The 44,077-nt window shown below is 33.2% G+C and carries 42 protein-coding genes, 1 riboswitch and 1 other annotated feature (1 of these 44 only partly in view); of the genes, 34 read left to right on the top strand and 8 right to left on the bottom strand.

The window, feature by feature from the left end; all coding sequences use genetic code 11:
- Positions 1 to 27: 27 nt before the first annotated feature.
- Positions 28 to 213, bottom strand: coding sequence for a hypothetical protein (locus ACY2U7_RS05530; protein ID WP_461816021.1), 186 nt, complete (start codon positions 211 to 213; stop codon positions 28 to 30).
- A gap of 254 nt (positions 214 to 467) precedes the next feature.
- Here ACY2U7_RS05530 and ACY2U7_RS05525 point away from each other — a divergent pair, with 254 nt between their 5' ends.
- The 3 genes from ACY2U7_RS05525 to ACY2U7_RS05515 are packed head-to-tail and all read left to right on the top strand — an operon-like array spanning position 468 to position 2,778.
- The gene (locus ACY2U7_RS05525; protein WP_461812125.1) at positions 468 to 839 is read left to right on the top strand and encodes a diacylglycerol kinase family protein; all 372 of its coding nucleotides are present in this window, start codon (positions 468 to 470) and stop codon (positions 837 to 839) included.
- A 39-nt stretch (positions 840 to 878) separates the two neighbouring features.
- Positions 879 to 1,190, top strand: a complete 312-nt coding sequence (locus tag ACY2U7_RS05520; protein ID WP_461812126.1) for a phasin family protein — start codon at positions 879 to 881, stop codon at positions 1,188 to 1,190.
- Positions 1,191 to 1,203: 13 nt separating this feature from the next.
- A complete protein-coding gene (locus ACY2U7_RS05515; protein WP_461812127.1) occupies positions 1,204 to 2,778 on the top strand; it encodes an ABC1 kinase family protein in 1,575 nt (524 codons plus the stop codon).
- 101 nt (positions 2,779 to 2,879) lie between these two features.
- Here ACY2U7_RS05515 and ACY2U7_RS05510 read toward each other — a convergent pair whose 3' ends face one another.
- Entirely contained in the window at positions 2,880 to 3,479 is a 600-nt protein-coding gene (locus ACY2U7_RS05510; protein ID WP_461812128.1) for a helix-turn-helix domain-containing protein, read from the bottom strand.
- 151 nt (positions 3,480 to 3,630) lie between these two features.
- Here ACY2U7_RS05510 and ACY2U7_RS05505 point away from each other — a divergent pair, with 151 nt between their 5' ends.
- The 8 genes from ACY2U7_RS05505 (at position 3,631) to ACY2U7_RS05470 (ending at position 12,730) form a co-directional block, all read left to right on the top strand.
- A complete protein-coding gene (locus ACY2U7_RS05505) occupies positions 3,631 to 4,647 on the top strand; it encodes a BMP family protein (protein ID WP_461812129.1) in 1,017 nt (338 codons plus the stop codon).
- A gap of 76 nt (positions 4,648 to 4,723) precedes the next feature.
- The gene (locus tag ACY2U7_RS05500; protein ID WP_461816019.1) at positions 4,724 to 6,247 is read left to right on the top strand and encodes an ABC transporter ATP-binding protein; all 1,524 of its coding nucleotides are present in this window, start codon (positions 4,724 to 4,726) and stop codon (positions 6,245 to 6,247) included.
- Entirely contained in the window at positions 6,247 to 7,281 is a 1,035-nt protein-coding gene (locus tag ACY2U7_RS05495) for an ABC transporter permease (protein ID WP_461812131.1), read from the top strand. Before ACY2U7_RS05500 ends, ACY2U7_RS05495 begins: the two co-directional genes overlap by 1 nt.
- Positions 7,282 to 7,286: 5 nt before the next feature.
- Positions 7,287 to 8,228, top strand: coding sequence for an ABC transporter permease (locus tag ACY2U7_RS05490; protein WP_461812132.1), 942 nt, complete (start codon positions 7,287 to 7,289; stop codon positions 8,226 to 8,228).
- A gap of 19 nt (positions 8,229 to 8,247) precedes the next feature.
- Positions 8,248 to 9,633 (top strand): amidohydrolase, encoded by a 1,386-nt coding sequence (locus tag ACY2U7_RS05485; protein ID WP_461816018.1) that lies wholly within the window; start codon positions 8,248 to 8,250, stop codon positions 9,631 to 9,633.
- Positions 9,634 to 9,683: 50 nt separating this feature from the next.
- Positions 9,684 to 9,929: a binding site (T-box leader), on the top strand.
- Positions 9,930 to 10,046: 117 nt separating this feature from the next.
- The gene (locus tag ACY2U7_RS05480) at positions 10,047 to 11,060 is read left to right on the top strand and encodes an ABC transporter substrate-binding protein (protein ID WP_461816017.1); all 1,014 of its coding nucleotides are present in this window, start codon (positions 10,047 to 10,049) and stop codon (positions 11,058 to 11,060) included.
- A gap of 31 nt (positions 11,061 to 11,091) precedes the next feature.
- Positions 11,092 to 11,973 carry an ABC transporter permease gene (locus tag ACY2U7_RS05475; protein WP_461812135.1) on the top strand — a complete coding sequence of 294 codons (882 nt, stop codon included), beginning with the start codon at positions 11,092 to 11,094 and terminating at the stop codon, positions 11,971 to 11,973.
- Positions 11,966 to 12,730 carry an ABC transporter ATP-binding protein gene (locus ACY2U7_RS05470; RefSeq protein WP_461812136.1) on the top strand — a complete coding sequence of 255 codons (765 nt, stop codon included), beginning with the start codon at positions 11,966 to 11,968 and terminating at the stop codon, positions 12,728 to 12,730. Before ACY2U7_RS05475 ends, ACY2U7_RS05470 begins: the two co-directional genes overlap by 8 nt.
- A gap of 48 nt (positions 12,731 to 12,778) precedes the next feature.
- Here ACY2U7_RS05470 and ACY2U7_RS05465 read toward each other — a convergent pair whose 3' ends face one another.
- Entirely contained in the window at positions 12,779 to 13,444 is a 666-nt protein-coding gene (locus tag ACY2U7_RS05465) for an energy-coupled thiamine transporter ThiT (protein ID WP_461816016.1), read from the bottom strand.
- A gap of 36 nt (positions 13,445 to 13,480) precedes the next feature.
- Positions 13,481 to 13,581, bottom strand: a riboswitch (TPP riboswitch).
- Positions 13,582 to 13,746: 165 nt separating this feature from the next.
- On the opposite strand from ACY2U7_RS05465, the gene nadA reads away from it, so the two are divergent.
- Genes nadA through ACY2U7_RS05445 form a run of 4 tightly spaced genes read left to right on the top strand, consistent with a single transcriptional unit; the run spans position 13,747 to position 17,224 of the window.
- Positions 13,747 to 14,652, top strand: a complete 906-nt coding sequence (gene nadA, locus ACY2U7_RS05460) for a quinolinate synthase NadA (protein WP_461816015.1) — start codon at positions 13,747 to 13,749, stop codon at positions 14,650 to 14,652.
- Between the two features lie 15 nt (positions 14,653 to 14,667).
- A complete protein-coding gene (locus tag ACY2U7_RS05455) occupies positions 14,668 to 15,831 on the top strand; it encodes an L-aspartate oxidase (RefSeq protein WP_461812139.1) in 1,164 nt (387 codons plus the stop codon).
- 12 nt (positions 15,832 to 15,843) lie between these two features.
- Positions 15,844 to 16,698, top strand: coding sequence for a carboxylating nicotinate-nucleotide diphosphorylase (gene nadC / locus ACY2U7_RS05450; RefSeq protein WP_461812140.1), 855 nt, complete (start codon positions 15,844 to 15,846; stop codon positions 16,696 to 16,698).
- 13 nt (positions 16,699 to 16,711) lie between these two features.
- Positions 16,712 to 17,224 (top strand): transcription repressor NadR, encoded by a 513-nt coding sequence (locus ACY2U7_RS05445; RefSeq protein WP_461816014.1) that lies wholly within the window; start codon positions 16,712 to 16,714, stop codon positions 17,222 to 17,224.
- A gap of 19 nt (positions 17,225 to 17,243) precedes the next feature.
- Here ACY2U7_RS05445 and ACY2U7_RS05440 read toward each other — a convergent pair whose 3' ends face one another.
- A complete protein-coding gene (locus tag ACY2U7_RS05440; protein ID WP_461812142.1) occupies positions 17,244 to 17,666 on the bottom strand; it encodes an Hsp20/alpha crystallin family protein in 423 nt (140 codons plus the stop codon).
- A gap of 195 nt (positions 17,667 to 17,861) precedes the next feature.
- Between ACY2U7_RS05440 and ACY2U7_RS05435 the strand changes: the two genes are divergently transcribed.
- The 4 genes from ACY2U7_RS05435 to ACY2U7_RS05420 are packed head-to-tail and all read left to right on the top strand — an operon-like array spanning position 17,862 to position 21,604.
- The gene (locus ACY2U7_RS05435) at positions 17,862 to 18,299 is read left to right on the top strand and encodes a MarR family winged helix-turn-helix transcriptional regulator (protein WP_461812143.1); all 438 of its coding nucleotides are present in this window, start codon (positions 17,862 to 17,864) and stop codon (positions 18,297 to 18,299) included.
- Between the two features lie 7 nt (positions 18,300 to 18,306).
- Positions 18,307 to 19,668 carry an MATE family efflux transporter gene (locus ACY2U7_RS05430; RefSeq protein WP_461812144.1) on the top strand — a complete coding sequence of 454 codons (1,362 nt, stop codon included), beginning with the start codon at positions 18,307 to 18,309 and terminating at the stop codon, positions 19,666 to 19,668.
- 50 nt (positions 19,669 to 19,718) lie between these two features.
- A complete protein-coding gene (locus ACY2U7_RS05425; RefSeq protein WP_461812145.1) occupies positions 19,719 to 20,513 on the top strand; it encodes a ZIP family metal transporter in 795 nt (264 codons plus the stop codon).
- Between the two features lie 50 nt (positions 20,514 to 20,563).
- Positions 20,564 to 21,604 carry an alcohol dehydrogenase gene (locus ACY2U7_RS05420; RefSeq protein WP_461816013.1) on the top strand — a complete coding sequence of 347 codons (1,041 nt, stop codon included), beginning with the start codon at positions 20,564 to 20,566 and terminating at the stop codon, positions 21,602 to 21,604.
- Between the two features lie 95 nt (positions 21,605 to 21,699).
- On the opposite strand, the gene aroA is transcribed toward ACY2U7_RS05420, so the two are convergent.
- Both aroA and ACY2U7_RS05410 read right to left on the bottom strand, forming a co-directional pair.
- Positions 21,700 to 22,995, bottom strand: a complete 1,296-nt coding sequence (gene aroA, locus ACY2U7_RS05415) for a 3-phosphoshikimate 1-carboxyvinyltransferase (protein WP_461816012.1) — start codon at positions 22,993 to 22,995, stop codon at positions 21,700 to 21,702.
- A gap of 28 nt (positions 22,996 to 23,023) precedes the next feature.
- Positions 23,024 to 24,124: a prephenate dehydrogenase/arogenate dehydrogenase family protein gene (locus ACY2U7_RS05410; protein ID WP_461812148.1), complete on the bottom strand. Its 1,101-nt coding sequence runs from the start codon at positions 24,122 to 24,124 to the stop codon at positions 23,024 to 23,026.
- Positions 24,125 to 24,397: 273 nt separating this feature from the next.
- Here ACY2U7_RS05410 and ACY2U7_RS05405 point away from each other — a divergent pair, with 273 nt between their 5' ends.
- Together ACY2U7_RS05405 and ACY2U7_RS05400 are read left to right on the top strand one after the other, a co-directional pair.
- On the top strand, positions 24,398 to 26,470 hold the full coding sequence (locus tag ACY2U7_RS05405; protein WP_461812149.1) for an elongation factor G: 2,073 nt from the start codon (positions 24,398 to 24,400) through the stop codon (positions 26,468 to 26,470).
- A gap of 107 nt (positions 26,471 to 26,577) precedes the next feature.
- Positions 26,578 to 28,179: a CvpA family protein gene (locus tag ACY2U7_RS05400; RefSeq protein WP_461812150.1), complete on the top strand. Its 1,602-nt coding sequence runs from the start codon at positions 26,578 to 26,580 to the stop codon at positions 28,177 to 28,179.
- 44 nt (positions 28,180 to 28,223) lie between these two features.
- On the opposite strand, the gene ACY2U7_RS05395 is transcribed toward ACY2U7_RS05400, so the two are convergent.
- Positions 28,224 to 28,646: a hypothetical protein gene (locus ACY2U7_RS05395; RefSeq protein WP_461812151.1), complete on the bottom strand. Its 423-nt coding sequence runs from the start codon at positions 28,644 to 28,646 to the stop codon at positions 28,224 to 28,226.
- A 168-nt stretch (positions 28,647 to 28,814) separates the two neighbouring features.
- Between ACY2U7_RS05395 and ACY2U7_RS05390 the strand changes: the two genes are divergently transcribed.
- From ACY2U7_RS05390 to ACY2U7_RS05345, 10 genes are all read left to right on the top strand, one after another.
- Positions 28,815 to 29,492, top strand: coding sequence for a response regulator transcription factor (locus ACY2U7_RS05390; protein WP_461812152.1), 678 nt, complete (start codon positions 28,815 to 28,817; stop codon positions 29,490 to 29,492).
- A gap of 1 nt (position 29,493) precedes the next feature.
- The gene (locus ACY2U7_RS05385; protein ID WP_461816011.1) at positions 29,494 to 30,615 is read left to right on the top strand and encodes a sensor histidine kinase; all 1,122 of its coding nucleotides are present in this window, start codon (positions 29,494 to 29,496) and stop codon (positions 30,613 to 30,615) included.
- 51 nt (positions 30,616 to 30,666) lie between these two features.
- Entirely contained in the window at positions 30,667 to 31,347 is a 681-nt protein-coding gene (locus tag ACY2U7_RS05380; RefSeq protein ID WP_461812154.1) for an ABC transporter ATP-binding protein, read from the top strand.
- 3 nt (positions 31,348 to 31,350) lie between these two features.
- Positions 31,351 to 33,798, top strand: coding sequence for an ABC transporter permease (locus tag ACY2U7_RS05375; RefSeq protein ID WP_461816010.1), 2,448 nt, complete (start codon positions 31,351 to 31,353; stop codon positions 33,796 to 33,798).
- Between the two features lie 123 nt (positions 33,799 to 33,921).
- Positions 33,922 to 35,664 (top strand): ABC transporter ATP-binding protein, encoded by a 1,743-nt coding sequence (locus tag ACY2U7_RS05370; protein WP_461816009.1) that lies wholly within the window; start codon positions 33,922 to 33,924, stop codon positions 35,662 to 35,664.
- Positions 35,657 to 37,546 (top strand): ABC transporter ATP-binding protein, encoded by a 1,890-nt coding sequence (locus ACY2U7_RS05365; protein WP_461816008.1) that lies wholly within the window; start codon positions 35,657 to 35,659, stop codon positions 37,544 to 37,546. Before ACY2U7_RS05370 ends, ACY2U7_RS05365 begins: the two co-directional genes overlap by 8 nt.
- 27 nt (positions 37,547 to 37,573) lie before the next feature.
- Positions 37,574 to 38,605 carry a 3-deoxy-7-phosphoheptulonate synthase gene (locus tag ACY2U7_RS05360; protein ID WP_461812158.1) on the top strand — a complete coding sequence of 344 codons (1,032 nt, stop codon included), beginning with the start codon at positions 37,574 to 37,576 and terminating at the stop codon, positions 38,603 to 38,605.
- 86 nt (positions 38,606 to 38,691) lie between these two features.
- Positions 38,692 to 39,336, top strand: a complete 645-nt coding sequence (locus ACY2U7_RS05355) for a cytidylate kinase-like family protein (protein ID WP_461812159.1) — start codon at positions 38,692 to 38,694, stop codon at positions 39,334 to 39,336.
- A gap of 147 nt (positions 39,337 to 39,483) precedes the next feature.
- A complete protein-coding gene (locus ACY2U7_RS05350) occupies positions 39,484 to 39,777 on the top strand; it encodes a rhodanese-like domain-containing protein (protein WP_461812160.1) in 294 nt (97 codons plus the stop codon).
- Positions 39,778 to 39,780: 3 nt separating this feature from the next.
- The gene (locus ACY2U7_RS05345; protein ID WP_461816007.1) at positions 39,781 to 40,434 is read left to right on the top strand and encodes an HAD family hydrolase; all 654 of its coding nucleotides are present in this window, start codon (positions 39,781 to 39,783) and stop codon (positions 40,432 to 40,434) included.
- On the opposite strand, the gene ACY2U7_RS05340 is transcribed toward ACY2U7_RS05345, so the two are convergent.
- The gene (locus ACY2U7_RS05340; RefSeq protein ID WP_461812162.1) at positions 40,403 to 41,029 is read right to left on the bottom strand and encodes a formate/nitrite transporter family protein; all 627 of its coding nucleotides are present in this window, start codon (positions 41,027 to 41,029) and stop codon (positions 40,403 to 40,405) included. The two genes, ACY2U7_RS05345 and ACY2U7_RS05340, sit on opposite strands and share 32 nt — an antisense overlap.
- A 174-nt stretch (positions 41,030 to 41,203) precedes the next feature.
- Between ACY2U7_RS05340 and ACY2U7_RS05335 the strand changes: the two genes are divergently transcribed.
- The 3 genes from ACY2U7_RS05335 to ACY2U7_RS05325 all read left to right on the top strand — a co-directional run.
- A complete protein-coding gene (locus ACY2U7_RS05335) occupies positions 41,204 to 41,605 on the top strand; it encodes a hypothetical protein (protein WP_461812163.1) in 402 nt (133 codons plus the stop codon).
- 24 nt (positions 41,606 to 41,629) lie between these two features.
- Entirely contained in the window at positions 41,630 to 43,258 is a 1,629-nt protein-coding gene (locus tag ACY2U7_RS05330) for a Na/Pi cotransporter family protein (RefSeq protein ID WP_461816006.1), read from the top strand.
- Between the two features lie 72 nt (positions 43,259 to 43,330).
- Positions 43,331 to 44,077: the 5' portion of a PHP domain-containing protein gene (locus ACY2U7_RS05325; protein ID WP_461816005.1), read on the top strand. The gene runs 93 nt beyond the window's last position; 747 of the gene's 840 nt are visible here — the first part of the coding sequence; its start codon is at positions 43,331 to 43,333; its stop codon lies beyond the right edge, outside the window.

Genomic DNA, 44,077 nt, shown 5'->3' with positions numbered 1-44,077 from the left:
CTCTAAGTAAATAGTTGGGGTGGGATTTTAAAATCCTGCCCCATTGTTGTCTTTGAGATTGTTATATCTATTTAGGATGAGCTTTCTGTTTCGATTATAATTGCTCAACAAGAAAAGAGTAATTTTCATAAAACGTTTTTCACACGTACAGACATACCGCCTTTTGTGAAGAGCAAGATAACAATATTTAGCAGAAAAAGGTAAGTCCTTAATCTTTTGATAACGATAATTAAATCTTTACAAGAGTATTTGCGTGTTGAATTTTTTTAATAATTGCATTTTCAATATTTAACAGTTTGTTGACATAATGACTATTTTATTATCAGAATTATATTTGTTGAAAAAATAAATATAAAACAATAGTATTTTGTAAAAATAAAGAAAAAAATAAAAATAACTAAAAAAATAGTGATATAAATTGATTTTGTAGTATAATAAAAGAAAACAAAGGATAAGAAGGTGAGGGTATGAAAAAAGAAGGAAAAAATCCATTATATAAAAGTTTTGGGTATGCTTTTGAAGGAATTTTTACTGGAATCGAGAAAGAAAGAAATATGAAAATTCACTGTTTGGCAATGCTATGTGTAGTAGTGCTTGGATTTTTGGTAAAAATTTCAATGCTGGAATGGTGTTTGTGTTTAATTTTATTTGGCCTGATCCTTTCATTAGAACTTGTTAATACAGCGATTGAAGCAGTTGTAGATTTAGTTACAGAAGAAAGGAAACCACTTGCAAAACTTTCTAAAGATGTAGCAGCAGGAGCTGTTTTGATTGCATCTATTATGGCGGCGGGAGTAGGAATTATTATTTTTTTTCCTAAAATTTTAGCACTCGTGTAAAAACAATAAATCAAAAAGATGTAGAAAGGAGATATTGATATGGATGGATTTGGAGAAAATATTAAAAAATTATTATTAGCAGGTATTGGAGCAGTGGCAACAACAGCAGAAAAATCAAAAGAGTTGTTAGATGTTATGGTGGAAAAAGGGGAATTAACAATAGAACAGGGAAAAGTTTTAAATGAAGAATTAAAACACAATATTAAAAAGACTGTAAAAGAAAATGTAAATGTTTCGGTAAAACCTTCAACTCCAGAAGAATTAGATGAACTTTTAGAAAAAATGACACCAGAACAAATTGCAACATTGAAAGAAAGATTATATTCAATGGAAAATGAATCAGTAGAATAGGAAGATGTGAAAAATGGATCGGCAAGAATATAAGGAAAGATTAAAAGAAATGACAGAGGTACTTCGAAAACACAACATTAAAAGAGGAGTATCTCCAGAGAAATTACGTTTGATTTTAGAAGATCTAGGACCAACATTTATTAAGTTGGGTCAGATTATGTCTATGCATTCTGATATTTTGCCGAAAAGATATTGTGATGAGTTAATGAAATTGCGCTCCGAAGTATCACCGATGGCATTTGTGGAAGTGGAGAATGTATTGCAGGATGCGTATGGTTGTCATTGGAAAGAAATATTTTCTGAAATTGATGAAAAACCACTTGGATCTGCTTCGATTGCCCAGGTTCACAAAGCTGTTTTAAAGACAGGGGAAGAAGTTGTTGTGAAAATACAACGAAAAGGAATTTACAATACAATGTCAAGAGATATAGAACTTTTGCATCGTGCAGTAAAATTACTTCCACCGGTTAGTTTAAAAGATATGGTTGATTTGGATATGGTGTTAGACGAATTATGGGCTGTTACCAAAGAGGAGATGAATTTTTTAACTGAAGCATCTAATTTGGAAGAATTTGCGCGAAGGAATAAAGAAATAGCATTTATTGGAGTTCCCAAATTGTATCACGCATATACTAATCAATGTGTACTTGTTATGGAATATATCGATGGGTATGCTATAGATGATAAGGTGACACTTCTAGCAGAAGGATATGACCTAGAAGAAGTTGGAATGAAATTGATAGATCATTATATAAAACAGGTAATGGACGATGGGTTTTTTCATGCAGATCCCCATCCTGGAAATGTGAAAATTCGAGGGGGAAAGATTGTCTGGATTGATATGGGAATGATGGGCAGACTGACAGAGCGAGATAAAGAATTGTTAGGAAAGGCAGTGGAAGGAATTGCAATAGGTGATATCGGAATGATTCAAAATGCCGTCATGGCGCTTGGAGAATTTAAAGAAGCACCAGATCAAAGTTGTCTATATGAAGGAATAACCAATTTACTTATACAATATGGAAATGTAGAAATGGGAAATATTGATATTGCAAAAGTGACCATGAGTCTTATGGAAGTAATGAAAGAAAATAAAATTATTATGCCTCATGGATTGACAATGCTTGCGAGAGGACTTACTCATATGGAAGGAGTTCTTGCAGATATAGCGCCTAATTTGAATATGATAGAGATTGCGTCTAGACATATGGCGGGAAAAATTTTGAAAGAAAAAGACTGGAAACAGGAACTGAAAAATAGTAGTAAAACCATTTATCGTTCATTTCACAAAGCAATGAACATACCGTCTCTTATTTCAGACATTTTGGAAGGATATTTAAAAGGACAAACAAAGATTAATCTAGATTTACATGCGTCATTAGAGTTGGAAAGACTTCTTCGAAGACTTGTAAGAAATGTAGTAATGGGTCTATGGGTCATGGCTCTTTTGATTAGTTCTAGTATTATTTGTACAACAGATATGAAACCTAAAATTTTGGGAATACCTGCACTTGGTACATTGGGCTATCTATTTGCGTTTATTATTGTTGTGTATGTTTTTCTAAAACACATTTTTTCTAAAAAGTAACTAAAAAGAATAAAGTTGACAAAAATGTTGGGAAAGGAAATGTTACATTGCTTTTCCCAACTTTATTTTTGACTATAAATAAAATAAATTACTTTTGTTCACTATTTTGAATCGGAAACATCTGAGTCAGATGCTTGTTTAAATTCTGTAGTAGAAACGATAAGAAGTTTGGCATGATTTTCAGTCGGATTTTCCCAACGGTGTCCGATTTCATTTGGATAATAAAGAGTATCTCCTATATTTAATTCGTATGTACCCATTTGATCCATAAAAAATCTAATACTTCCTTCTAAAATAAAAACGAATTCTTCTCCGTCATGATAGTAATAATCACCTGAATTTGTATGCGGAGGCATGTCGATAATACCACCCCACATTTTACTTTCCCCTTTTGTAATAAGGGATTCAACAATAGATTCTGTATTGCTAGTGTTTCTTATAAAAGAAGTGCGTTCATCTTTTCGTACAAGTTTTATTCGATCACTATTATCTTGAATAAATAATGCAGAAATAGGAAAATTGAGAGTTTCGCATAATGAGTAGACGCTGATAAGATTTGGAGATGTTTTCCCAGTTTCGATTTGACTTATAGTTCCTGCTGCAACGCCTGATTTAAGGGACAATTCTCGTATAGACAAGCCATTTTCGATGCGTCTGCTTTTTAAAAGAGCTCCTATTCTTGTGAGATTTAGTTCAGACATACTGTTTTGCTCCTTTTCATATTTTGTTTTTTTTAATAATAGCATAAAATAAGAATCTTGTCATATAAAATAAAAAATAATTGACAAAGGATATTGTGTTCATTATAATGAACGTATATTAAATCAATACATACTGTAAAGGAGAAAAACGATGAAGAAACTTTTAGCAATGCTATTATGTGGAGTTCTAACAGCATCTATGTTAGTAGGGTGTGGAAGCAAATCGGACAAAGAGAAAGAAAAAATGAATGATGGGAAGTTAAAGGTTGCTCTTTGTGTAACAGGGGCAGTAAATGATATGGGGTGGTGTCAGTCGGCATATGAAGGATTAAAACTTGTAGAAAAGGATCTTGATTGTGAAGTTGCATACACAGAAAATATACAAGCGGCAGATATGGTTTCAGCATTTAAAGAGTATGCCGCAAATGATTATGATGTAGTTATTGGTCATGGATTCCAATTTGGTGATCCTGCTTTAGAGGTAAGCGAATTATATCCGGATACAAAATTTATTTGTATTGAAGCAAATGCATCTGCTGAAAATGTTGCATCTTATGTGATGAAATGTGAAGAAACAGGATATTTACAAGGAATGCTTGCTGCAGGAATGTCAAAAGCAGGAAAAGTTGGTTTTATCGGTCCAGTACAAGGTGCATCACTTGTGAAAATCATGAATGGATATGAAGACGGAGCAAAAGAAGTAAATCCAAGCATTGATTATCAAACAGCATGGACAGGTTCATTTACAGATACAGCCCTTGCAAAAGAAGCGGCACAAGCAATGATTGATAATGGTGTTGATGTGATTGGACATTGTGCAAATGAAGCAGGAACCGGTGCTTTAAATGCTGCACAGGATGCAGGACTTTATGCAACAGGGGATTCTTATGATCAAAGTTCATTAGCAGAAAAAGCAGTTCTTTCTTCAGCAGTTTATCATGTTCCTGAATTAATTAAAACGGCAGTATCTGATATTAAAGAAGGAAAGTTCAAAGGAGAGGTAAAAGAACTTGGAATGGCAGAAGGAATTGTAGAATTTGTTTATAATGAAAAATTAATGGAAAAAATTCCACAAAATGTAAAAGAAATGTTAGATAAAAAACAAAACGCAATTAAAGATGGAAGCTTTAAAGTGCCATGTGATACGAAAGAACGAAAAGGCAAGTAAAAGTCACAAAACAATTTGGGTAGGGCGATAGAATGCAAATTTTATTGAACCTACCTATTTTAAAGGAGTTTGTAAAATGAATGTTTTAGAAATGAAGCATATAGGGAAAAAATTTTCAGGTGTGTATGCAAACAAAGATATTAATTTATCAGTCAGACAAGGTGAAATCCATGCGTTACTTGGAGAAAATGGAGCAGGAAAAACTACATTGATGAATATTTTGTTTGGAATTTATTCTGCTGATGAAGGTGAAATTTTATGGAAAGGTGAAAAGGTTCATTTTCATTCACCTAAAGATGCCATTGCGGAAGGGATTGGAATGGTACATCAACATTTTTCCTTAGTAAACAAAATGACAGTATTAGACAATGTAATTCTAGGATTAGAACGAAAAAAAATATTTTTAAATCGGAAAGAAGCAAAAAAGAATTTAGAAAATTTAGCAGAGAAATATGGACTGTTAGTAGAACCTGATAAGAAAATTTCTGAACTTTCAGTTGGACAGCAACAAAGAGTAGAAATTTTAAAAGCTCTTTACAGAGATGTTAAACTCTTGATTTTAGATGAACCTACAGGTGTGTTGACTCCTAAAGAAACAGAACAATTTTTTTCTGTTTTAAAGAAGTTAAAACAAGAAGGATATGCAATTATTATAATTACCCATCGTATGAGCGAAATTATGAATATTAGTGATCGGGTTACAATTTTAAGGGATGGGGAAAAAGTAGGAACATTTGTAACAAAAGATACGAATCCAACAGAATTATCCAAGTGTATGGTAGGAAGAGAATTAAGTTATGATTTTGAAGTAAAAGAAATTCAAGAAAAAGAAGTGGCTTTGCAGATGAAGGAAGTGACGATTAAAAAGCATCACAAAAAACCTCTTCTTGATAATATAAATTTAGATGTTTATAAAGGAGAAATTCTTGGAATCGCTGGGGTAGATGGAAATGGTCAAAAAGAATTGGCTGAGGTAATTACTGGGATTTTGAAAATGACATCAGGGAAGATATATTTTGAAGGAAATGATGTTCGTACGCTAAATGTAAAGGAAAGATTTGAAAAAGGAATTTCTTATATTTCCGATGATCGACATAAAGATGGACTAGTATTAGAGATGAATGTGGCTGAAAATTTGATTTTAAGAGAGTATGATAAAAAACCTTATTTGAAAAGAGGAATATTTCAGAAGAAAACCATTCAAGAAAATGCTACGTGTACAATTAAAGAGTATCAAATTAAAACATCAGGCAATTCTTCTGGAGAAACAGCAGTTAAACTTATGTCAGGTGGAAATCAACAAAAGGTGATTTTAGCAAGAGAGATAACACAAAAAGCTAAGTTTATTATTGCAAGCCAACCAACAAGAGGATTAGATATAGGGGCAACACAGTTTGTTCGTGAGGTGTTAATGCAACAAAGAAATGAAGGAAAAAGTATTCTACTTATTTCAGCCGATTTGGAAGAGATTATGCAACTTTCTGATCGAGTGGCAGTTATGTTTGGTGGAAAGATAGTCGGGATTTTAAGAAAAGATGAAATACAATTAGATCAACTCGGATTGTTAATGGGTGGTATAACACAGGAGGAAACAAGGTAATGGAAAATAAGAAAAAAGTATTGGATATTCTTTGGATTGCAATTTTGACTATTATTGCAGGAACTATTTTGATTTTACTTTGTGGCGCAAATCCATTAGAAGCATATGCATTGTTTTTTAATGGAATTTTCGGAAATGTAAATGGATTTTCAGAAATTTTAGTAAAGGCAACGCCATTGATTTTGACTGGGATTGGTTGTGCTGTGGCATTTAAAACAGGATTTTTTAATATTGGTGCAGAAGGCCAATTTTACATGGGAGCAATTGCAGCTGCAATGGTATCTTTAAAGTTAACAGAAATTCCCGGAACAGCTCGAATTTTATTATCAATTCTTGCAGGATTTTTTTGTGGTGGAATTTGGGCTTTGATAGCGGCGTATATGAAATCTAAATTTGGAATTTCAGAAATTATTGTAACGATTATGTTAAATTATATTGCAATTAATTTCCTTGGAATTGCAGTACGTACTTTTTTAATGGATCCAGCAGGGGCAGTTCCACAATCGGCACGTATCGATAGAGATGCTTCATTGTCTTTTATTATGCCTCCAACAACTCTGCATACAGGTATATTTATTGCCATTGCAGCAGTTATCATTGTATGGATTCTTATGGAAAAAACAAAATATGGATATGAAATGAAAGTGGTAGGCTTTACAAAAAGAGCTGCAAAATGTAATGGTATTTCTGTAATGAAAAATATTGTGTTTTCTGCTTTTTTGAGTGGAGGATTTGCAGGTATAGCAGGAGTGATTGAAGTTATAGGAGTACAGAAAAAACTTCTTGAAGGAATTTCGTCTGAATGTGGATATACAGCAGTGTTAATTGCGTTGATTGCAGGAAATCGTCCTTGGGGAGTTTTTGGAGTAGCAATAGCCTTTGCAGCCATGCAAGTTGGAGCAAATTCGATGCAAAGACAATTGGGAATTCCATCTGCAATTGTAAGTATTTTAATTGGCTTGGTCGTTCTTCTTATATTAGGAAGAAAAATATTCCATGGGTCGCTGTTCAAAAGAAAAGACAGGGAGGTATAGGTAGTATGTTAGAGCAAATTTTTACAGTTACTTTTTTCACAGCTTTTCTTGCAGCAACAGTGAGAATGGCTGTTCCACTAATTTATGCTGCTTTGGGAGAAGTTTTTCTTGAAAAAGCTGGAATTTTAAATATTGGCTTAGAAGGTGTTATGCTTAGTGGAGCATTTTGTTCTTTTGCAGGAACTTTCTATAGTAATAGCATTTTAATAGGACTAATTTGCGGAATGTTAGGAGGCTGTGCTGTTAGTTTTATTCATGGATTTTTGTGTGTTCGGTTATCTCAAGATCAATCAGTTAGCGGAATCGCTTTGAATATTTTTATGCTTGGAGTTACTAGTTTTGCATATAAATTAATGTCAGCTGGAGAATCATATCAGCAGGTATCTACATTAAAACCTATACGGATTCCTGTTTTAAGTCATATTCCTATTATAGGTGAAGCGTTTTTTTGCCAAGATATCATGACATATATGGTAATTGTTCTTGTGATTGTTGCTGGAATTTATTATAAAAAAACAGCTTCAGGATTAGCTTTCACAGCGATTGGTGAAAATCCACAAGCAGCGGATGCAGCAGGTATTCCAGTAAATAAATACCAATGGGTTGCGATTGCTGTTAATGGAATCTTAGGAGGAATTGGTGGTGCTGTTTTAGTATTGGTACAACTTGGGAAATTCTCTGAAAATATGATTTCGGGGCGAGGTTATATTGCTTTAGCAGCAGTTATTTTAGGAAGATATACACCAATGGGGACATTAGGAGCAGCAGTTATTTTTGGTGGTGCAAATGCACTTCAAATTCGACTGCAAGCACTTGGACTGCCAATTCCAACACAAGCATTGGCAATGCTCCCATATATTATTACATTATTAACACTATTACTTTCCATAGGAAAAAGTAATCAGCCAGAAAAACTTGCAAAACCGTATATTCGTGGTTCTAGATAGTAAGCTGAAAGGAGAAAACATGAGTAAAATATTAATTAAAAATGCAAAAGCGATTGTAACTTGCAATAAAAAAGATGAAGTTTTTTATGATACAGATTTATTAATTGAAGGTTCTAAAATTATAAAGATTGGAAAAAATTTAGAAGTGGAAAGTGCAAAAATAATTGATGGAACTGGTAAATTTGTATATCCAGGTATGGTAAATACGCATCATCATTTCTTTCAGACTTTTGTAAGAAATTTAACAACGATTGATTATCCAAATTTAACTGTTATGGATTGGATTGATAAAATTTATCGCATTTTTCAAAAAATTGATGATGATGTTATTTATTATTCTTCTATGACTGCTATGGCGGATTTATTAAAACATGGATGTACAACTGCTTTTGATCATCAATATTGCTACACAACAGCTACAGGAAAAAGACCAGTGGATAGACAGATGGAAGCGGCAGCTCAACTTGGAATTCGTTATCATGCGGGACGCGGTGGAAATACATTGCCAAGAGAAAAAGGAAGCTCTATTCCAGCAGCAATGGTAGAGTCAACAGACGAATTTATTAAAGATTGCGAACGTCTAATTGATAAGTATCATGATGCAAGTCCATATTCCATGAGTCAGATTGTAGTATCTCCATGTCAGCCAATTAATTGTTATAAAGATACTTTTGTAGAATCTGTTAAACTTGCAAGAGATAAAGGTGTACGTCTTCATACTCATTTAGGTGAAGGAGAAAGTGAAGGAATACGTCAACGTTACGGAATGAGAACTTTAGAGTGGTGTGAACAAATTGGATTTATTGGGGAAGATGTTTTTTATGCACATGCTTGGGAATTAACACCTGAAGAATATCAATTAATTGCACAAACAGGAACGGGAATTTCTCATTGTCCAGCACCAGCAGTGTTAGGAGGATTTCCAATTCTTGATATTAAAAAGTTACAAGATATGGGGATTTTAGTAAGTCTTGGCTGTGATGGTTCGGCTACAAATGATAGTTCTAATGAACTAGATGCACTTCGCATGGCTTATTTAATGCAAACATATCATACCAAAGAAAGAGGTGGGTGTGTTTCAGCTTACGATATGTTGAAAATAGCTACTGTAAATGGTGCCAAAACATTGGGGCGCAATGATTTAGGAACATTAGAAATAGATAAAGGTGCAGACCTTTTTATGATTGATACAAGAGGATTGGAATTTGCAGGTGCAATACATGATCCTAAAAATATGCTAGCAAGGGTAGGTGTAACAGGGCCAGTTTGGATGACAATTGTGAATGGAAAGATTGTATATGCAGATGGACATTTAACTGGAGTAGATGAGGAAAAACTTGCACAAGAAGGTGAAAGAATTTGTACAAAAGTACTTAGAAATGAGTTCCCAGATTATTGGATATAAGAAAACTCTTGACAAAAGATAAAAAAGAAATTAGAATAAGCACATCAAAAGCGAAACCGATGAGAAAGAGAAGTAAGTTTCAAAAGGAATCACAGAGAGCAACAGGTGGTGAGAGTGTTGTATGACTTTTTTTACTGAATGGACTTTCGAGGGCGGCCCGAAATGAAAAGAGTAGGCGTCGTCGGGAACCGAACCCGTTATCAATCAGGAGCGTATGTTTGTACGTGAGAAAGTGGACAATTTGTCAAATTGAGTGGCACCGCGATAATGAATTTAGTGTTATTACCGTCTCAAACTATAAGTATAGTTTGAGGCGTTTTTTATTGTATCAAATGGACATTTTGACAAAATAAATACACGAAAAGAATCGGCTTTTTTGTTTTTGAAAAGAAAGAAAAAAGGAGAACAAGAAGATGAAAAAAAGAGTAATAACAATTTTATTATGCATGGTAATGGGGATGTGTTTTGGAGGTTGTAGTAAGGAAAAACCGGGGAATGGTGCTGAAAATAAGAAAGTATATCAGATTGGAATTTCTCAGTTTGCAGAACATGGTTCACTAGATAATTGTCGGAAAGGATTTATAAAAGGTCTAGAAGAAGAAGGAGTTATAGAAGGAAAAAATTTAAAAATAAAAGTAAAAAATGCAATAGCAGATCAAGGAACGGCGAAACAAATTAGTGATACATTTGTTGCAGAAGATGTAGATATGATTTGTGCTATTGCAACACCAAGTGCACAATCGGCGTATAATTCAGCAATGCAGACAGATATTCCAGTGATTTATACTGCTGTTACAAATCCAATTGCTGCAAAATTGACAAATAAAGAAGGAATGCCTGTGGGGAAAGTAACAGGAACAAGTGATAAATTGCCAATTAAAGAGCAATTAAAAATGATTAGAAAAGTATTGCCACGTGCAAAAAAGATAGGAATTATGTATACAACGAGTGAAGTGAATTCCATATCAGCAATTAAAGAATATGAAAAACTAGCAGACAAATATAATTTTACTATTGTAAAAAAAGGAGTTACACAAACAGCAGATATACCTCTTGCGGTGGAGGAACTTTTGACAGAAGTAGATTGTATAACAAATTTGACAGATAATACAGTGGTAAATTCATTGTCTACCATTCTTGAAAAAGCGAATAAAAAAAACATACCAGTATTTGGAAGTGAGATCGAACAGGTAAAATTGGGATGTCTTGCAGCAGAAGGATTAGACTATGTGGAACTTGGAAAACAAACGGGGCGGATGGCTGCGAAAATTCTAAAAGGAGAAAAAAAGGTATCAGAGATGAAGTGTGAAACAATTTCAGAACCTGCGTTATATATTAATACAAAAGTTGCAAAGAACATGAAGATAATTTTGGAAAAGGAATTCATAGAAAATGCAAAAGAAAAGTTCGCTACTATTTCTAAATAGAAACAATAAGAAAAATAAGGAGTAAGATAGTATGAGTATGTTTAGTACGATTTTAGAACAGGGATTAATTTATGGAATTATGTCGCTTGGCGTCTATATCACATATAAAATATTAGATTTTCCAGACCTTACAGTAGACGGAAGTTTTCCTCTTGGAGCAGCTGTGACGGCGCTAATGGTTACAAAGGGAATAAATCCAATATTCACTATTTTTGTATCATTTTTAGCAGGTGCAGTAGCAGGAATTTGTACAGGAATTATACATGTAAAATTGCAAGTAAGAGATTTACTTTCAGGGATTATTATGATGACAGCTCTTTGGACTATAAATTTAAGAATTGCAGGAACAGCTAATGTTCCAATTTTTACAGAAAAAAGTATTTTTGATAATGCTTATATGAATGAAATATTTCAAGGGAAATTTGCTTCTTATAAAATAGTAAGTATTGTATTTGTTATTGCAATGCTCGTTAAATTTTTCTTAGATGGATATCTTAGTACAAAATCTGGACTTCTTTTAAGAGCTGTAGGTGATAATGCGAATTTAGTAACAGCCCTAGCAAAAAATCAAGGAAATATAAAGATTTTAGGATTAGGGATTTCAAATGGATTGGTTGCATTGGCAGGAAGTATTTTTTGTCAGGAGCAAAGAGTTTTTGAAATTTCAAGTGGGACAGGAGCAGTTATTGTAGGTTTAGCAAGTGTCATTATTGGTACAAGTTTATTTGAAAAGTTAACATTTTTTAAGGCAACAACAGCAGTTCTAGTTGGTTCTGTTATTTATAAAGGATGTGTAGCTATAGCAATTAAATTCTTTGAACCACAAGATATGAAAATTATTACGTCGGTATTATTTTTACTTGTTTTAGTTATAGGAATGCAGAAAAAGAAAAGGGTGAGAAAAAATGCTTGAATTAAGGAAAATTCAAAAATATTATCATATGGGAACAATAAATGAAATGTGTTTGTTTAAAGATTTAAATTTAAAGATAAAAAAAGGTGAATTTTTATCCATTATTGGTAGCAATGGTTCAGGAAAAACATCAATGTTGAATATTTTATGTGGAAATATTTTGGCAGATTCAGGTGAAATTTTGTTGCATGAAAAAAATATTTCAAAATTGAAAGACTATAAAAGAAATCGAACAATAGGGAGAGTTTATCAAGATTTAGATAAAGGAACTTGTCCACGAATGACGATTTATGAGAATATGTCTTTGGCAGAAAATAAAGGGAAAATGTATGGTTTAGGAAGAGCACTGGATAAAAGGAAAAAACAATATTTTCAGGAAAATCTTAGTAAACTAAAATTAGGTTTAGAAAATAAAATGGATGTAAAAGTAGGAAATTTATCAGGTGGGCAAAGACAAGGATTGGCATTACTTATGGCTACATTAACTCCGATAGAAATTCTTATTTTAGATGAACATACAGCAGCTTTAGATCCGAAAGTAGCAGAGAATATTATGGAATTGACGAATCGAATTGTGAAAGAAAAAGAATTGACGACTATTATGGTTACCCACAATTTAAAGCATGCAGTAGACTATGGGAATCGTCTTTTGATGATGCACAAAGGAGAGATTATTATGGATTTATCTGGTGAGGAAAAAGCAAAAGTTGAAGCAAAAGAACTTTTTGAAAAATTTACTGAAGTTAGTATTGAATAAAAAGGAAAAAGACAGAATTCTAAAAAATATAGGATTCTGTCTTTTTTATTATGATAAAGCGTTTCTTTTCACTTGTTCTAGAGCTTTCTTTACAGCTGGAATAGAAAGAATAATTATTGTGATTAATCCTTCTGCTAAGATAAAGCTATAGTTATAAACGAAAGGATAAGCAGGAGCTAAACTTTTTGGAAAATTATCAGGCATATAGTCCATCCAATATAAATAGCCTCCAAGGACATGGAATGCGCCACGGCCGATAATGGCAAGTAGATATCCTTTGATTAAGCCGTTCTTTTTTTGAGCAAAAAATCCTGAAAGGCCAAGTGCAGCAAAAGCAAGAAGATAATCACAACATACTTGGAAAAATGAAAGGACATATGGTCCTTGTAAAAACTGCATAATACCGTAAACAAATCCAAGAAGGATACCTGTTTTTGGTCCATACCAATAACCAATTAATGCAATAAATAACATACTGCAAGCAGTTACAGCTCCACCGAAAGGAAGCTCAAATACTTTAATATAAGATGTTGCAAAGCCAAGGGCAAGAGCCATAGCGCAGTAAACTAATTGTTTTGTAGTAAATTTCTTTTTAGTGGAAGCTTTTCCAGCAAAAATGAGTGCGACTATTAGACCTAAAATAGCGATAATGATAGTGATGGCATAACCAGCAGTGGTTAATCCTCCATCCTGATTGACGAGTAACTGAAACATAAAAATTCCTCCTTTGAATGGAGAACAAGAATAGGTAAAGAAGTCCTAAAAGATTCCTACGTTGGCATTATCCAAATCAGGTATAAGGGTCGAAGTATAATCTTCCTCTCAGCCTCAGGGCTCCCCTTCTTGTTCTTCTTAAATATTTTCTGTTCAAATATAGCATGCAATTAAAAATGTGTCAATATTGCACAAGATGATTAAAAAAATGAATTTTGATGCAAGTTTTTTGTACAACAGGTGTCTTGTCACTTGTAAAGTCTAGTGCTATAATGGGAGAAGTTTAGCAAGGGAGAAGAAAAATGGATATTATTGAAAAAATTAAAATTTTAAAAAAGAAGAAAAATGCAGTGATTTTAGCACACTACTATGTATCAGATGAAGTACAAGAAATAGCAGATTACATAGGAGACTCTTTTTATTTGAGTAAAACAGCCATAGGACTTAAAGAACAGACGATTGTATTTTGTGGAGTTTCATTCATGGGAGAAAGTGCAAAGATTTTAAATCCTGAAAAAACAGTATTGATGCCGGATTTATCTGCAGATTGTGCTATGGCACATATGGCAGATGTTCAGACAATAAAAAAAATGCGTAAGATGTATGACGATTTGGCTGTTGTGTGTTATATTAATTCAACAGGGGAGCTAAAACAACATGCAGATGTATGCGTAACATCAGCAAATGCAGTGCATATTGTAAAAGCTTTGCCTAATAAATATATTTTCTTTATTCCAGATAGAAATTTAGCTCGCTATGTAGCAGAAATGGTGCCGGAAAAGAAATTTGTTTTTAATGAGGGATATTGTCCAATTCATGAAAATATGCAAGTAGAAGAAGTGAGAAAAGAAAAAGAATTACACCCAGCAGCGAAAATTTTAACGCATCCAGAATGTTCAAAAGCAATTTGTGATTTATCAGATTATATAGGAAGTACATCGGGGATTATCCGATATGTAAGTCAAAGTGATTGTGATGAATTTATTGTTTGCACAGAAAATGGTGTACGATATGAATTAGAAAAGGAAAATCCACAAAAGAAATTTTATTTTACAAAGACAGAACCAGTTTGCCATGATATGAAACTGATTACTTTAGAAAAAATTGCCCATGTTCTTGAAACAGGGGAAAATGAAGTACAAGTAACAGATACGCTTAGAGAAGAATCAAAAAAAGCATTAGAAAAAATGTTAGAATTGGCGAAATAGTGGGAGGAAAGAAAAATGGAATTGAATGCGGATACGGTTATTGTTGGTACAGGTGTTGCAGGATTATTTTCTGCTTTAAATTTATCAAAAGAGAAAAAAATTATTATGATTACAAAATCAGATATGGAAAGTAATGATTCTTTTTTGGCACAGGGTGGTATATGTGTAATGAGAAATGAGAATGATTATGATAGTTTTTTTGAAGATACAATGAAGGCAGGGCATTATGAAAATAGAAAAGAGTCTGTGGATGTTATGATTCGTAATTCTCGAGATGTAATTGAGGATTTGGTTGGATATGGTGTAGAATTTGAAAAACAAGATGGAGACTTTGCTTATACAAGAGAAGGTGCTCATTCCAAACCTCGCATCTTATATCATGAAGATATCACAGGGAAAGAGATTACAAGTAAATTACTTGAACAAGTGAAAAAACTCCAGAATGTAACAATATATGAATATGCAACTATGACAGATATTATTGAGGAAGATGGAAAATGCATAGGTATACAAGTCGAATATGAAGAAGAAAATTTGAGGATTTTTGCGAAAAATACAATTTTGGCTACTGGTGGAATAGGTGGAACATATAAGCATTCAACAAACTTTCCACATCTGACTGGGGATGCAATTAAGATTTCACAGAAGCATGGAATACGTTTAGAACATTTGGATTACGTACAAATACATCCAACGACACTCTATTCTAAAAAACCAGGTAGAAGATTTTTGATTTCTGAATCGGTTCGTGGAGAGGGAGCAGTTTTATACAATAAGAATAAAGAAAGATTTGTAGATGAACTTCTTCCTAGAGATGTGGTGGCAAAAGCGATTCAAGAGCAAATGCAACAAGATCAAACAGAGTATGTTTGGCTTTCAATGGAACATATTCAAAAGGAAACGATTTTAAAGCATTTTCCAAATATTTATAAGAAATGTTTAGAGGAAGGGTATGATGTAACGAAAGAATGTATTCCGGTTGTGCCAGCGCAACATTATTTCATGGGTGGTATTTGGGTTGACAGTGATAGTCAGACAACTATGCCCAACTTATATGCAGTTGGAGAAACAAGCTGTAATGGAGTACATGGGAAAAATCGTTTGGCAAGTAATTCTTTATTGGAAAGTGTTGTGTTTGCAAAAAGAGCTGCAAAAAAGATTGAAAAAGAGTCAGTGTAGAGGAGAAAAAAGATGAATACAATTACAATGAATTTACAGGTAGATAAATTAATTCGAGAGGCACTTTGTGAGGATATTTCAAGTGAAGATGTGACAACAAATTCTGTTATGAAAAAGTCGGTAATAGGAGAAGTTGAGTTATTGTGTAAGGAAGATGGTATTGTTGCTGGGCTAGAAGTATTTGAACGAGTATTTCATTTATTAGATGAGAATGTAAAAGTAAAATTTTACTGTAAAGATGGAGAAAAAGTAAAAAATGGACAATTGATGGCAAAAGTGATCGGAGACATACGAGTACTTCTTTCTGGAGAACGAGTTGCATTAAATTATTTACAGAGAATGAGTGGTATTGCAACTTACACAAATTCTGTAGCGACTCTTTTAGAAGGAACAAAGACAAAACTTTTGGATACGAGAAAGACAACACCTAATATGCGAATTTTTGAAAAATATGCTGTTCGTGTAGGTGGAGGATATAATCATCGCTATAATTTGTCTGATGGAGTTCTTTTAAAAGATAATCATATAGGAGCAGCGGGGAGTGTGACAAAAGCTATTCAAATGGCAAAAGAGTATGCTCCATTTGTAAGGAAAATTGAAGTGGAAGTAGAAAATTTAGATATGGTAAAAGAAGCTGTTGAAGCGGGTGCAGATATTATTATGCTAGATAATATGTCGCCAGAACAGATGAAAGAGGCAATCAAAATTATTGATGGAAGGGCAGAGACAGAATGTTCAGGAAATGTGACGAAGGAGAATATTAGTCGTGTAACTTCGGTGGGAGTGGATTATATTTCTAGTGGAGCATTGACACATTCAGCACCGATTTTAGACATTTCCTTAAAAAATCTTCATGCAATTTCCTAATAAGGAGGTAAGAATGACTGGTTCAGAGAGAAGAGAAGAAATTATCAATCAAATACAAAATAGTACAACGGCAGTATCAGGTACAAAACTTGCATCGATGTATGATGTGAGCCGTCAAGTAATTGTACAAGATATTGCACTGATTAGAGCAATGGGATATGATATTATTTCTACAAATAGAGGCTATATTTTAAATATACCAAAATCAATTACAAGAGTCTTTAAGGTGCATCATACAGATGAACAGTTGGAAGAAGAATTATATACAGTGGTTGACAATGGTGGTTGCATAGAAACTGTGATGATAAATCACAAAGTATATGGGCGATTGGAAGCAAATTTACAAATCAATTCTAGACGAAAAATAAAAGAATTTATGGACGATATACATGCTGGGAAATCAAGTCCATTGAAGAATATTACCTCTGGTTATCACTATCATAAGGTAAGTGCAGATAGTGTGGAAACTTTAGATATGATTGAAGAAGAATTGTGTAAAAAAGGTTTTTTGATTGAAGAAAAATAAAAGGCGGGATTTCCGCCTTTTATTCTATCGTAATAAGTTTTGGCTGTTCAGTTACCTGTGGAAGATCTTTTGGTACTTGTAATCGAAGAATGCCATCTTTAAAAGCAGCCTTAATATCTTCCTGTGTTACTTGTTCTCCTACATAGAAGCTTCGATTGCAACTTCCAGTGTAGCGTTCTTTACGAATACAGTTTCCTTTAGCATCTTTTTCTTCGTTTGTCTGATTTTTTTCAGCAGTAATTGTTAAATAACCATTTTTCAAATCAGCTTTGATATTTTCTTTTGTAAATCCAGGTAGTTCCATTTCTATTAAATAATTTCCATCGGTTTCATGAATATCGGTCTTCATAATCTGTGAAGAGGCATTCTCAAAAGGACGAGTAAAGAATGGATCATTAAACATTTCGTCGAATAAATTATAATTTCTGTTTGCTAATAACATAGGTCATACCTCCTTAAAATTTCAATGTTTTATTTGTTCTATATATTATATAACACTTAAAATAAATAATGTCAACACTATTTTCAAAAAAAATAAAAAATGTGAGTTGACAAAAATAAATGAGAATATATAATAAAATACGGAAAAAGTTTTAAAAAAAACTATTTTAAAAAGAACTATAAAGGGTGTAGGATTATGCGAAAGATATCAGATATACTTATAATGATTCGAGGGTTAGATAAATTAAATAATAAATGCTTAGAACCAGTAAGAAAAAAGTATGCACTTTCTCAAATAGAAGTGATTATTATGGGATTTTTACATAATAATCCAGGAAAGGATACAGTGGGAGATATTTCTTCTTGGAGAATGCTTCCAAAAGGTAATGTCTCTCAAGGAGTAGAGTCTCTTATTCAAAAAGGATTTCTTCAGCGCTTTCCAGATAAGGCAGATAGGAGAAAAATACATCTTTGCATTACTGAAAAAGCAAATGAGATGATTGTTGGAATTGACAAAGCAAGAAATTTATATGATAAGCAAATTTTTAATGGACTTTCGGAAGAGGAAAAGAAAATGTACTTTCGGATAAATGAAAAAATATTAGAAAATGTTTTTGAAAGCCTAGAAAGGTAGGAAGAAAATGACAGATAATAAAGAGTTTTTAGGGAAAGAGCCAATTGGAAAATTACTGATGAAATTAGCTCTTCCAACAGTAACGGCACAGATTATCAATATGCTTTATAATATTGTAGATAGAATTTATATTGGGCATATTCAAGAGGTAGGAGCGTTGGCTTTAACAGGTGTTGGAGTGTGTATGCCACTCATTATGATTGTAACTGCATTTGCAGCTTTAGTGAGTAACGGTGGTGCGCCAAGAGCCACTATTTTCATGGGAAAAGGAGATCAAGAATCAGCAGAAAAAACATTAGGGAATTGTTTTTCGCTGCAAATTGTAATTTCCATAGTATTGACACTGATACTTTTGGTCTTCAACAGACAATTTTTAATGGCATTTGGTGCTAGTGAAAATACGATTGAATATGGTGTTAACTATATGAATATATATGCTATCGGTACAATTTTTGTACAGTTAACTTTAGGAATGAATGCTTTTATCACTGCACAGGGATTTGCTAAAGTGGGAATGTTATCTGTGTTGATTGGAGCGATTTCTAATATTATATTAGATCCGATTTTTATTTTTGGATTTGGTTTAGGTGTTAGAGGAGCAGCGTTTGCAACAGTTCTTTCACAGGCATTATCGTGTATTTGGGTACTACGATTTTTATTTGGAAAGAAAACAATTTTAAAAATTAAAAAATGTTATATGAAGTTGGAAAAACAAATTATTGTACCAAGTTTAGCGTTAGGTCTTGCTGTATTTATTATGCAATCCAGCGAGAGTGTGATTTCTGTTTGCTTTAATTCTTCTTTATTAAAATATGGAGGCGATGTTGCTGTAGGTGCGATGACGATTTTAACAAGTGTAATGCAATTTGCAATGTTACCACTTCAAGGACTTGGACAGGGAGCACAACCGATTATTAGTTATAATTATGGAGCAAAAAATGTAGAACGTGTAAAATCGGCATACAAATTGCTATTAAAAATTAGTTTGGCCTATGCCGGAGTATTGTGGGCATTGATCATGGTTTTCCCACAAATTTTTGCAAACTTATTTACATCAGATTTGAGATTACTTAACTTTACAAGTACAGCACTTCGTGTATATTTAGCTGCATTATTTATTTTTGGTATTCAAATGGCATGTCAAATGACGTTTAATTCATTGGGAAATGCCAAGGCTTCTATTGCAGTAGCTGTAATGAGAAAATTTGTTTTATTGATTCCACTAATTTACATTATGCCTCATTTGTATACGTCGGATAAAACGATAGCTGTTTATATGGCTGAGCCAATCGCAGATATTTTAGCGGTAACATTTACAGCGATTTTATTTGCTTTCCAATTTAAAAAAGTTTTAAAAGAAATTTCATAAAAGTGTCAAAAGAAAATTTCATTCATATATTACTAACGGAGGTGAGTAGTATGAATGGAATTTTTTTGGCTTTTTTGGGAGGATTAATTACCTTTTCAGTTACGACTTTAGGTGCAGCAGGCATTTTTTGTGTGAAAAAACAGATAAGTGATAAGTGGCAGAATGGATTCTTGGGATTTGCAGGTGGTGTTATGATTGCGGCATCTGTATGGTCATTATTATTGCCAGGAATTGATTTTGCAGAAGAAAATGGACAGATTGGTTGGTTAGTTATTACTGTAGGGTTTGTTCTTGGAGTAATAATACTTTTATTAGCAGATTTTTTTCTGCATAAGTGGTATAAAAAGCAGAGGGAAAAGCCGGTTACATTAAGACAGAGTACATCTATGCTTGTTTTAGCTATAACTGTTCATAATATTCCTGAAGGAATGTCTGTAGGGCTTGCTTTTGCTTTGGCAGCACAAAATAAAGAAAATATAGCACTGATGTCAGGTGCAATTGCGTTGACAATCGGTATTGCTATTCAAAATTTTCCAGAGGGAACAGCTGTTTCACTTCCGCTTATGAAAGAGGGGATGTCAAAGAAAAAGGCATTCTTAATAGGAAGTATGACAGGGATTGTAGAACCAATCTTTTCTGTTTTGGCAGCAACTTTTGCAAGTATGGCAAAATCCTCGATTGCACTATGTTTATCTTTTGCAGCAGGTGCAATGATTTATGTGGTTGTAGAAGAGTTGGTTCCAGAGGCGCATATGGATACAAATGGTAAGGAAGGGAAAGAAGGTACGATTGGATTTATTGTGGGATTTTTAGTAATGATGATATTAGATGTGGCATTGGGATAAAAAAGATTTTATAATGTGATTAAAGATAAAGATGGATAGGAGGAAGTGCGATGTTAGCATATGTTTATGAGGATAAAGGGAAATTTAGTATAAAAGAAAGGGAAAAACCTAGCATAGTGAATGCGACAGATGCGATTGTTCGTGTTACATTATCCAGTATTTGTTCTAGTGATATCCATATAAAACATGGAGCGGTTCCAAAGGCAGTAAAGGGTGTTACTGTAGGACATGAAATGGTTGGTGTAGTAGAAGAAGTTGGAACAGAAGTAAAGAAGGTGAAAGTTGGAGATCGAGTAACAGTTAATGTGGAAACTTTCTGTGGAGAATGTTACTTTTGTAAGAAAGGATTTGTGAATAATTGTACAGATAAGCATGGTGGATGGGCATTAGGTTGTCGAATAGATGGAGGGCAAGCGGAATATGTTCGTGTACCTTTTGCTGAGCAGGGCTTAAATAAAATTCCTGATACAGTTACAGATGAAGAGGCGTTGTTTGTAGGAGATGTATTAGCAACTGGCTATTGGGCAACAAGGATTTCGGAAATCGAAGATGAAGATACGGTTGTTATTATTGGTGGTGGACCAACAGGAATTTGTACATTGCTTTGTGTAATGCGGAAATATCCGAAAAAAATTATTTTATGTGAAACAGATGAAGAGAGGGTGGAATTTATTAAGAACCAATATCCAAATGTATTGGTTGTTAATCCAAAAGAAATAGATGTAGAAACCTTTGTAAAGGAAAATAGTGCTCATGGAGGTGCTGACAAAGTTTTAGAAGTTGCGGGAAGTTCAGAAACATTTGAATTAGCATGGAAAATTGCACGGCCAAATGGGATTGTTACGATTGTTGCTCTTTATGAAGAAGCACAAAGACTTCCGTTACCACAAATGTATGGGAAAAACTTGATTTTTAAAACAGGTGGAGTAGATGGTTGTGATTGTGATGAGATTTTGAAATTGATTGCGGAGAAAAAAATAGATACAACACCATTAATTACTCATACATTTCCGTTGAAAGAGATTGAAAAAGCATATGATATTTTTGAAAATAGAAAAGAACATGTGATGAAAGTAGCGATAAGACCGTAGAGGATTTTAGTAAATGATCGTTGTTTAAATTTGAAAAATGCTATTCCACTCACTTAAAAAGCCGAGAGGGAATAGCATTTTAAAATATATCCTATTTACAAAAATAAAGAAGTTAATGTTTCAAAAAAAGTAGGATAAGAAATATCAATACAATGGCTATCTTTGATTTCGGTTTCTCCATCAGCAACAAGTCCTGCGATGGAGAAAGCCATTGCAATTCTATGGTCTAGAAAACTGTCTATTTTTGCACCAGATAAATATCCTTTTCCAGTAATAATCATTCCGTCTTCTGTAGGAATAACATCTCCGTTCATTTCTTTTAGATTTTCACATACGGTTTCAATTCTATTTGTTTCTTTTACTTTTAGTTCTTCAGCATTTCTAATAATAGTAGTTCCATCAGCAAAAGCAGCAAGAATAGCGATAATTGGTATTTCATCAATTAAAGTCGGGATAATAGAACCTTCGATTACTGTTCCGTGTAAGTGGCTTGTTTTTACAAGTAAATCAGCTACAGGTTCACCGCTTACAGTTTTTTTGTTTAAGAAGGTAATATCTCCACCCATGTTTTGACATACAGTTAAAATACCTGCTCGAGTTGGATTGATGCCAACATTTTCGATAAGTATTTCCGAGTTAGGAACAAGAAGTCCTGCTGCAATAAAGTACGCAGCAGAGGAAATGTCTCCAGGTACAATAATGCGTTGTCCTTCTAATTGCGGTTCGGGTTCAATAGAAACTGTAGGAAAACGGGTATCTGCTTGTAAAAAACTATTCAGTTTAGCACCAAATCCTTGTAGCATTAATTCTGTATGGTTGCGAGATAATATAGGTTCGGTTACGGAAGTTACCTCATCAGCATATAATCCGGCAAGTAAAATGGCAGATTTAACTTGTGCAGAAGCTACTTTTGAATGATAGTGAATACCGTGCAAAGCAGATGGAGATATGCGAAGTGGTGCACAGTCATTGTTGTAAATACTTTTTATTTTTCCGCCCATAAGGGAAAGTGGCGTTATAATTCTTCCCATTGGTCTTGTGTTTAAAGAACAATCTCCAGAAAGAGTAGTTTCAAAGTTTTGTCCGAGGAGAATACCTGAAATAAGTCTTGTTGTTGTTCCACTATTTTTCGTATCTAAAATAGAAGTAGGAGAAGAAAGGCCGTGTAAGCCTTTTCCGTGTACAAGAATTTTTTCAGGAGAATTTTCAATTTCAATCCCCATATTTCTAAAACAATCAATAGTAGCAAGGCAATCTGCACCTTGTAGAAAATTTGTGATTTCTGTTGTACCATTAGCAATTGAACCAAACATAACGGCACGGTGCGAAATAGATTTATCACCTGGAATACGTATTGTTCCACGAAGTCCGACGTGTTTTTTAATAATCATATAAAAATCCTTTCTAATTAAAAATCAATTATCGTTTGTATACGGTATATCTATGTTTCTCTAAAAGTTTCACTGCATTTAAAGAAGAAACTTCATCGTAAAATTCCATTCGAAGGACACCTTCTTCAAACTCGCGATTATGTATAATTCCGATATTTTTTAAGTTAATATGATTTGATGCTAAAATTGTAGCGACAGTGGCAATTCCACCTGTTTCATCTAAAATATCGCAGTAGATCGCAAAAATTTTCTTAATCGGACCGGCTGATAAATCAGGAACGGAGTCTCGATAATTTTTTGCACGGAAAAATAGGTCGTACAATTTATCTTCTTCCTTTTTCTCTACAGAAGACCGGATTTGTTGTAAAGAATTTATATATTTTCCAAGAATAGCGGAAATATTTTCTTTGTTCTGAATACAGATATGTTGCCACATCGTAGGAGAAGAGGAGGCTATGCGAGTGATATCTTTAAAACCACCTGCTGCCAGTTGTTTCATAAACTCTTCTTTTGTATCCGCGTTTTTTACAAAATCTACCAAAGTAGATGCAATAATATGTGGTAGATGGCTGATTGCACCAGTGATATAATCATGCTCTTCATAATCCATTTCTACCGGAAGTGCTTTCAAGGATTGGATAAATCTAGTATATTGCAATAATTTTTCTTTGGAAACAGAATGAGAAGGGGTGACAATATAGTAAGCATTTTCAATTAAAATTGCTTTTGCATTGGAATAACCAGTTTTTTCTGAACCAGCCATTGGGTGTCCCCCAATAAAATATTTTTCTAAGTTTAATGCTGTGATTTCTTCATGGATAGAAGTTTTCACACTTCCCACATCTGTTAAGATACAATCTTCGTGTAAGTATACTTGTATTTGCTTTAAATAAGCAGTATTAAAAGCCACAGGTGTACATAAAAATATATAAGAACAGTTTTTGAAATTATCGTCTATAGTGTTACAAACAACATCAATTACCGATTCGTTCATAGCAAGTGCAAGTGTTTCTCTGTTTTTATCAAAAGCGACTAGTTTCGTTTCGGGATAATAAAGGCGAATGGCTTTTGCAATAGATCCGCCAATCAGTCCTAAACCGATAAATCCAATTTTGGTTGGTGTATACATAGGGAAATCCTCTCTTATCTAAAATCTGTTCTTTCTATTTTAATAGATATATAAATAGATGTCAACGCTATAACAGTTTAAAGTGAAAAAGTATAGATCAATTCTATTTGTTTCTGCTTTATTTTAAAATAAGTTTCGATAAGCAGTGCATAATATTATATATTATGGAATACAGATAAAAATATTGTGTAAAATATATAAAAGAGTTGTAAAAAGAATAAAAATTTAGTACAATATATACATTAGAACTAGAAAAATAAGGAGGCACCAACAATGAAAGTTTACAGAACAGACGAGATTAGAAATGTAGTCCTTTTAGGACATGGCGGAAGCGGAAAAACAAGCTTAGTGGAAGCAATGGCTTATGTATCAGGAACAATTAATCGAATGGGAAAAATCAGTGATCATAATACAATAAGCGATTTTGATAAAGAAGAGCAGAAACGCGAATTCTCAATCAGCACAACATTGACCCCGATTGAATGGGAAAAAGCAAAAATCAATATTCTTGACACACCGGGATATTTTGACTTTGTAGGCGAAGTAGAAGAAGCGGTAAGTGCAGCGGATGCGGCTGTTATTGTTGTTTCAGGGAAAGCAGGTGTAGAAGTAGGAACGGAGAAAGCATGGGAATTATGTGATAAGTATAATTTACCTCGAATGGTATATGTGACGGAGATGGATGTTGACGATGCGAGTTTTCGTGAAGTAGTAAAACAGTTAACAGATAGATATGGAAAAGTAATTGCACCTCATTTCCAACCAATTCGTGAGAATGAAAAATTAGTAGGATATGTAAATGTTATTAAGAATGCCGGAAGAAGATATACTGGTATAGGGCAAAGAGAAGAATGTGAGATTCCTGAATATTGTCTTCCAAACTTGCAAATTTTAAGAGATGCATTAATGGAAGCGGTGGCAGAGACAAGTGAAGATTTTATGGAACGCTACTTTGCTGGAGAAGAATTTTCTATAGAAGAGATACGTTCTGCTATGCGTACAGAGGTAATGGACGGAAGTATTGTACCTGTAGCAATGGGATCTAATATTGAGGCACAAGGAGTTGCGAACCTTTTATCTGATATTGTTCGATTCTTCCCAAGTCCTGATAAGCGTGAGTGTGCAGGTATTAATCGGAAAACAAATGAAATCTTTGAAGCAAATTATAATTTTGCTAAGGCAAAAACAGCTTATGTATTTAAGACGATGGTAGATCCGTTTATTGGAAAGTACTCTTTTGTAAAAGTGTGTTCAGGAGTATTAAAAGGGGACGATGTATTATATAATACAGAATCAGATACGGAAGAAAAGCCAGGAAAATTATATGTAATGCATGGAAATAAGCCAATTGAAGTATCAGAATTACATGCAGGAGATATTGGTGCAATTGCAAAATTAACAGGAACCAAGACAGGAGATAGTCTATCGACTAAAAATACACCGGTTTTATATGGTAAAACAGAATATTCTACACCATATACATATATGAAATATGTTGTAAAAGCAAAAGGGGATGAGGATAAAGTTTCTCAAGGACTTGCAAAAATGATGGCAGAAGATATGACAATGAAAGTGGTAAATGATAGTGAAAATCATCAAACATTGTTATATGGAATGGGTGATCAACATTTGGAAGTGCTTGTAAGCAAACTTTCTACACGCTATAAAGTAGATGTAGCATTAGAACGACCAAAAGTTGCTTTTAGAGAAACTATTCGTAAAACTTCTGATGTAGATACGAAATATAAAAAGCAATCAGGAGGCCACGGACAGTACGGACACGTCAAAATGAAATTTGAACCTTCAGGGGATTTGGAAACACCATATATTTTTGAAGAAACAGTAGTAGGAGGAGCAGTTCCAAAGAATTATTTTCCAGCAGTTGAAAAGGGACTTCAAGAATCTGTGCTTAGAGGACCTTTGGCACATTATCCAGTTGTGGGAATTAAAGCAACGTTATATGATGGTTCATATCATCCAGTAGATTCATCTGAGATGGCATTTAAGACAGCGACAATGCAGGCGTTTAAGAAAGGTATTATGGAAGCATCACCAGTATTATTAGAACCAATTGCAAATATTAAAGTAATTGTTCCTGACGAATATACGGGAGATGTTATGGGAGATTTAAATAAAAGAAGAGGACGTGTACTTGGAATGAATCCACTTCCAAAGGGAAAACAAGAAATAGAAGCAGATATTCCAATGACATGTGTGTTTGGATATTGTACAGCACTTCGGTCTATGACAGGAGGAAGAGGTACATATTCATATGAATTTGTTCGTTATGAACAGGCTCCTTCAGATGTACAAGAAAAAGAAATTGCAAATCGTTCAGAAGAATAAGAGAAAAGGATTGCTGTTATTTGCGGCAATCCTTTCTATTTTGGATACTTGACAATTTTAGGTAGAGTGATACAATGAGCCTAATTACTTTTTACTAGGAGGAAAATATGAAAAATATGAAAATGAAAATCATGGGAGTGATTACATTTTTAATTGTAGCAGGGATCTATTATTATGTTACTTTGCCGGCAATTAATATTCACTCTAGAGACTTTTGGGTATTTTGGATTATACTCATGGTATTAGTTATTGTTTGGTATGGCTGGAAGAAGAAAATTCGCAGCAAACAAGAAGTGAAGTCATCGAAAGGAATGAAGATCCTAATTACAGTGGGAGTAATTGTAGTTGTTGTTTATGCAGTAGGAACTTTATTATCTTCACCAATTATCAATTCGAAGAAGTATAGGAATCTTTTGAAGGTGGAAGAAGGAAAATTTACAAAAGATATTGAAGAGTTATCTTTTGATCAAATTCCACTATTGGATAAAGAGTCTGCTACACTTTTGGGAAATCGTAAAATGGGAAGTATGGTAGATATGGTTTCACAGTTTGAAGTGGATGAGATTTACACACAGATCAATTATAAAGATAAGCCTGTCCGAGTATCTCCACTTAAATATGCCAATATTATCAAGTGGTTTACGAATCGATCAGAAGGGATACCAGCGTATGTAAGAATTGATATGGCGAGTCAATCAACAGAACTTGTTAAATTAGATAAAGGAATGAAGTATACGACAAGTGAACACTTTAATCGTAATATTTACAGACATTTACGATTTAAATATCCAACATATATTTTTAATGATTTGAGTTTTGAAACAGATGATGAAGGAACTCCGTATTGGGTTTGCCCAGTAAAGAAATTTAATATTGGGTTATTTGGCGGGGAAACAATTGGAAGAGTTGTTTTATGTAATGCGATTACAGGTGAGACGAAAGACTATGCTATTGACAAAGCACCATCTTGGATTGATAGAGCATATTCAGCAGATATGCTTGTGCAATTGTATGACTATTATGGTTCTTTGAAACATGGATTTTTGAATAGTGTACTCGGACAGAAAGATTGCTTAAAGACAACAGATGGATATAATTATTTGGCAATTGATGATGATGTATGGGTATATACCGGTGTGACATCTGTAAGTGGAGATGAATCCAATGTTGGATTTGTTTTAATGAATCAACGTACTATGGAAACAAAGTTCTACTCTATTGAAGGGGCGACTGAAAAGTCGGCAATGTCTTCAGCAGAAGGGCAAGTACAGAATTTGAAATATAAAGCAACATTTCCACTGTTGTTAAATATTTCAGGTGAGCCAACATATTTTATCGCATTGAAAGATGATGCAGGACTAGTAAAGAAATATGCTATGGTAAATGTACAAAAGTATCAATTGGTTGCAATTGGGGATACGGTAAGTAGTTGTGAGAAACAATACAATAAGCTTTTAGTGACAGATGGAGTTATTAAAGAGGAAGAAGAAACAACGAAAGTACAGAATATAAGTGGAAAAATAAGTAAGATTGCACAAGGGGTAATCGAAGGAAATTCTCACTATTACATTATGTTAGAAGGTAACGGGGAAATTTTTGATGTATCAGTTGTAGATTTTATTAATGTAATTAAATATGAAGTTGGACAGAATGTTACAATTGAATACAAAAAAGGCGAAAAAGCAAATAAGGTTTTGTCTATGAAATAAGAAAAAGAGGAAAATGAAATGAAATCATTTTCCTCTTTTGACATTTAATTAAGAATTTGACAGTCAGTTAAATTAATATTATTTAACTCTTCACGATTAGCGCTGATGCTTAAATAGAAGTTGATGTGATGAAGTTTACTGATGTTTTTGAGTCGTTCTATAAAACGTGGCATATTTTCTAATGAGATATCAGATTGTTTCAAAATACCGTCAATGAAAATACATTCAATGTCACTATTGCAACTAAGCATACCATAGATAAAACCAGTATAGTCATCAACATTGCGGATAGATGGATAATCAGCCATACAGATTGCTCTTATATCGAAAGAAAGATTAAATGTATCATTATGGCTGTTCTTAATGAAAACTACGTTTCCGTCTAGTGATTTTACTGTATTGTTTGCAAAATCAATCATTTGTTGTGTCTTACCACTGCCTTTTGGGCCTACTAATAAATTTACCATAGCACTATCTCCTTTATGTATATTTCGTTCTGTCTTGATGTTAATTATTATACAACAAATTATAGAAATGAGCAACAAATTATCTAAAAAATATAAAATTAGCACTTTTAATTTGTGCAAATTAATGTATAATACCAATAGTGCAAATGAATTGGGAGGTTAAGTGTGATGATTCAGATTTTAATAATAGAAGATGATAGACATATTGGTGAGGGACTACAGTTTCTTTTAGAAAGTGAAGGGTTTCATGTGGAATTAGCGATGACTATAGCGGAAGGAAAGAAAAAGATAGAAGAAAAATCTTATCAGTTATTGATATTAGATGTTGGACTTCCTGATGGAAATGGACTTGTATTTTTTCAAGAGATACAGGAAAAAGAGATACCAGTTATTCTTTTAACTGCACTTGATGAGGAAGAACAGATTGTAGAGGGATTTCGTCTTGGGGTAGATGAGTACATTACGAAGCCGTTTCGTCCAAGAGAACTTGTTTCTAGAGTGAAAAATGTAATTAGACTGAGAGGAATAGGAATAAAGGAAAAAAATGAACTTATAATAGGAAAAATTTCTATTCACTTAACTGAGCATATGGCATATAAGAATGGAAGACGATTGGAGTTGACCGCATTAGAATATAAAATATTATTATTATGTTTTGAGAATAAGGGGAGAATTTTAACGAGAAATCAGATTTTGTCACATATTTGGGATGAGACGGGAAATTTTGTTAATGATAATACACTTACAGTCTATATTAAAAGACTTCGAGAGAAAGTTGAAGATAATCCAAATGATCCAGAAATTATTCAGACGGTAAGGGGAATGGGATATAAAATAGGTGGTTAATATGAATAAGAAAAAATGGTTTATATGTATTTGCTTGTGTATAGTAGTTAATATTGGTATTTGTGTGTGTTTAGGAAGAACGAAGGAAAAAGAGATAAACAGCTGGATATATAGAATGACCGAGAAAATTTTGGAAACAGAAGACAAACAAGAAGTAACAGATATTTTGAAAAAGTACGGTGTGGAAGAAAGTGAGTTTCATCCAATATCCATGGCGATAGATATAACTTGTATCGGTCTGTTAAATGGAATTTTATTTTGGGGAATAAGTTTATATGACAGAAAGCAACGAGATAAAAAGATACGAGAAATGGAACAATACTGTGAAGAAATTTTGGCGGGAAAGGAAACTTTGCAATTAATTGATAATGAAGAAGGAAGTTTTAGTTTTTTAAATAATAAAGTGTATGACATTACAATGCTTTTAAGAGAAAATAATGCTTTTTTGAAAAAGAGCAAATCTGAGTTAGAACAATTTTTGGCTGATATATCACATCAATTAAAAACTCCAATTACATCTTTGTATATGGTAAATGAACTTTTACGAATGGATTTACCTCAGGAGAAAAAAGAACTGTTTTTAGATAATATGCAAAAAGATTTAATGAAAATAGAATGGCTTGTAAAAGGGATATTAAATTTGGCAAAGTTAGATTCGGGAACAGTTGTACTAAAAAAAGAAGAAATTTATATTAAAGATTTATTAAAAGAAGTACAGGAAAGATTTGATGTTTTATGCGAGGTTACAGGAAGTCACATTTGGGGAGAAGGAGAAGAGAAGTCGAAATTGTGGTGTGATTTGCATTGGACGAAAGAGTGTGTTTGCAATATAGTTAAAAATGCTATAGAGCATGGAGCAACGGAAGTGAAATTTTTTTGGGAGGAAAATTATATTTATACAATGCTAAGCATAAAAGACAATGGTGAAGGAATCGAAAAGGAGGATTTACCTCATATTTTTGAACGATTTTATAAAAGTAAAAATGCGAAAGAGGATAGTGTAGGTCTTGGATTGGCATTTGCAAAAAGTATTGTAAAATATCAAGGTGGAGATATTGAAGTAAAAAGTCAGAAAGAAAAGGGAACCGAGTTTCTTATAAAATTTTATCAAAAGTCACTTTAAAGTCACTTTCATTCGATATGATGATGTTGTCAAAAGAAAAGGAGGACAGTTATGGAAATTTTGAAGATTGAAAATTTGTGTAAAACATATGGAATGAATGATACGAAAGTAAAGGCGTTGGATAACATAAATTTTTCTGTTGCGAGAGGAGAGTTTGTTGCGATTATCGGTGCTTCTGGAAGTGGAAAATCAACATTACTTCATTTGATTGGGGGTGTGGACAAAGCGACATCAGGAAAAGTATATATAGATGGAACAGAAATTTTAAGTTTGAACAATGATAAAATGGCAATTTTTAGAAGACGACAGTTAGGATTGATTTATCAGTTTTATAATTTGATTCCAATATTAAATGTAGAGGAAAATATAGCTTTACCATGTCGATTAGATGGAAAGCGAGTAGAGAAAGAGAAGATGGAGGAAATGCTTTCTATATTAAATCTGACAAATAGAAAAGAATATTTGCCAAATCAATTATCAGGAGGACAGCAACAGAGAGTTTCCATTGGAAGAGCGTTAATTAATCATCCTGCAATTGTATTGGCAGACGAACCAACAGGAAACCTTGATAGTAAATCATCTAGAGAAATCATTGATTTATTAAAGATGACAAATCGAAAATATAATCAAACGATTTTGCTTATTACCCATGATGAGAAAATTGCATTAGAGGCAGATCGAATTATTACTATTGCAGACGGAAAAATGATAAAAGATGAGAAGGTGAGGTAATTTATGAAAATATTAAATGAACTCACAATAAAAAATTTGAAAAAAAATAAGAAAAGAACATTTGCCACTATTTTTGGTGTTTTGTTATCAGTAGCTTTAATTACTGCAATAACAACATTTGTATCTAGTATACAGGGGAGTCTTATTGAGTATGCAAAGAAAACGAATGGTAATTATCATATGTTAGTTAGAAATGTTCCACAAGAGAAACAAAAATATCTCCTACATAACAAGAAAGCAGAAAAGAAAATGGTTTTACAGACAATAGAAAATGTGAAGATCATTTCAAAAGAGGTTGATGGGAATTTTCCAAAAACAAAAATTTTGGGGATGAAAGAACAAGATTTTACTGATTGGGGAATTATTTTGGAAAAAGGACAATTGCCTCAAAATAAAAAAGAAATTTTACTTCCAGGGGAATTTCAATTGAATTATTTCAAAAAAATAGATGTAGGAGATACATTAAAATTAGAAGTAGGAGGAAAAGAAAAGGACTATGTTATTTCTGGAATAGTAAAGACAGATCCGCTTTATTTTTATAATAGAGAAGATAACGGATATAATTTGTTTACCATATTCGACGAGGAAAGAAACAGTGGAAATGTGGATATTGCTATGTTGATGAAAAACCCTAAAGATACATTTGCTGTTCAGACAATGTTGAAAAAAGAATTGGATTTACACGAGTGCAAGGTGAATAATAGCTTGTTGACTTTTCAAGGGGCAATGAGAAATGTAGATGCGTTACGTTCTTTAAAAATAATGGCTGGAATAGTTATTGGTATTATTTTATTTACGTCTGTATTTGTGATAAAAAATAGTTTTGACATTTCTGTTACCGAAAGACTAAAGCAATATGGTATGTTGGCGAGTGTAGGAGCAACATCTAAGCAGATACGGAAAAATGTTTTGTTTGAAGGGGTGATTTTAGGAGCGATTTCCATTCCGCTTGGTGTTTTATTTGGGATTGGAGCAATTGGGGTGACACTTCGTATTGTAATGCAAATTTTAAAGGGAACATCTTTCGATGGAGAAATTGAATTGAAGTTGTACGTGTCGGTTGTTTCAATTTTGATTGCTGTAATAGTAGCAATATGTATGATTTATATTTCTTCGTTAATTCCTGCAAAAAGTGCAGAAAAGGTGTCCCCTATAGACTCGATTCGTGAGACAAAAAGTATAAAGTTAGAGGCAAAAAAATTACGTACAGCTAAAGTATTCTCAAAAATTTTTGGAATTGAGGGAGAGATTGCGCAAAAAAACTTAAAACGAAGCAGAAAAAAATATAGAACGACGGTATTTTCTCTTTTTATTAGTATTGTATTGTTCCTATCTATTAGTTCTATAAAAATATATGGAGAAGAAGTGCAAAATCTAAACTATGGGAAAATAGAATATAATTTGATTGCCTATAATGATGAACAAGATATAAAAACAAAAGGAGAAATCTATCAAAAAGCAAGTAAGGTAAAGGGAATAAATAAATGTGATATTGTTAAAATATGGAATGCCAAACCGATTAATGTATCTTTGACGGAAACGTCTGAAAAAATCAGAGATATTACGAAATTTAGTCAAGAAGAGAAAGATGAAGAAATAGAATATGTATTTTGTTCTTTTTCTGATAAAACGTATAAGAAATTTGTGGAAAAATTAGGGTTGCCTTATGAGAAAGTAAAAGATAAAGGGATTTTATATGACACAAGTATTTCATTTGTTCGTGATGAAGGTGAACGTAAGGCAAAGCGAAAAAAATATCATGAACTCGATGTAAAAGAGGGAGAAAAATTACGATTTGATGGAGGAGAAATTGAAATCGTCAAACGGTCAGAGAATTTTCCACTTACAAATAATTCTTATAATGAACCAACTATTATTGTGTCAGAAGAATGGATGAACAAGAGAGAGTTTGCCTATGCAGGGGTATATATTGATGCAAATAACACATTAGAAGTTCGAAAAAATTTGGAAGAAATAGCTTTTGAAGAAAGTTGGAGTTATAGGGATTTTGCAGAAGAAGCTAGGGAAAGAAATAGCATTAACCTTATTATATCTATATTCTTATATGGATTTTTGGTAGTGATTTCTGTTATTGGAATTACGAATATTTTTAATACGATTACAACCAATATGGCATTGAGAAGCAGAGAGTTTGCTGCACTTCGGTCAGTTGGAATGACAGATAAAGAGTTTAAAAAGATGATCTGGTATGAAAGTTTTTTCTATGGAACGAAAGCACTTTTATATGGAATTCCAGTAGGAATTCTATTCTCATATATTTTCTATAAACAATTCGTAAATATTTTAGAGATACCATATCATATACCATATCAACAAGTATTTATTTGTGTTTTAGTTGTATTTTTAGTTGTGTATATAACTATGCAGTATGCAATAAAAAAGGTGGAAAAACAGAATATTATAGAAACTATTCGAAGTGAAAATATTTAGCATGAAAGAGACTGTAATAAAATTATTGCAGTCTCTTTTAAATTTATTGATTTACAAGAGAAAAAAGTATTATAATAAGAACAATTGTCATAGAAACAATAATAAGATAAAGGAGGAAAAGACATGATAAAAGAACTTTCCAAAAGTATTCGAGAATACAAAAAGCCGTCTATTCTAGCCCCTATTTTTGTTTCGTTGGAAGTTATTATGGAATGCATTATTCCGTTTGTTATTGCCCGTTTAGTAAATGAAATAAAGGCGGGGTGTGACTTAAAAACAATTGTAATTTATGGCGGATGTTTAATTTTAATGGCTGGATTTGCATTATTTGCAGGGGCTATAGCTGGGTCGGTTTGTGCTACTGGTTCTTGTGGATTTGCGAAAAATTTGAGAAAGGATATGTTTTATAAAATACAGAGCTATTCTTTTACGAATATTGATAAGTTCTCTACATCATCACTTGTGACAAGACTTACAACAGATGTGACAAATGTGCAGATGGCATATATGATGCTGATAAGAATAGCGATTCGTTGTCCTCTTATGCTTGTGTTTTCTTTTACAATGGCATTTGTTATGGGAGGAAAAATGGCGTGGATATTTGTTGTAGTAGTTCCGATATTAGCGATAGGTCTATTCTTAATCATTCGATTAGCAATGCCTGTATTTAAACGAGTATTTAAAAAATATGATAATTTGAATACTTCTATTCAAGAAAATATTAAGGGAATGCGAGTTGTAAAATCTTATGTGCGTGAAGACTATGAAAAAGAAAAATTTGAGAAAGCAGCAGATAATATTTGCAGAGATTTTACGAAAGCAGAAAAGATTTTAGCGTATAACAATCCACTTATGCAGTTTTGTATGTATACAGTAATGATTTTTGTTATGTATTTTGGATCATATGTAATTATTACATCAAAAGGTCTTGATTTAGATGTAGGACAATTTTCAGCACTTTTAACTTATAGTTTTCAAATATTGAATTCATTAATGATGATGTCTATGGTATTCGTTATGATTACGATGGCAAGTGAATCTGCAAAGCGAATTATGGAAGTTTTGCAAGAAGAGGGAACAATTAGAAATCCAGAAAACCCTATATATGAAGTGAAAGATGGATCGATTGATTTTGAAAATGTGAATTTTAAATATGTGAAAACAGCAAAAAAAATGGCGTTGTCAAATATTAATTTACATATCCGTTCCGGTGAAACAATAGGGATTATTGGTGGAACAGGGTCTTCAAAGTCTTCGTTAATTCAATTGATTTCAAGATTATATGATACAACTGAAGGATGTGTGAAAGTTGGTGGGATTGATGTTAAAAAATATGATTTAACATCGTTAAGAAATGCAGTATCTGTTGTATTACAAAAGAATGTATTGTTTTCTGGAACAATCAAGGAAAATCTTCGTTGGGGAAATAAAGATGCAACAGATGAAGAGTTGATTGAGGTGTGTAAATTAGCACAGGCAGATGAATTTATTCAACAGTTCCCTAACCAATATGATACCTATATTGAGCAAGGTGGGACAAATGTGTCTGGAGGACAAAAACAGAGAATATGTATTGCAAGAGCTTTGTTAAAAAATCCGAAAATTTTAATTTTAGATGATTCAACAAGCGCAGTAGATACAAAAACAGATGCGCTTATCAGAAGAGCTTTCAAGGAATTTATTCCAGAAACAACAAAAATTATTATTGCACAGCGTATTTCTTCTGTGGAAGAAGCGGACAGAATTGTTGTAATGGATAAAGGTACAATTCATGCCATCGGAACCCACAAACAGTTGCTTGTTGAAAGTGAAATCTATCGAGAAATATATACTTCACAAAAAAAGGTAGGTGAAGAGGATGAATAAGAGAGAAAAAAGGGGAGCATTTGGTAGACTTTTAAAAACATTATTTCAATTCTATCCAATAAAAATGCCACTTATTTTAGTTTGTATTATTTTTAGTGCAGCTGTTACTTCTATCCCGGGAATTTTCATGCAAAAGATTATTTCTATAGTAGAAATCAGTTGGAAAACAGGAAAATGGGATGCAGTTAGTGGGAGAATTGTCTATTATGTAGGTGTTTTGTTGATTTTGTATATTCTTTCACTATTTTCGGCGATTGTGTTTACACAGATGATGGCCACAATTACACAGGGATTTCTTAAAAAACTTCGTGTAAAAATGTTTCATGGAATGCAGAATCTTCCAATCAAATATTTTGACACACACAATCATGGTGATATTATGAGTTATTATACAAATGATATTGATACGTTAAGACAAATGATATCTCAAAGTATTCCACAATTGTTAGTTTCATCAGTTACGGTATTGACAGTATTTGGGATTATGATTTACTTTAGTTTGTGGATGACGTTGGTAGTGATTTTTGGTGTGATAATTATGTTTATCGTAACAAAGAAAATTGGTGGAAACTCTGCAAAATATTTTACCAGCCAACAAATTTCTCTTGGAAAAGCCGAAGGATATGTTGAAGAAGTTATGAACGGTCAAAAAGTTGTGCAAGTATTTTGTCATGAAAGAGAATGTGAAAAGAAGTTTGATGAGATCAATGAAAAATTATTCAAAGATGCAGAAAGTGCCAATAAATTTGCGAATATGCTTATGCCAGTTTTAGGTAATATTGGAAATGTTCTTTATGTTACAGTTGCTCTTACAGGAGGAATTTTGTTATTGTTGCAAGTGAAAAATATAAGTTTCTCAGGAATGGCATTTGGTATAAGTATTGTTGTTCCGTTTCTAAATATGACAAAACAGTTTTGTGGAAATGTTAGTCAAGTATCGAATCAAATCAATTCTGTTGTTATGGGACTTGCTGGTGCGAAAAGGATTTTTCAATTGATTGATGAAGAACCAGAAAAAGATGAGGGGTATGTAACTCTTGTTTCTGCAAAAGAAGAAAATGGAAAACTTGTAGAATGTAAAGAACGGACAGGAATGTGGGCGTGGAAGCATCCACATAAAGAGAATGGGACAGTGACATATACAAAGCTATCTGGAGATGTCCGCATGGTTGATGTTGATTTTGGATATGAAGAAAACAAGACTATTTTACATAATATAACATTGTATGCAAAGCCAGGACAGAAGGTTGCTTTTGTTGGTTCTACTGGTGCAGGGAAAACAACAATCACAAATTTGATTAACCGATTTTATGATATTGCAGATGGAAAAATCCGATATGATGGAATTAATATTGACAAGATTAAGAAAGAAGATTTAAGACGATCACTTGGTGTTGTTCTTCAAGAAACAAATTTATTTACGGGAACAGTCATGGATAATATTCGTTATGGGAGATTAGATGCTACAGAAGAGGAATGTGTTCATGCAGCAAAACTTGTAGGAGCAGATGATTTTATTACTCGTTTACCAAAAGGGTATGATACACCTCTTGCGGAAAATGGAGCTAATCTTTCACAAGGGCAGAGACAGTTAATAACAATTGCAAGAGCTGCAGTTGCTGATCCACCAGTAATGATTTTGGATGAAGCAACGTCATCTATTGATACACGAACAGAAACTATTGTGCAAAGAGGAATGGACGCTCTTATGGAAGGGAGAACGGTTTTTGTTATTGCACATAGATTATCGACAGTGCGAAATTCTGATGTTATTATGGTGTTGGAAAAAGGACGTATTATCGAGCGTGGTACGCATGAGATGCTTATGGCAGAAAGAGGTAAATATTACCAATTATATACCGGGGCATTTGAATTAGATTAAATAAAAATATAAAAGGAGAAAAAGAATATGGGAATGAGAGTGAATAAACAGCTTCCACTTCCGTTGGAATTGAAGGAAGAATATCCATTGACAAAGGATATTGTGGCATTAAAAAAACAGAGAGATAATGAAATTAGAGATATTTTTATGGGGAAATCAGATAAATTTATGGTTCTTGTAGGACCTTGTTCTGCAGATAACGAGGTTGCGATTTGTGATTATGTAAGTCGTTTAGCAAAGTTAAATGAACAAGTGTCAGAGAAACTAATGATTATCCCAAGAATTTATACAAATAAACCACGAACAACAGGTGCTGGATATAAAGGTATGCTACATCAACCAGAACCAGATAAGGCACCAGATTTACTTGGGGGAATTATTGCGATTCGAAAAATGCATATTCATGCGATTGAAGAAAGTGGACTTACTTCTGCCGACGAAATGCTTTATCCTGAAAATAGAAGTTATTTAGATGATATATTATCATATGAAGCAATAGGAGCACGTTCTGTAGAAAATCAACAGCACAGATTAACTGCAAGTGGAATGGATATCCCTGTTGGGATGAAAAATCCAACAAGTGGAGATTTTTCAGTAATGATGAATTCAGTAATTGCAGCGCAAAGTTCACATACATTCATTTATCGAGGAATGGATGTAACAACAGATGGGAATGATCTTGCTCACGTTATCTTACGAGGCGGTGTAGATAAATATGGAACATGTATTCCAAACTATCACTATGAAGATTTAGTTAGATTGCAGAATATATATAAGAAAATGGATTTACAAAATCCAGCGGCAATTGTTGATGCAAATCATTCTAATTCTAATAAGCAGTTTAAAGAACAGATTCGTATTGTAAGTGAAGTGTTGCATAGTAGAAATTATAATCCGGAGATTAAAAAGTTAGTCAAAGGAGTTATGATTGAAAGTTATTTAGAAGAAGGTTGTCAAGGAATTGCAGAAGACAGAGTTTATGGGAAATCAATTACAGATCCTTGTTTGAGTTGGGAAGATACAGAAAGACTAATTCATAAAATTGCTGAAAATTGTTAGATAAAAGGTGTAAAAATGAAAGCCACTGTGATATAATTGAAAATAATAATAAATTTTCAGAATTATATAGAAGGGGGCTAGCTGTTATGACGGATAACATTATCATTACGATTGGAAGACAATTTGGAAGTGGTGGACATGAAATAGGGAATAGATTGGCGACAAAGCTTGATATACCTCTTTATGACCATAATCTTGTCAAGATGGCAGCAAGAGAATTGCATTTAGATCAAGCTGTTGCAGAAGAAGCAGATGAAAGCATGCTTGGAAAATTTCTTTCTGCGTATGTTGTAGGTGTGGGAAGTTATACTTCTTTTATGACAAATGAAGCTGTTGTTGAGCCGGTGAGTGATAGACTATATGCGGAACAAACTGAGATTTTGAAACGGTTGGCAAATAGAAGTTCGTGTGTAATTGTGGGAAGATGTGCAGATTACATATTAGGAGACTACTCTAACTATATACATACATTTATTTATGCATTTTGGGAAGACAGAGTTAGAAGGATTATGTCTATTTATGGTTTGACTGAAAAACAGGCAAAAGAGAAAATTAGACATATAGATAGAGAGAGAAGATTATACTACGAAGCTCATACAGGAAGAAAATGGGGAGATATTGAATCTCACCAGATATTACTAAACAGTAGTCTTTTAGGAATTGATGGAACGGTGGAAATTTTAGAAGCAGCTTATCGTAAGAAAGAGGAACAATTAAAGAAAGGCAAATAAAAACTGGCAGGAGTGTGCTCTTGCCAGTTTTCGCTATATGAGAATACCATTATAGTAAAAAAATAAATAAATGAAATGTGATTTTATCACAGTAATTAAAATGAAATTTGATATAATAAAAATAAAAAAGTACTAGGAGGATATAAAATGAACGAACAATTAATGATAGAAGAAGGATTAGAAACAATGAAGGAAACAGAAAATGCGGTGCTTTTAGATGTTCGCTCTATCGAAGAATATCAAGAGGGGCATTTAGAAGGCAGTTTAAATATTCCGATTAATCGTCTTCCAACGATTTCTCTTCCAAAAGAAAATCCTATTTTCGTATATTGCTTGAGTGGAGCAAGATCAAAAAGAGCTGCGGACTTTTTGAATAAAATAGGGTATACTGCAGTAAATATAGGTGGTATTGTTGGATATAATGGGAAATTAGTGGTGTAGAATATGAAGGCTGTTATATTTGATATGGATGGAGTTCTGATTGATACAGAAAAATATTTGGTGAAATTTTGGTGTCAAGCAGGAAAAGAATTTGGATATGACATAAAAAGAGAAGATGCTTTGATGATTAGAAGTTTGGCAGGAAAATATGCAAAACCTAAATTACAATCAATTTATGGAAAAGATTTTGATTATATAGCTGTAAGACAGAGAAGAAAAGAATTAATGCGTGATTGGCTAGATAAAAATGGAATTGAAAAGAAAGAAGGAGTAGATGAAATTCTGCCTTATTTGAAAGAGCAAGGATTGAAAATAGCAGTTGCAACGGCAACAGACGAAGAAAGAGCTACAAGATATCTAAAAGAAATTGGGATTTATCATTGGTTTGATCAGGTGATTTGTGCAAATATGGTAGAAAATGGGAAACCGATGCCAGATATTTATCTTTATGCGTGTGAACAAATTGGGGAAGATCCAAAAGACTGTTACGCTATAGAAGATTCTCCAAATGGAGTACGAGCAGCTACGCTTGCAGGCTGTAGAGCAATTATGGTTCCAGATTTAAGTGAACCGGATAAAGAAACAGAGAAGTTACTTTATGCAAAAGTAACTTCTCTGTCAAAACTTAAAGATGTTTTTTCTCAAGAGATCCAATAAGTAATCCACCAACTATATTTCCGGCAGTAACAATTCCCAAAACTTTTAAGAAAGGAATTATCTGTACACCGAAAGCCCATCCATATGCTGAAAGATAATACATGTTGGCAACAATATGATCATATCCACCAAAAACGAAGGCGGTGATTAGTAGCCATACATAAAAAATTTGAGGGAAAGATCCTTTTGGATATTTTTTTCCAAGGAAAACAGCATAACTTACAAAAATAGCACAGATAATTCCCATAATAAATAAGCTTAATGGGGAATCGGTAAGTTTCGTGTCTACGATGGCTTGAAGACGTTCTAAAATTTTGCTTTCAAATCTGCAAAAATGTATCAGTGTAGCAATGATAAATGCTCCAACTCCATTTCCTATCCAAGTTACAATTAAATCTTTTACGTCATATTCTTTTGTGGCAATCATAAGTGGGCATACTCTAGTAAAAAGCATATTGCTAAAATTAAATACTAGAAAAATTCCTGTAGCAAAGAAAAGGGAGGCGACAATTTGATTAGGAATAATCAAGAAAGTTATTGCACCTAAAGCGATGTAAGCGCCTGCCATTAAACCACTGAAAAAGTTTTGTTTCATTTGTTCTTACTCCTTTAGTATTTTATCGTTAGTTAAAAAACTCAATCCTTACAATATTACCATATTTGATATATGTTTCACAAGAGAAAAAACAGATTTTGTAGTCTTGAATTTTCAATTGACATAAGCACGAAGAATATGCTATTGTGCTAAGTGTTAAGGGAAAGAAAGGATATGATGATGAAAAAAATATTGATGTTTTTTCTTATTTTTTTACTCGCATTTTCAAACACGGATGAGTGGATTGTAGTGGAAAAGTCAACACCTTTGTATGAAGAAGATGCAAGTACGATGAAAAAAAGTTTTTGGGAGCGAGTGATGGAAAAAGAAAGTGCTGTAGTAATGGTGCGTGGAAAAGTGCAACCCAATGTTCAGACTATGAGAAAGAATAGAATTAGAATATATTTATATTTTTTGTATATATGTTTACTTTATTGCCAATTAAAGAAAAAATGGAAAAGGGATATATTTAAAGAAATAGGAAGCTTTCTAGAATATCATATTTTGCGGATGCGTCAAATACATCAAATGGATGGGAAAAAAAGAAGAGAATTTTTCACATTCATTAACGCATAAGATAGGAAAGAAAGGATAGAAAAAATGGGAATGACAGGAGTATTTATGTTACTCGGTGGACTTGCATTATTTTTATATGGAATGCAAATGATGAGTAATGGGTTAGAAGCTGCAGCTGGTAATAAAATGAAGAAAATTTTGGAGAGGGTAACATCAAATCGCATTGTAGGTGTAGTTGTAGGTGCAGCGATTACAGCGGTGATTCAATCTTCTTCAGCGACTACAGTTATGGTTGTCGGCTTTGTAAATTCAGGCTTAATGACATTGAACCAAGCGGTATGGGTAATTATGGGTGCAAATATAGGAACAACAATTACGGGACAATTAATTGCCCTTGATATTGGTGCAATTGCACCACTTATAGCCTTTATTGGAGTAGCTTCTATTACATTTATTAAGAACGAGAGAGTGAAACATATAAGTGAAATTCTTGCGGGACTTGGGATTTTGTTTATTGGTATGGAGACGATGGGAAATGCAATGGCACCTTTGAGAGAATCTGAAGCATTTATTGGATTCATGGCAAATGCAAGTAATCCAATTGTAGGTATTTTCGTAGGAGCAATATTTACAGCGGTAATCCAATCTTCATCAGCCTCTGTTGGTATTTTACAGGCGTTAGCACAAACAGGAGTGGTTCCGCTTTCAAGTGCTGTATATATTTTATTTGGGCAGAATATAGGTACATGTATTACAGCCGTACTTGCTTCTATCGGTACAAAAACAAATGCGAAAAGAACTACAGTTATTCATTTAATGTTTAATGTGATTGGTTCAGTTTTATTTACAGTAATTTGTTTAGTTACACCATTCGTACATTTGGTAGAAACATTAACTCCAGGAAATACCGTTGCACAAATTGCTAATGTACATACTATTTTTAATATTACAACGACATTATTACTTCTTCCAGTTGGAAATTATATGGCTAAATTAGCGGTAAAAATTTTGCCGGAATCAAAAGAAGACATTGAAGAAGAACATCGCTTGGCATATATTGAAAAATTTGAAAGTAGTTATGCGGTAGGAAATGCTGCGCTTGCAATTTCGCAAATAGAAGGAGAAGTAAATCGTATGCTCACTATGGTAAAGAAAAATACAGAAACTGGTTTTGATGCACTTATTTATGGTGATAAAATTAATGCAACAAAAATGCTAGATAGAGAAGAGTATATTGATTATTTGAATAAAGAAATTTCAAAATATATCGTGGGCTTTATGGGAACAGAAATGGCAGATGAAGATCTGAGAAGAATTAATGCATATTATAAAATTATTTCTAATATTGAACGTGTTGGTGATCATGCAATGAATTTTTTGGGATATGCGAAAGATTTGAAACAATGGGGAATGAAATTTTCAGATTCAGCATCAAAAGAAGTAGAAGAAATGAAAACACTTTGTGCTAAAGCGTTGGAAGATATTACTGTGGAAGATATTTCTAAAGCAGAAAAGATTTTAGAAAAGTCTGCTAAAAATGAACAGAAAATTGATGACATGAAAGAAATGTATTTAAAGGAACAAATTGAAAGAATGAAAAAGGGTGACTGTAAAGCTGAAACAGGAATTATTTTTTCGGAAATTCTTACAGATTTTGAAAGAATTGGTGATCATATCTTAAATATTGGTGAACAATACAACGAAATGATGTAATGCGATTGCTAGTTTTTCCTGAAAGAGGTATAATAAATCTAGAACACATAAAGAAGCAAAGGAGGCTTTCTTATGAAGATAGATATGCACTGTCATGTGAAAGAAGGTTCAATTGACAGTAAAGTGAGTTTGGACGAATATATTACAATTTTGAAGAAAAATGGTTTTCAGGGAATGCTGATTACAGATCATAATACGTATAAAGGGTATCGTTACTGGAAAAACAATATGCGTGGGAAAAAACACACAGATTTTGTTGTGTTAAAAGGTATTGAATACGATACACGTGATGCGGGACACATCATTATTATTATGCCAGAGGGAGTTAAGATGCGCCTTTTAGAAGTGAAAGGTCTTCCAGTATCTGTTTTGATAGATTTTGTGCATAAGAATGGTGGGATTTTGGGGCCAGCACATCCTTGTGGTGAGAAGTATTTAAGTTATGCAAATACAAAGAGATTTTTTAAATCTCCAGAACTAATCAAAAGATTTGACTTTTTTGAAGGGTTTAATGCATGTGAATCCGAAGTATCCAATGAAGCAGCGATGAAACTAGCAACACGTTACCAAAAGCCAGCAGTTGCGGGAAGTGATTCTCATAAGCCGGAATGTGTAGGAAAAGCATATACGATTTTACCGGAGTATGTTACTTGTGAAACGGAGTTAATTACGTTAATTCGAAGAAAAGTGCCGATGGAAATCGGAGGGACTTTATATGCTAAGACAACAAAGGAAAAATTAGGAAAAGCAAGTAAAATTTTAACGTATTCTTTTTGGATATATAATAAGGGTGGAAACCTTTTAAAGGCACACAAACGA

This window comes from Faecalimonas sp., assembly GCA_029264305.1.
Taxonomy (GTDB): domain Bacteria; phylum Bacillota; class Clostridia; order Lachnospirales; family Lachnospiraceae; genus Faecalimonas.
This window is presented reverse-complemented; position numbering and strand designations above follow the sequence as displayed.

What these genes read in the sequence shown, in the direction of transcription:
- ACY2U7_RS05430 (WP_461812144.1), top strand. Translation starts at nt 18,307, where the DNA reads ATGACAGATAATAAAGAGTTTTTAGGGAAAGAGCCAATTGGAAAATTA.
- ACY2U7_RS05500 (WP_461816019.1), top strand. Translation starts at nt 4,724, where the DNA reads ATGAATGTTTTAGAAATGAAGCATATAGGGAAAAAATTTTCAGGTGTG.
- ACY2U7_RS05390 (WP_461812152.1), top strand. Translation starts at nt 28,815, where the DNA reads ATGATTCAGATTTTAATAATAGAAGATGATAGACATATTGGTGAGGGA.
- ACY2U7_RS05495 (WP_461812131.1), top strand. Translation starts at nt 6,247, where the DNA reads ATGGAAAATAAGAAAAAAGTATTGGATATTCTTTGGATTGCAATTTTG.
- ACY2U7_RS05375 (WP_461816010.1), top strand. Translation starts at nt 31,351, where the DNA reads ATGAAAATATTAAATGAACTCACAATAAAAAATTTGAAAAAAAATAAG.
- ACY2U7_RS05420 (WP_461816013.1), top strand. Translation starts at nt 20,564, where the DNA reads ATGTTAGCATATGTTTATGAGGATAAAGGGAAATTTAGTATAAAAGAA.
- ACY2U7_RS05435 (WP_461812143.1), top strand. Translation starts at nt 17,862, where the DNA reads ATGCGAAAGATATCAGATATACTTATAATGATTCGAGGGTTAGATAAA.
- ACY2U7_RS05520 (WP_461812126.1), top strand. Translation starts at nt 879, where the DNA reads ATGGATGGATTTGGAGAAAATATTAAAAAATTATTATTAGCAGGTATT.
- nadC (WP_461812140.1), top strand. Translation starts at nt 15,844, where the DNA reads ATGAATACAATTACAATGAATTTACAGGTAGATAAATTAATTCGAGAG.
- ACY2U7_RS05345 (WP_461816007.1), top strand. Translation starts at nt 39,781, where the DNA reads ATGAAGGCTGTTATATTTGATATGGATGGAGTTCTGATTGATACAGAA.
- ACY2U7_RS05370 (WP_461816009.1), top strand. Translation starts at nt 33,922, where the DNA reads ATGATAAAAGAACTTTCCAAAAGTATTCGAGAATACAAAAAGCCGTCT.
- ACY2U7_RS05505 (WP_461812129.1), top strand. Translation starts at nt 3,631, where the DNA reads ATGAAGAAACTTTTAGCAATGCTATTATGTGGAGTTCTAACAGCATCT.
- ACY2U7_RS05440 (WP_461812142.1), bottom strand. Translation starts at nt 17,666, where the DNA reads ATGTTATTAGCAAACAGAAATTATAATTTATTCGACGAAATGTTTAAT.
- ACY2U7_RS05475 (WP_461812135.1), top strand. Translation starts at nt 11,092, where the DNA reads ATGAGTATGTTTAGTACGATTTTAGAACAGGGATTAATTTATGGAATT.
- ACY2U7_RS05380 (WP_461812154.1), top strand. Translation starts at nt 30,667, where the DNA reads ATGGAAATTTTGAAGATTGAAAATTTGTGTAAAACATATGGAATGAAT.
- ACY2U7_RS05405 (WP_461812149.1), top strand. Translation starts at nt 24,398, where the DNA reads ATGAAAGTTTACAGAACAGACGAGATTAGAAATGTAGTCCTTTTAGGA.
- ACY2U7_RS05385 (WP_461816011.1), top strand. Translation starts at nt 29,494, where the DNA reads ATGAATAAGAAAAAATGGTTTATATGTATTTGCTTGTGTATAGTAGTT.
- nadA (WP_461816015.1), top strand. Translation starts at nt 13,747, where the DNA reads ATGGATATTATTGAAAAAATTAAAATTTTAAAAAAGAAGAAAAATGCA.
- ACY2U7_RS05445 (WP_461816014.1), top strand. Translation starts at nt 16,712, where the DNA reads ATGACTGGTTCAGAGAGAAGAGAAGAAATTATCAATCAAATACAAAAT.
- ACY2U7_RS05510 (WP_461812128.1), bottom strand. Translation starts at nt 3,479, where the DNA reads ATGTCTGAACTAAATCTCACAAGAATAGGAGCTCTTTTAAAAAGCAGA.
- ACY2U7_RS05410 (WP_461812148.1), bottom strand. Translation starts at nt 24,124, where the DNA reads ATGTATACACCAACCAAAATTGGATTTATCGGTTTAGGACTGATTGGC.
- ACY2U7_RS05425 (WP_461812145.1), top strand. Translation starts at nt 19,719, where the DNA reads ATGAATGGAATTTTTTTGGCTTTTTTGGGAGGATTAATTACCTTTTCA.
- ACY2U7_RS05480 (WP_461816017.1), top strand. Translation starts at nt 10,047, where the DNA reads ATGAAAAAAAGAGTAATAACAATTTTATTATGCATGGTAATGGGGATG.
- ACY2U7_RS05395 (WP_461812151.1), bottom strand. Translation starts at nt 28,646, where the DNA reads ATGGTAAATTTATTAGTAGGCCCAAAAGGCAGTGGTAAGACACAACAA.
- ACY2U7_RS05335 (WP_461812163.1), top strand. Translation starts at nt 41,204, where the DNA reads ATGATGATGAAAAAAATATTGATGTTTTTTCTTATTTTTTTACTCGCA.
- ACY2U7_RS05465 (WP_461816016.1), bottom strand. Translation starts at nt 13,444, where the DNA reads ATGTTTCAGTTACTCGTCAATCAGGATGGAGGATTAACCACTGCTGGT.
- aroA (WP_461816012.1), bottom strand. Translation starts at nt 22,995, where the DNA reads ATGATTATTAAAAAACACGTCGGACTTCGTGGAACAATACGTATTCCA.
- ACY2U7_RS05525 (WP_461812125.1), top strand. Translation starts at nt 468, where the DNA reads ATGAAAAAAGAAGGAAAAAATCCATTATATAAAAGTTTTGGGTATGCT.
- ACY2U7_RS05350 (WP_461812160.1), top strand. Translation starts at nt 39,484, where the DNA reads ATGAACGAACAATTAATGATAGAAGAAGGATTAGAAACAATGAAGGAA.
- ACY2U7_RS05330 (WP_461816006.1), top strand. Translation starts at nt 41,630, where the DNA reads ATGGGAATGACAGGAGTATTTATGTTACTCGGTGGACTTGCATTATTT.
- ACY2U7_RS05355 (WP_461812159.1), top strand. Translation starts at nt 38,692, where the DNA reads ATGACGGATAACATTATCATTACGATTGGAAGACAATTTGGAAGTGGT.
- ACY2U7_RS05340 (WP_461812162.1), bottom strand. Translation starts at nt 41,029, where the DNA reads ATGAAACAAAACTTTTTCAGTGGTTTAATGGCAGGCGCTTACATCGCT.
- ACY2U7_RS05515 (WP_461812127.1), top strand. Translation starts at nt 1,204, where the DNA reads ATGGATCGGCAAGAATATAAGGAAAGATTAAAAGAAATGACAGAGGTA.
- ACY2U7_RS05490 (WP_461812132.1), top strand. Translation starts at nt 7,287, where the DNA reads ATGTTAGAGCAAATTTTTACAGTTACTTTTTTCACAGCTTTTCTTGCA.
- ACY2U7_RS05485 (WP_461816018.1), top strand. Translation starts at nt 8,248, where the DNA reads ATGAGTAAAATATTAATTAAAAATGCAAAAGCGATTGTAACTTGCAAT.
- ACY2U7_RS05400 (WP_461812150.1), top strand. Translation starts at nt 26,578, where the DNA reads ATGAAAAATATGAAAATGAAAATCATGGGAGTGATTACATTTTTAATT.
- ACY2U7_RS05360 (WP_461812158.1), top strand. Translation starts at nt 37,574, where the DNA reads ATGGGAATGAGAGTGAATAAACAGCTTCCACTTCCGTTGGAATTGAAG.
- ACY2U7_RS05455 (WP_461812139.1), top strand. Translation starts at nt 14,668, where the DNA reads ATGGAATTGAATGCGGATACGGTTATTGTTGGTACAGGTGTTGCAGGA.
- ACY2U7_RS05365 (WP_461816008.1), top strand. Translation starts at nt 35,657, where the DNA reads ATGAATAAGAGAGAAAAAAGGGGAGCATTTGGTAGACTTTTAAAAACA.
- ACY2U7_RS05470 (WP_461812136.1), top strand. Translation starts at nt 11,966, where the DNA reads ATGCTTGAATTAAGGAAAATTCAAAAATATTATCATATGGGAACAATA.